The sequence below is a fragment of the Dyella humi genome, from assembly GCF_044904605.1.
Lineage (GTDB): Bacteria > Pseudomonadota > Gammaproteobacteria > Xanthomonadales > Rhodanobacteraceae > Dyella_B > Dyella_B humi.
Genome location: NZ_JADIKI010000023.1, coordinates 1,195,367 through 1,250,951, shown reverse-complemented (window position 1 = coordinate 1,250,951; position 55,585 = coordinate 1,195,367). Strand labels below are relative to the sequence as shown.

Here is a 55,585-nt window from a genome sequence, read left to right as displayed (position 1 = left end):
GCCGCGGTCTAGAATGTGGTTATTGTACGCGTTCCAAGTCATTGCCGGTGCGCAGTTTTGCCAACTGGCACGTGTTGCTTGGGTTGATGCTTCGGTTACACTCGCCCGAGTGTAGGGGGAGGGGGATTCCCGTTTATGATCAGAAAGTCCATCGGGCTGCTAGCCGGCATGCTGGTTACCGTGGCCGTTTATGCGGCCGGCGCACAGCTTCGTGCCGATCACCCCGACAGCTACACCGTGCGTCGTGGCGATACCTTGTGGGGCATTTCCGCTCGCTTCCTGTCCAAACCATGGTTGTGGCCGGAAATCTGGCAAGCCAATCCGCAGGTTCGCAATCCGCACCTGATCTATCCGGGTGACGTGCTCGATCTGTCCTTCGTCAACGGCGGCCCGTCGTTGCGCCTGGAGCCGTCCACGCATCGCGAAGGCGAGGCGATTCCGGCAGTGCCGCTCGACAAGCTCAAGCACTTCCTGAAAGACACGCGCGTGGTCGATCCCAGCGACGTGAAGGATGCGCCATACGTGATGGGCTTCGAAGAAGCCGCCCTCACCGGCACGGCCGGCCGCAATATCTATGTGCGCCACCTCGATGCGCAGCCCGGCCAGCGTTGGGCGATCGTGCGTCCCACCCATGTGTTCCGCACCTACGGCGGTGACGAAGCACAGCAGAGTGACGAGATGGCGGCCAATGTGGCCGACAGCGATGCGGCCACCCAAGGCACGCCGTGGAACGAGGAATGGGCGACCGACCTCGGCCGCTCCACGCCTAACCACGCCTTCCGCGGCAAGACCCTGGCGATGGAAGTCACTGTGATCGGCGAGGCCGAAGTGTTGCGCGGCGGTGACCCGGCCACGCTGCTGCTGCTGAATTCGATCATGGAAATTCGCGCCGGCGATCGCCTGATGCCGATCGACGACAATCCATACGATCCGTATTACTACCCGCATCCGCCCAAGAGTCTGCCTGACAACGGACGCGTGATCGCATTCGGGCAGGAGCGCCTGAGCCAAGTCGGCCCGTACGACATCGTGGTGCTGTCGGTCGGCTCGAAAGATGGCGTCGACAACGGAATGACGTTCTCGCTATGGCAGCCGGGCGAGCAAGTACCCGACGACGTGGCCCATAGCAGCTGGACCCGCTATGACCACAAGTTCGTGACGCTGCCGGACGAATACGTCGGCCACGTGATGATCTTCCGCACCTTCGACCGTGTCAGCTACGGTCTGGTGATGGATGGGCTCAAGCCGGTGCAAAAAGGCGCTCGGCTGAAGTTGCCCGAATAAAGCCGGCGTTCCCGACAAAGCTCACACGACGGCGCGGTCATCCCGCGCCGTTGTCGTTTTCGGCCTCGCGTAGACTCGCGCCATGAACGAGCAAGCGGAACTGCGCGATTGGTTGACGGCACTGCGCACGCCGGGACTGGGACCGGGCGGCTTGCGTGAGCGCCTGGCCGCTGCAAGTGGACGCATCGGCGAGGTGGTAAAGCAGCTTCAGCGCGACGCATCGGCGCTGAGTGCCGATGCGCAACTGTGGCTGCAGCAACCCGACGAAGCACGCATCGCCGCCGACCTCGCCTGGCTCAGCGAATCGCAGCATCGGCTACTGCGTTGTACCGATGCGGATTTCCCGCCGCAGTTGGAAACCATCCCGCAGCCGCCTGCCGCGCTGTTCGTGGCAGGCGATGCCGGCCTGCTGCTGCGTCCACAGGTGGCAATCGTCGGCGCGCGCAGCGCCAGCGTCGCGGGCAAGAGCAATGCCCGCGCATTCGCACGCCACCTGGCGCTGACCGGCTTCGTGATCACCAGCGGCCTGGCCGATGGCATCGACGGCGCGGCCCATGAGGCGGCGCTGGAGGCCGGACAGCCCACCATCGCCGTGATCGGCACCGGGCCGGACCTGGTCTATCCGCGCAGACACCGCCAGCTGTCCGCACGCGTGGCGACCGAAGGCGCGCTGGTCAGCGAGTTTCCACCGGGCACGGCGGCGCGGGCGGATCACTTTCCGCGCCGTAACCGCATCATCGCCGGGCTGGCACTGGGCACGCTGGTGATGGAGGCCGGGCTGCAGTCAGGCTCGCTGATTACCGCCCGGCTGGCGGGAGAGCAGGGACGGGAGGTGTTCGCCGTGCCCGGTTCCATCCATAATCCGCTCGCCCGCGGCTGCCACCGCCTGATACGGGATGGTGCGCGACTGGTCGAAAGCGCCTCGGAAATTGCCGAAACCCTGGTTCCCGCCGCGCGGGCGCTTGGGGCCGAACTGGCCCTGCGCCTGGAACGGGTGCCGGCGGCATCCACCGAGCGTGCCCGGCCGGCCTCCGGTGGCTGGCGCGACGATCCGGACTACCAGCGGCTCCTGGACGTGCTCGGGCACGACCCCATGGCCCTGGATGAGCTGGCGGCGCGCACCGGGCAAGGTGCTTCGGAACTGTCTTCGATGTTGTTGATGCTGGAACTGGAAGGTTGCGTGGAAGGGCTGCCGGGTGGCCGCTACCAACGCCTGCCGGGCGTCTGACTTTCGCTCCGAAAGGCGCGCTGCACCGCGTTTTCACGCACGCCAGCTTGACAGCCGTCGAGCTGGCGTGCTTCCAACTATAAATAGGCGGCCGTTCAGGAATGGCTGCAGCAAGACTTTCTGGAACCCCAAGCCACATGGCAAAAAACCTGCTCATCGTCGAATCGCCGGCTAAGGCCAAGACGATCAACAAATACCTCGGCAAGGACTTTCAGGTCCTGGCCTCCTACGGTCACGTGCGCGACCTGCTGCCGAAGGAGGGAGCGGTCGACACCGAGCACAACTTCGCCATGAAGTACGAGGTGATTGAGCGCAACGAGAAACACGTCGATGCCATAGCCAAGGCGGCCAAGGTTGCCGACGACATCTATCTCGCGACCGACTTGGACCGCGAAGGCGAGGCGATCAGCTGGCACATCAGCGAGATCCTCAAGGAGCGCGGACTCACCGACGGCAAGAAATTGCATCGTGTGGTGTTCTCCGAGATCACACCCCGGGCGATCAAAGCTGCCGTGGCCGCGCCGCGCGAGCTCTCGCTCGAGATGGTGGATGCACAGCAGGCGCGCCGTGCGCTGGATTACCTGGTGGGCTTCAACCTTTCGCCGGTGCTGTGGCGCAAGGTGCAGCGCGGTCTGTCCGCCGGCCGTGTGCAAAGCCCCGCACTGCGCATGATCGCGGAGCGCGAGGAAGAGATCGAAGCCTTCGTGGCGCGCGAATACTGGAGCGTGGAAGCGCAGCTCAAGCACGCCGAGGGCGACTTCAGCGCGCGCCTCACCAAGCTCAGCGGCAAGAAGTTCGAGCAGTTCGACCTCACCAACGAGGCCGACGCGATGGCCGCCCGCGCAGCGCTGAAGGAAGCCGCGCATGGCCAGCTCACCGTCAGCGAGGTCGGCAGCAAGGAGCGCAAACGCCGCCCCGCGCCGCCGTTCACCACCTCCACGCTGCAGCAGGAAGCCGCGCGCAAGCTCGGCTTCGGCACCACCCGCACGATGAAGATCGCGCAGGGCCTGTACGAAGGCGTGGGCTTGGGTAGCGAAGGCAACGTCGGCCTGATCACCTACATGCGTACCGACTCCACTGCGCTGTCGGGTGAAGCGCTGGGCGAGCTGCGCCAGCTCATCGCGCGCGACTACGGCAACAAGGCGCTACCCGATCACCCACAGGTGTATCGCACCAAGTCCAAGAACGCGCAGGAAGCGCACGAGGCGATCCGTCCCACCTCGGCCATGCGCACGCCGCGCGAGGTTGCAGCGTTCCTCAACGACGACCAGCGCAAGCTGTATGAGCTGATCTGGAAGCGCACCGTGGCCTGCCAGATGATCCACGCCACCATGAACACGGTGTCGGTGGATTTCGACGTCAAGCACGTCAAGGGCGGCGACGCCGCGTTCCGCGCTACCGGCACCACCGTGATCGATCCGGGCTTCCTGGCCGTGTACGAAGAAGGCCGCGACCAGAAAACCGCCGAGGACGACGACGAAGGTCGCCGCCTGCCGAAACTGGTGAAGGGCGAACAGGTGCCGCTCAAGGAGATTCTCGCCGAGCAGCATTTCACCGAGCCGCCGCCGCGTTATTCCGAAGCCAGCCTGGTGAAGGCGTTGGAGGAATACGGCATCGGCCGTCCGTCTACCTACGCCAGCATCATCCAGGTGCTGCAGAACCGCGAATACGTCTTTCTGGATAGCCGCCGCTTCCGTCCGACTGACGTGGGCCGCGCAGTGAGCAAGTTCCTTACCCAGCACTTCACCCAATACGTCGACTACGACTTCACCGCCAAGCTCGAAGACGAGCTCGACGCAGTGAGCCGCGGCGAAGAAGCCTGGGTGCCGCTGATGCGCCGCTTCTGGGAACCGTTCAAGCAGCAGGTGGAAGAAAAGACCGAATCGGTCGACCGTAGCGAAGCCACCGGTGCACGCGAACTCGGCACCGACTCGAAAACCGGCAAGCCAATCTCCGTGCGCTTGGGCCGCTACGGGCCGTATGCACAGATCGGCGACAAGGATACGGACGAGAAACTGCAGTTCGCCTCGCTGCGTCCCGGCCAAAGCATGCACACCATCACGCTGGAAGAGGCGTTGGAACTGTTCAAGCTGCCGCGCAAGCTTGGGGCAGCCGAAAACGGCGACGAAGTCAGCGTGGGCATCGGCCGCTTCGGACCGTTCGTGAAGCAGGGTGACACCTATGCTTCGCTCAAGCCGGAGGATGACCCCTACACCATCGAACTGCCCCGCGCGCTGCAGATCGTGCAGGAAAAACTCGAGCTACTCGCCAATCGCATCATCCAGGACTTCGGCAACGGCGTGCAGGTGCTCAACGGTCGCTACGGCCCGTACATCACCGACGGCGACAAGAACGCGCGCATTCCGAAGGATCAGGATCCGAAGGAACTGACCGAAGCGAAGTGCCTGGAACTGCTGGCGGCTGCGCCGGTCAAGAAAGGCCGGTTTGGCAAGAAGACCTCGACGAAGAAAGCCGCAGCCAAGGCGGCGCCGAAGAAGGCTGCGGCGAAAAAGACGGCTACGAAGAAGACCGTAGCCAAGAAGGTGGCTACCAAGAAAACCACAGCGAAGAAGACAGACAGCAAGAAGACGGTTGCCAAGAAGGCGGCGAGCAAGCGCGCCGAAGCGTGAAGTAGAGTCCAAATTAGAGATGTGCCCCTCCCCCTGCTTGCAGGGGGAGGTTGGGAGGGGGTGAACACTTGCGGGTAAGTCTGAGGCAAGTATTCACCCCGCCCCGGCCCTCCCCTGCAAGCAGGGGAGGGAGCAGATCACAGCAACTTGACTCCATCCGCATGCCCAAGCACTACACCCTCATCCAACTCCAATCCGTCGCCGACGCTTTGCGCAAAGGCGACGTAATCGCCTATCCCACCGAAGCCGTCTTCGGCCTCGGCTGCGACCCGCACAATCGCACGGCCTTCGAACGCATCTTCGAACTGAAACAGCGTCCGGCCACGCAGGGCGTGCTGCTGATCGCCGCCGATTTCACGCAACTCGCCCATTACGTCGACATGGCGAAGGTGCCGGCAGGTGTATTGGCGCAGGTGCGAGCAAGTTGGCCGGGGCCGTTTACCTGGGTGTTCCCGCGTAGCGCAGAGGTACCAGAGTGGGTAGCCGGTGCGCACCAGGGCATCGCCCTACGGGTGACCGCGCATGACCCGGCGGCCGCGCTATGCCGTGCCTTCGGTGGCGCCCTGGTATCGACCAGCGCCAACCCACACGGCCAGCCGCCGGCGCGCGATCTGGCCGCGCTTGAAACCTACTTCGGCGATGCACTGGATGGCGTGCTGGACGCGCCCCTGGGTAGCGCAACCCAGCCCACCACCATCCGGGACGCATTGACAGGCGCTATCATCCGAACCTGAATCCCGCAGAACACGGCTGCGGCGCGATGAGTGCCGATTCAGCTGTTGGCGTGAGATCAGGGGGCAAATTCCAGACACCGGCAGCACCGACCGATCTGGCCGGCGGAGGGTTTCGCATGGGTTGCAATCAGGAGTCTGCGCGTGGCGATCGTCTACGACACCTATCAACGTGATGAAGCGGAGCGCCTGCTGCCGCTGTTGAAGGTCGGCGATCCGCGCCGCGTGGTGGCGATGCACGAGTCCCAGGCGATCACTGCCGCGCAGTTCATCGCACACATGGAGCGCGTGGCCGCGCACCTGCCCGAAGGCCCCGCCGCAGTGAACCTGTGCGAAGACCGCTATGCCTTTCTCGTCGCATTTTGCGCCATTGCGCTGCGCGGTCAGGCCAATCTGCTGCCGCCTTCGCGCGCACCGCAGGCGGTGGAAGAGGTGATGGCCGCCCACCCAGGCTGCCATGCCGTGGGCGATCGCATTTTTCACCCCGCGCCGCAGCGCTACCACGTGCTGCCGCCGCTACCGGTCGACGAAGTCGTGCCGGACGACCTGGCATGGCCGTCCATCCCCGTACTGCAGACCGTGGCGGTGGGCTATACCTCCGGCTCCACCGGCACGCCGCGCTCGAACGTCAAATCCTGGCGCAGCCTGCACGCAAGTACGTCCGGCAACCTGCACATGCTGCACCAGGTGGTGGGCGAGCGATTTTCGGTGGTCGCGACGGTGCCTCCACAGCATATTTACGGCGTGGAAATGTCGATCCTGCTGCCGCTATTGGGCGACGTGCAGGTGCATTCCGGCCGTCCGTTCTTTCCGGCCGACATCGCCGCCGCCTTGGACGAAATGCCCGTGCCGCGCGTGCTTGTGACCACGCCGGTGCATCTGCGCGCGCTGGTCGCGTCCGGTGTGACGCTGCCGCCGCTGGCCGCGATGCTCTCGGCCACCGCACCGATGCCGCCCGAGCTGGCGGCGCAGGCCGAACAGCGCTTCCACGCGCCGCTGCTTGAAGTGTTCGGCTCCACCGAAACCTGCGCGTTCGCATCGCGGCGGGCGACCGTCGACAGTCGCTGGTCGCTTTATCACGGCGCGCATCTGCACCCGCAGCCCGACGGCACGCAGATCGAAGCGCCGCAGCTTGATGCCCCTATCGTGCTGGCCGATATCGTCACCTTGCACGATGAGGGCCGTAGCTTCGAACTGTGCGGACGCCATGCGGATCTGCTGGAAATCGCTGGCAAGCGCGCCTCGCTGGGCGATCTCACCCGCCGCTTGTTGAACATTCCGGGTGTCGAGGACGGCGTGGTGTTCCAGTTGGACGACGCCGATGCCATCGGTGTGCGGCGCATCGCAGCATTCGCGGTGGCGCCGGCGCTCGACGAGCAGTCCATTGTCGATGCACTGCGCGCCTTGATCGATCCGGTCTTCCTGCCCCGTCCGCTGCGCCTGGTCGAAAGCTTGCCGCGTAACGAGACTGGCAAGCTGCCGCGCGCGGCATTGCTGGACTTGCTGCGTACTTAGCGCCCTCTTCCCGGTGGCGAGAGGAAGCCAAAGCTCAAACACCCACTACAATGCGCGCTGCGCCGCGCAACAGCGGCCTCTTTTTAAAGCAGTGGAGCAGGCATGAAGGTTCTGGTGATCGGCAATGGCGGCCGCGAGCACGCACTGGCGTGGAAGCTCAAGCAATCGCGGCGCGTGAGCGGAGTGATCGTAGCGCCCGGCAACGCCGGCACGGCGCGCGAGCACGGCGTGCGCAATGCCGACGTGGCCGTCACCGACATCGAAGGCCTGCTGAAGCTCGCCAAGGCGGAGAAGGTGGAGCTCACTGTGGTCGGCCCGGAAGTACCGCTGGTGGCCGGCGTGGTCGACAAGTTCCGCGCCGCGGGCTTGCGCATCTTCGGGCCGCGCGCGATCGCCGCGCAGCTGGAAGGCTCCAAAGCTTTTGCCAAGGATTTCCTGCTACGCCACAACATTCCCACTGCGCGCTACGCCGTGTTCACCGAACTCAACAAAGCGCTGGCCTATGTGCGCGAGCATGGCGCGCCGATCGTGATCAAGGCGGACGGCCTGGCTGCAGGCAAGGGTGTGGTCGTTGCGCTCACTTTGGGCGATGCGGAACTCGCCTTGCACGACATGCTCGGCGCGCACGCTTTCGGCGATGCATCCTCGCGCGTGGTGATCGAAGAATTCCTCGACGGTGAGGAAGCCAGCTACATCGTGATGAGCGATGGCTCGCACGCGTTGCCGATGGCCAGCAGCCAGGACCACAAGCGCCGCGACGACAACGATCTAGGCCCGAACACCGGTGGCATGGGCGCATATTCGCCGGCGCCGGTGGTTACGGCGGAAGTAGAAAAGCGCATCCTCAAGGAAGTGATCGAACCGACCCTGCGCGGCATGGCTGCCGAAGGTGCGCCGTTCATCGGCTTCCTCTACGCCGGCCTGATGATCGACAAGCATGGCGCGCCGAAGGTAATCGAATTCAACGTGCGCTTCGGTGATCCGGAGACGCAGCCGATCATGTTGCGCCTGAAATCGGATATGGTCGACCTGATCGAAGCCGCACTGGACGGCGAGCTGCACCACACGCATGTGCAATGGGATGCGCGCCCGTCCATCGGCGTGGTGATGGCGGCGAGCGGCTATCCGGCCAAGGTGAAAACGGGCGACGTGATCGAAGGTCTGGATGCGGACTTCGGTACGGACGCGAAGGTGTTTCACGCCGGTACCAAGCTCGATGAACAGGGCCGCGTCATCACCGCCGGCGGACGGGTGCTGACCGTCTGCGCGCTGGGCAAGGACATCGCGGCGGCGCGCGAACGCGCGTACGACAGCATCAAGAAGGTCCATTTCGATGGCGCATTCTGTCGCAAGGATATTGCGCATCGCGCTTTGCGGCGGGGATAAATCTCGACGCAAATCTTTGCCGCCGTCATTGACCAGCTTCGCTGTTGTGAAGCCGGTCAATGAAGGCCATGAAGGTCATGCGAACGTCACGTCTGCGATCCAATTCCGCTTGCGCCGCGCCAGGCGGTCGTGAGTGCGCTCGCCATCGACCGTCGACGGCGAGCGTTGCAACAGCGATGGCGCCACATTCTCGAACGTATTCACGTTCACCACGGCATACAGCTTTTCATCGATCACGCTAGTGACCAAAGGCACGACGCCACACTGCTTGCAAACGTGGAAATCGGCCGTTTCCGTACCGAACGCATAGCGCGATACCTGCGCCGGATCTTTCACTTTGACGTGCAGCGAACCGGCCGGATAGGACGTCCATACACCACCATGCTTGCTGCAAAACGTGCACGTGCAGGCGCGCGCGGGAATGGCTTCGGGATCAGGTGCCCAGTCGAGGGTGAAGGTGATGTTTCCGCAATGGCAGCTTCCGGCGATCAACATGGCGTGCCCGTTGGTTGGCGTGTTCAGCGCGCAAGCATACGTCATGCTCACGTGCGTCGCGTGCGCAGCAGCCAGAGGTAGATCGAAAGATTTACGATCACCACCACCGCGCCGAGCACGAACTGGATATTTCTGGTCAGGCCGTCGGGATAGATCGTTGCGGTGAGGTAATGCCCGAGGCAATCGCCCTGGTAAGCCGCGGTCCCTGCGTGAACACGAAAATAGTTTTCGAGGGAAGTCAGTGGGCAGATCCACCCGCTGGCTTCCACAAACACCCCCCAAGCCGCCGCCGGAAGCTGCAGCCAGGGAACCCAGCGCCACTTCAACGCAAGCAGCGCGCCCAGGCAGACGAACAGGATGAAGGCCAGATGCAAGGCCAGTACGGCATCGGCAAGCAGCAGGTACATAAGGGCAGGGCCGTCGCTCGTGACGGAAACGATTTTCACGCTACGCTAGTGGCGACCCGTTTGCCAAGGATCCGCATGAGCCAGTTCGCCCTGCTAGGCAGTCGACGTTTCGCACCGTTTTTCTGGACGCAGGCGCTGGGCGCGTTCAACGACAGCGCCTTCCGCAACGCCATGGTGATGCTGGCGGCTTTCCAGATGGGCTTGTCGGATCGCGACGTTGGCTTGTACACCAACCTGGCGCCGGCGCTGTTCATCCTGCCGTTCTTTCTGTTTTCCGCCACAGCAGGTCAGCTAGCGGAGAAGTTCGAGAAGACGCGCATCATCCGTTACGTAAAGCTGTTCGAGATCGCCGCGATGGTGCTGGCGGCCTATGGCTTCATTACGCACCATCTGCCGCTGCTGCTGATCGTGTTGTTCATGATGGGCGTGCATTCGACTGTGTTCGGGCCGATCAAGTACGCGATCTTGCCGCAGGCGCTGCAGTCTAGCGAGCTGGTCGGCGGCAACGGGCTAGTGGAAATGGGCACGCAGATGGCGATCCTGATCGGCATGACGGTCGGCAACGTGCTGATGCTGATCGCCGGTGTGGGGCCGCATTTTTCCGCTGCGCTCACCATTGGCATCGCCGTGATCGGCTATTTCGTCAGCCGGCAAATTCCGCCAGCACCGGCCACCGCGCCGGAACTCAAATTCAACTGGAATCCTCTGAGCGAAACGGGACGCGTGCTGCGGATCACGCGCGAAGATCGCGCGGTCTTCAACGCGGTGCTCGGCATTTCCTGGTTCTGGTTCTTCGGCACGGTGTTGGTGGCGCAATTGCCGCTGTACACGCGCATCAATCTGGGCGGCGACGGCACGGTGAACACGCTGGTGCTTACCTTGTTCTCCATCGGCACCGGCATCGGTTCGTTGATGTGCGAAAAGATGTCGGGCAAGCGCGTGGAAATCGGCCTGGTGCCGCTGGGCGCATTCGGACTTACCGTGTTCGGCGTGGACTTGTTCCTGGCGCGTTCCGGCGCGGCGGCCCAGCGTGGCTTGGACTGGCTGGCGTTCCTGCAGGCGGCAGGAAGCTGGCGCATTGTGCTGGATCTCACTTTGATCGGCGTGTTTGCCGGCTTCTACGTCGTACCGTTGTTTGCGTTCGTGCAATCGCGCGCGCCACGCGACCGGTTGTCGCGCGTGATCGCTGGCAACAATATTCTCAACGCCTTATTGATCGTGATCGCCTCCTGCTTCGGGCTCGCGCTGGAGCGATTGGGGTTCAGTGCCGCGCAGATTTTTCTGTTCGCCGCGCTACTCAACGTAGTGGTGGCGGCGTACATCTTCACGCTGGTACCCGAATTCCTGATGCGCTTCATCACCTGGGTGCTGGTGAACACGCTGTACCGCATTCGCGTGGACGGCATGCGCCATCTACCGGAAGAAGGGGCAGCATTGCTGGTTTGCAATCATGTGAGTTTCATGGATCCGCTGATCCTGATGGCGAATTTGCGCCGTCCAGCGCGCTTCGTGATGTATTACAAGATCTTCAACGTGCCGCTGCTGCACTTCGTGTTCAAGACGGCAAAGGCGATTCCCATTGCCGGACAGAAGGAAGATCCGGCCGTGCTGCAGCGCGCCTTCGACGACGTGGATGCGGCGCTGGCGGATGGCGAGTTGGTATGCATCTTTCCCGAGGGCGGTTTGACCAAGGACGGCAGCATCGCGCCGTTTCGCGCTGGCGTGGAAAAGATTCTTGCCAGAAGGCCGGTGCCGGTAGTGCCGATGGCCTTGCGCGGCTTGTGGGGCAGTGTGTGGAGTCGACACGATTCGATGCTCGGACGCGCGCGCTTGCCGCGGCGTTTTCGTGCGCATGTGGAATTAATCGTGGACGCGCCGCGGCCACCGGAAGAAAGCAGCGCGGCGATGCTGGAGGAGCGCGTGCAGGTGCTGCGTGGTGACATGGCCTAGGCTGGGGTGCAAACCCCAGCATCGGAATCTATGCATATACGGCACTGTTGGGATTTACGCCCTAACCTGCAATCAGTGCAGCCAACTTCCCATCACAATTAACGCCACCACACTCAACCAGGCCAGCAACGCACGCAACAGCGCATCGCGCAAACGACGCAGCTCGTGCAGCGGATCGGTACGTTCTTCGATATAGCCGTCGCCACCTTCGATATCGGTCAGCACGTCGGCGCGCGCCGCGGCACCGAGGAAATCGGGATTGGACAGATACCAGCTGTTCGGCGCTGCCTGCTGGTGCCAGCGGCGCCACGCGCCGATCACCGCATCCCAATGGCCCACCAGCGCCAGCGTGAAAACCATCAGCTGCGCCGGCAGCCAGTCCAGCGCATTGGCCAGATAACGCGCGTTGGTGCGTGCGCCGGCATCCAGTGCCAGCGACGTGTCGTGACCCAATTGCCGAGCGAGACGATAGAGCAGGGCGCCAACCGGGCCGAGCACGAAAAACCAGAACAGCACGCCGAAGCGACGGCGCAATGCGGCATAGGCGGTGGCTTCGCCGAGATCGGCGGAGCGCCAAGCGACGGTTTCGCCGTCGTCCGACAAGACTTGTGCAGCAGCCTCGCGGCTGGCCTGGTCGGGAGCTTTGAGGATCGCTTCCAGATCGGCTTCGAATGCATGCGGTCCCAAGGAAAACAGAAGTACGGCCAGCGCAAACAGCAATAGCAGCAGATCCGACAGTGGCAGGCGGTGCAATATCCAGATCACCAGCGCGCAGACCACTACCGGAACCAGTACCGCCAGTACCACGCGGCCCACGCCGCTGGTATCCGCCAGTTGATTCACCCAGCGCCGGAAGCCGGCGTCACCACGCCAGCACGCCAGTTGCGGCTGCAAGTGCAGCAGTCCAAGAGCGATGAGCGCGGCGAGCAGGCGTATGGCCATGAAAACGGACTCCCTCCAATGGCTGCGATTGTATGCGAGTGATGTGGCCGGATTCACGAATCCGCAAGAAGCTTCAAAGCTTCACTGTGCTACCAGTGCATCCAGATCCAGCCCTGCGCGCTGCTGCAGCCAATGCGAGAGCAACTGATAAGACACGGAAAGCGGCGTTGGCGTCTTCAAGCTGCCGTCGGCCAGCCCGTCGATGATCTGCTGTGGCGTAAACCAGCGCGCATCTTCCAACTCGTCGTCGCGCAGCTGGATGGTGGAGGAAAGCGCGGTGGCGGTGAAGCCGACCATCAGCGAAGCCGGCATCGGCCAGGGTTGCGAGGAGTGGTAATGCACGTCGCCCACGATGACGCCGGCTTCCTCGGCGACTTCGCGTCGCACCGCATCTTCCAGCGCTTCGCCCGGCTCCACGAAGCCGGCGAGAGTGGAGTAGCGCCCCGGCGGCCAGCTGGCTTGGCGCCCGAGCAGGCAGGCACCTTGGTATTCGACGATCACAATGATCGCCGCGTCCGTGCGCGGAAAATGCAGACGGCCACAGGCAGGGTTGGTGCATTGCGCACGGTGGCCGGAGGACACCAACTGCAGCGCCGCGCCGCAGCGCGCGCAGAAACGGGTTTCGCGCTGCCAGTGCGCTAGGCCCTTGGCGTAGGCGAACAGGCCAGCTTCGTCGGCTGCCAGGCGCAAACCCGCTTCGCGCAGGCTCACGCGCCGGGCGTTGAAGGTTTCTTCCAGCGTGGCGACGTCGTCGTTCTCGCCGAGCAGCAGCATGAAGTGCGGTTGCCCGTCGGCAATGCCGAGCAGGCTCCAGGATGCGTGTGCTAACAGGCGCGTCCGCTCGCCGGCATCAAGCCAGCGCAGGGCTTCTTCTTCCCGATGCAGAAAGGCGTCGCCTGCGGCATCCAGTAGCAGGTAGCGCGCGTCGGGCGAACCGGCTTTGGCCGCGACCCAGTCGTAGGCGTCGCGCTGTTCGGCGACGCGGTCGAGAATCAGGCTGAGTCCGGCGAAAGTGTTGAGCTTCGTCGCAATCATCCGGACTGGCCAGCGCTTACGTTGAGAACGAGGAACCGCAACCGCAGGTGGTCTTCGCGTTCGGATTGCGAATGACGAACTGCGAACCGCTGAGGCTCTCGGTGTAGTCGATCTCGGCGCCGGTGAGGTACTGCAGGGAAAGCGGATCCACCAGCAGGGTGACGCCTTCGCGGTCCAGCGCAAAATCGTCTTCCGCGCGCGTCTCATCGAAGGTGAAGCCGTACTGGAAGCCCGAGCAACCGCCGCCGCTGATGTACACGCGCAGCTTGAGCTCCGGGTTGCCTTCTTCCTGGATAAGTTCGTGCACCTTGCGCGCAGCGGCCTCGGTGAACAGGAGGGGCGCGCCGGCCTGGCGGTAATCGGGGATGGCTACGATGGTTTCCATGGCACGGATATGGGGCTGCAACACTGCGGGCTCAAGCATATCAGCTTGAACCCATGGACCGGATTTAGCCTCGCCGTCCGATTCAGGCGGTTGCTGTCTCATGCCGCAGTTCCGGCGCGGGCAGTTCGCGGTGAACATGGTCGTCGCCCTGGTGCGCGATGCGGCCATTTACCTGGGCGCCGGCGGCCATCTCCAGGGAGCTGTAGCGAACGTCGCCTACTACGCGGGCCTGCGTGGCCAGCTCCAGCCGCTCGCTGGCGTAGATGTCGCCGGTCACCTGGCCGTTGATCATGGCGTGCGGCACGCGCACTTCGCCCTGCACCTGGCCATGCTCGCTCAGCGTAAACACCGCGTTGGCGCCTTCGCCCAGCACTGCACCCTCGATACGGCCTTCCACGTGCAGCGTGCCGGTAAAGCGGACGTCGCCGCGGATGATCGTGCCCTGCGCGATCAGGCTGGTGTCGGCGTGGCGGGAGGAGGTAGGTTCATTGCGTTTGTTACGGCTGAGCATCGGATTCCCCTTGGGTGATCGTGACTGGGCTGGAGAGGGCATCGTTCCAGGCAACCGCGCGGCTGACCGGGTCGCCATTGTCGGGCGTGACCGTGACATGCAATCGCGTCGGTCGAAAATCGGCCGGCAGCGCGATGGTGGTGTGCAATTGCTGAAAGTAGCGAAAGCGGAAGGGGATGCCGTTCTTTTCGGCGGCATCGCCGAGCGTGGACCAATCCAACTGCACGACCTTGTTGTTGCGCAGGCCTTCCACGCTGACCGTGGTGGTGCCGTTGGTATCGTCGTTGCGCTTGACGTTCTGGGTGAGGCTGATGGTGAGGTTCCAGGCTTGCGAATGCGGCACGGGCTGCAGGGAAACTTCCTGCACTTTCAGGCCTTCGCGTTGCGCATCGCCGCCGACCAGTCGCGAGTAGAAACCTAAATCGGCGCGTAGTCCGCTGATTTCTTCATCGCGCTGTGAAATGGTATGGCGCAGCGCCTGGTTGGCGACGTCGCCGACTTGCTGTGAGCGTTGCAGGTTGGCGGCATCCTGCTTGAGCTTTTCGTTCTCCGCGGTGAGCGTGCGCAGCGCGCGTCGATCCACCAGGCTCGGCCCCACGCTTTTCCACGCGCCGCTTAACAGCGCGGTGATCACCACCACCAGCAACAGACTACCCAGCCAGGCCAGCCCCAGCCACAGCATCCTGCGACGCTGACTGGCAGCGTCGTGCGGACGTACGACGTAGCGGGGCGGTGGACGGGAAGCCATGGATGGCCCTTCCGGCAAAACGGTGGGTATAGCCCGTCCGTGATGAGACCGTCAAGAAAGCGACAGGCGCTTTGTGCGGCAGATCGCCTTGGCTTGTCGCGAAGCAATACGTTCTTAACTTTGTTGCGGCTTGATCTGTCTGCGCAGACCGAAATGGCCTGACGTGAATCAAGCACACAAGCGCTTGATTCACAGAAAGTGACGCGAAGCGATTCAGCTTTCCATCTTCGATTGCAGGTAACGTTCCGCGCCGATGTCTTTCACTAGGCTTAGCTGCGTTTCCAACCAATCGATGTGATCTTCTTCCGCGCGCAGAATTTCCTTGAACAGATCGCGGCTCACGAAATCGGCTACGTTTTCACTGTGCGCGATGGCGGCGCGCAGATCCTGCACGGCGGCCAGTTCCAGATCGAGATCGCATTGAATGCATTCGAGCGCGTTCTCGCCGATGCGCAACTTGCCCAGATGTTGCAGATTGGGCAGTCCTTCCAGAAACAGGATGCGCTCGATCAGGCGATCGGCGTGCTTCATCTCGTCGATTGATTCTTCGTACTCGTGTTTGGCGAGTTCGCTGTAGCCCCAGTTCTTGAACATCCGGAAATGCAGAAAATACTGATTGATCGCGGTCAGTTCGTTGTAGAGCACCTTGTTGAGGAACTCGATGACCTTGGCGTCGCCTTTCATGGCTGTTCTCCGGTTTGGGGCTGATGCGGAACTATACGTGCTTGGCGCGGCGCGTTGTCGCGACACGGATGATTCGCCACGAAAAACGCCATCGCTTGGAGGCGATGGCGTTCGAAGCATCCGACAATGTGCGGACGGTCAGGCGGCGACCAGAATCGGCAGATCCACTGCGACCTGCGCGACGGCCTTGTCCAACGTGGCGCGGGCTTCGGCTTCGCAGCAGCCGCAACAATCGGAACAGCCGGTGCGTGCTTGCAGCTCGGGGAAGCTACGCACGCCGTCGGCGGCCGCGCGGCGGATGTCATGATCGGTAACGGCGTTGCACAGGCAAATGTACATGTCGCGTATTTCAACGCGAATGCGAATGATTGTCAACTAGAGTTCAGCCAGCCGATTCAGGCGGCCCGCTGGCCGCGGCCAGCGCGGCTATGCAGCTGCGGCTGCGGACCCAGTTGAATGCACAGCGTACTTTCCACCAATGGTGCGAAATGGCGCAGGGCGCGGTGGTAGACGTCGCGCTTGAAGTTCACCACGTGGGCGGCTGGGTACCAGAAATCCACCCAGCGCCAAAGGTCGAACTCGGGCTTCTCGCAGCCGTCCAGGCACAGCGCATCTTCACCACCGACCAGCTTCAACAGGAACCACACCTGCTTCTGGCCGATGCAGGTGGGATGCTGGTGATGGCGGATATAGCGGCTGGGCAGCTTATAGCGCAGCCAGCCGCGGGTGCTGGCCATGACTTCGACGTGTTGGGGCAGCAGGCCGGTTTCCTCCTGCAGCTCCCGGTACATGGCCTCCACCGGCGTTTCGTCGCTGCGCATGCCGCCCTGGGGGAACTGCCAACCGTCGCGATGGACGCGGCGCGCCCAGAACAGCCGGCCGTCTGCATTTAGCAGCACAATGCCAACATTCGGACGGTAGCCATCTGCGTCGATCATCCAGCCTCCTCGGGGCCTGTCGCTGCAGTCTGCCAGACGTCAGCGCACGTGACCCTGGATCGATTCAACCACAGCCTACGAAGCGGGAGCAAGCCAACCACTTGAACAGCAAGGGCGGCCCGATTACACTTCCGCGCCCCGCCTGAATAGAAGCCCATCCGGTTCCCGGACGGCGCATCCCTTGGCTATGTAGCTCAGCCGGTTAGAGCACAGCACTCATAATGCTGGGGTCGGTGGTTCGAGTCCACCCATAGCCACCATCTCCTTTGACGTCATCCATGCCAGACCCTCGATATCGAGGGTGCATTCCGTTGTCTGATGTCATCCGGTGCCCGGGCGCATTCTCGGCACCTATCTCGGCCGGGCGTGGCTTACCGGTTTGAACGACAAGTTCTATTTCCCGGCAGTGTTCGTTATCAACCTGTAGCTGGCGCTGTGGTTTTACTCGCTGGCCAGGCGGCCATCGTCGACGCAGGCGCAAGCCAGGTCGTCAGGTCAGCTTTCAGGGCGAGTCGCTCCTGCGCGCAACCTCGGTAGCCGGATGCAGGCCATTCGTGGGCGGGCATTGCCTTTCATTTTTCCTTTTGAAAACAGTGCCTTGAAAATTCTCGGCGTTGTCGCTAATCTAGTAACTTGCATAATGATAGTTACTAGCGCATGATGTGCACCCAAGCACACAGCTTGGGTGGTAAAGCGCCATGCAGCGGACCAGTTTTGACGATATGCGATGCCCGATCGCGCGAAGTCTCGAGCGCGTCGGGGAGTGGTGGAGCATCCTGATCCTGCGCGATGCCTTTCTTGGCGTGACGCGTTTCGATGATTTCCAAAGCAGCCTCGGTATTGCGCCGAACATGCTCACGCGCCGGTTGCGCGCCCTGACCGATGCCGGCCTGCTGGAGCGTCTGCGCTACAGCGAAAAGCCGCCTCGCTACGAATACGTGCTGACGCCGCGCGGGCGTGATTTCCGGCCCGTGCTGTTGGCATTGATGGCTTGGGGCAATCGTCACTTCGCGACCGAAGGCCCGGCCATGCAGTTGATCGACGAGCGCACTGGCGAAGTGGTCGAGCCCATGATGGTGGATGCCAAGACGGGTGAGCCCATCGACCGCGCACGTCACGCCATGCATGCGGGGCCCGCCGCCGACGAGCGCATTCGCTCCCGCGTCAACACCTATCGGCAACGACGCGCGCAACAGCGCGCCACGTCGACCAACTCATCGCAGTAATGGCGGAGCAGGGTCATGAGCACCGTTATTGCCGACAAGCGATTGGATATTCCCGACGTCACCGAAGCGGTGCCACCCAAATCCAGGCGCAAGCACGCGCTTCGCATTGCGATGGGGGCCGCTTTATTGCTGGGCGTGGTCTACGGCGTCCATTGGTGGAGCATCGGGCGGTTCATTCAGGACACCGATGATGCATATGTAGGTGGCGACATCACGGTGATCGGACCCAAGGTATCCGGCTACATCGCTGCGTTGAACGTGACGGACAACCAGCAAGTGCACGCCGGCGATCTGCTGGTGAAGATCGATGGCCGCGATTACCTCGCCGCACTGGCGAAAGCCGAGGGTGCAGTCGCTGCGCAAGAGGCATTGCTTGCCAATCTCGATGCCACCGAGCAGTTGCAACAGGCGGTCATCAACGAAGCGAAGGCAAACATCGCCGCAGCCAGTGCCGAAGCCACCCGCGCGCATGATGATCGAGTGCGCTATCAGCAACTGGCGGGGCGCGCGGCGGTCTCCGTGGAAAGCGCGCAGCGTGCGGATGCAACCGACAAGACGGCTCGCGCCAATACCGAAAAAGCCGAGGCGGGATGGATCGCCGCGCAGCGCCAGCTCAATGTGATTGCCTCGCAGAAACAGCAGGCGCGCGCGGCCCTTGCGCAAGCGAAGGCGGAGCGCGATATCGCCGCTTTGAACGTGAGTTACACCGAATTGCGCGCACCGGTGGATGGCGTGATCGGCAACCGGCGCGCACGCGTCGGTGCCTATGCCGCTGCAGGTACTCAACTTTTATCAGTGGTGCCCGCGCATGGTTTGTGGGTGGACGCGAACTTCAAGGAAGACCAGCTGGCGCACATGCAGCCGGGCCAACTCGTCGACATTCGCGCGGACGTGCTGCCAGGTCGCACGTTCCACGGTCATGTGACCAGCCTTGCGCCGGCCACTGGCGCCGAATTCAGCGTGCTGCCACCGGAAAACGCCACCGGCAACTTCACCAAGATCGTGCAGCGTGTGCCGGTGCGCGTCACGCTGGACAAGAAAGACGACGCGCTCGGCCTGCTACGCCCCGGTCTTTCCGTGATTGCTGAAGTCGATACGCGTGCATCAGCCGGCAGCAGTGCGCCATGAGCTTGCGCGCCGCCTTGGCTGCGCCCCCGATTGATCCGGCGGAGCTGGGTGCTGCGAAGAAAGTGTTCGCCTTCGCCAGCATGTGCGTGGGCATGTTCATCGCGCTGCTCGACATCCAGATTGTGTCGGCATCGTTGCGTGATATCGGCGGTGGCCTTTCCGCAGGTGTGGATGAAACGGCATGGGTGCAGACGAGCTACCTGATCGCGGAAATCGTCGTCATTCCCTTGTCAGGCTGGTTGTCGCGCGTGCTCTCTACACGCTGGCTGTTCGCCCTATCGGCCGCCGGCTTTACGCTCACCAGCTTGCTGTGCGGTGCCGCGTGGGACATCCAGAGCATGATCGTCTTCCGCGCGCTGCAGGGTTTTCTCGGCGGCTCGATGATTCCGATGGTCTTCACCACTGCCTTCGTGTTCTTCAACGGCAAGCAGCGCGTGATCGCGGCGGCAACCATCGGCGCCATCGCCTCGCTTGCGCCGACGCTCGGCCCGACGCTGGGCGGCTGGATCACGGATCATTGGTCGTGGCACTGGTTGTTCTTCATCAACCTCGTGCCCGGTTTGTTCGTCACCATTGCCGTGCCGATGCTGGTGAATATCGATGCGCCGGATGTTTCGCTGCTGCGTCGCGCTGACTATTTCGGCATGCTGCTGCTGGCGATCTTTCTGGGCTGCCTGGAGTACACGCTGGAAGAGGGCCCGCGTTGGAACTGGCTGACCGACAGTACGATCACCGCGACGGCCTGGCTTTCCGGCCTTTGTGGTGCCGGGTTCGTGATACGCAGCCTGACGTACGATCATCCGGTCGTGGATCTGCGCGCATTGAAAGATTTGAATTTCGCGTTGGGTTGTCTGTTCTCCTTCATCACCGGCATTGGCATATTTGCCACCATCTATCTCACACCGATCTTCCTCGGGCGCGTGGAAGGCTATAGCGCTTTGCAGATCGGTGAGGCGGTGTTTTCCACTGGCATCTTCCAGATTCTCACCATTCCCTTGTATGCGTTCCTTGCACAGCGCTTCGATCTGCGCTGGATCCTAATGGCAGGGCTGGCGCTATTCGCACTGTCGATGTGGGACTTCACGCCGATCACGCATGATTGGGGCTCGCATCAACTATTGCTTCCGCAGGCGCTTCGTGGTGCAGCTCAGCAGTTGGCGGTGCCGCCGGTAGTGACCTTGACGCTCGGTGGTTTGCCGCCGGCACGCCTGAGACTTGCCTCTGGGCTGTTCAATCTGATGCGCAATCTCGGCGGCGCCATCGGCATCGCCATATGCGCAACCATTCTCAACGACCGAACCAATTTGCACTTCTATCGGCTGGCCGAGCACCTCAATAGCACCAATGAGGCCATGAACCAGTGGCTCGCGCAGAGCGCCGGACATTTCGCCAGCGTAGGTGATACGGATGGCGAGCTGCAGCAGTTGTGGCGGCTGACGTTCCGGGAGGCGCAAACGCTCTCCTACGCAGATGCGTTCCTGGCCATCGCCGTCTGTTTCGTCGCCGCCACCATGCTGGTGCCGATGATGCGTAAGGTGGCGCCTCCTCCCACACCGTCGGCCGATGCGCATTGAGGCGCGTTATCCATGTTCACACCCGTCAAAAAACAGCTCTTCAGGCGCACGGCTTTGTTCGCCGTGCTTGCCATGGCACTTTCCGGCTGCATGGTTGGCCCTGATTACACCAAGCCCACTGTGCAGACGAACGCGCAATACGTCGGACAGCAGCACTTAGCTCAACGCAATGCGTCGCAGTCCGCACCTGCGCTGGATACCTGGTGGATGGGCTTCGACGATCCAGAGCTCGCGCGCATCATCGGGCGTGTGACGGCGCAGAATCTTGATCTTGCCGCAGCGATGGCGCGCGTCGACCAGGCACGTGCGGCGGCTCGCGAAGCCGGCGCCGCGCTGCTGCCGCAGGGCAGCCTGGATGCGCAAGCGGCACGCATCCACCAGTCGCTCGACAGCCCCCTTGGCGAAATCGGCAGCGCGTTACCTGGCTACCACCGAGATCAGACCTACGAAACCATCGGCGCCGGCGCGAGCTGGGAACTCGATCTTGCCGGCGGCCTCCATCGCGGTGCTGAGGCAGCGCAAGCTGAAGCGCAGGCGGCCGAGGCTTCTGGCATTGGCGTGCGTGTATCGCTCGCAGCGGAGGCGGCGGATGCGTATTTCCGTGTGCGCGGTGCACAGGCGCGTCTCGCTTTGGCGCAGCAGCAGGTGGAAACGGAAAACCGTCTGCTCGATCTCGTTCGTTTGCGTCTTGCCGGCGGCCTGGCTACGGCGCGTGAGCAGGCGCAAGCCGAGGCGTTGGTGCTGCAAGCACGCGCCACTTTGCCGCCATTGCAGATCGAATTGGAGCAGCAGCTCAACCGACTCGATGTGCTGATGGGCATGGCACCCAGCACCTATCGCGAGGAAGTGCTCGCCAGCACGCAGCGCTTTGCCGTGCCTTCTATCGACACCGATGGCGGTCCCGCCATGCTGCTGCGTCGGCGTCCGGACGTGATGGCGGCCGAGCGGCGGCTGGCCGCTTCCAATGCGCGCATCGGCGAAGCGACGGCCGAGTATTACCCAAAGGTTTCGCTCGGTGCGCTGCTTGGCTTCGAAAGCTTGCGTAGCGGTGAATTGTTCACGGCGAAAGCGTTCCAGCCGCAGGCAGCGCTCGGGTTGCATTGGCGCTTGTTCGATTTCGGCCGCGTTGATGCCGAGGTAGTGCAGGCCAAGGGCGCCAACGCGGAAGCGCTGGCCGCGTATCGCCAATCCATGCTGCGTGCGACCGAAGATGTCGAAAATGCCATCGTCGCGCTCAACGAGCTGGAACGTCAGCACGACGAGTTGACCAAGGAAGTTGCCGCGCATGAGCGCGCTCGCGCGGCGGCTGAGGATGCCTACAAAGGCGGCGCGGTGAGCTTGCTCGAAGTACTGGATGAAGATCGCCAATTGCTTGCTTCGCGCGACGAGCTGGCGCGCGTGCACGCCGACGATGCACGCGCCGCAGTCGCCGCCTTCCGCGCGCTTGGCGGCGGCTGGATCCCGGCATTGGATACGCGTGCTACGGCCACTACATCACAGATGTAGTCAGTCTTTAGAACCTCTCACAGGAGCGTTTCATGACATCCGAAATCGTGCTTTGCCATCCCGTTCGCACGGCGATCGGCGGCTTCAATGGTGCTCTACGGGACGTGCCCGCTACTACGTTGGGCGCGACGGTTATCCGCGCCGTGATGGAGCGTGCCGGTCTTGCCAAGGACGCGATCGATGGCGTGGTGATGGGGCAGGTGGTGCAGGCCGGCAGCGGCATGAATCCCGCGCGACAAGCCGCCATCAATGGTGGGCTAGACGTCTCGGTGCCTGCCATGACTGTGAATCGCGTGTGCGGTTCGGGTGCACAAGCGATCGTTTCCGCCGCGCAAGACATCCTGTCCGGACAAGGTAGTGTGATGCTGGCCGGTGGCATGGAGAACATGGATCGCGCACCGTATCTGGTGAGCAATGGCCGCTGGGGTTATCGGATGGGCCACGCGCAGATTTACGACAGCATGCTGCTGGACGGTTTGCATGATGCGTTTTCGCAAAAGCATTCGGGCTGGCACACCGAGGATCTGATCGCACAGCACCAACTGGATCGCGAAGCGCAGGATCGCTGGGCATTGCGCTCACAGCAGCGCTTCGTCGCTGCGCGCGATGCGGGGCTTTTCGATGCGGAGATTGTTCCGGTCGACATCTCCTCGCGTAAAGGCACGGAACTCTTCCAGCGTGATGAGGCGCCGCGTCCAGAAACCACGTTCGAAGGCTTGGCGCGATTGAAGCCGGCTTTCCGCGAGGGGGGCACCCTTACTGCCGGCAACGCGCCGGGCTTGAACAGTGGTGCAGCGGCGATGGTGGTGGCGGAGCGTGGCGCGGCCGAATCTCGCGGTCTGGCACCGATGGCACGTCTGGCGGGATTTGCGATTACTGCGGTGGAGCCGGGCATGTTCGGCATGGCGCCCATCTCGGCGGTGAAGCTTGCTGTGCAGCGTGCCGGGTGGAAACTCGATGACGTCGAACGCTTCGAAATCAATGAGGCGTACGCAGCCATCGCCATCATTGTCGCGGGTGAGCTGGGGCTGGACGAGGAACGCGTCAACGTGGAAGGCGGCGCCGTGGCGCATGGCCATCCGATCGGCGCGACAGGCGCCATTCTCACCACGCGCTTGCTGCATGCGATGCGGCGTGAAGGTCTGCATCGCGGCGTGGTGACGCTGTGCATTGGTGGAGGCCAGGGCATCGCGCTGGCGCTGGAGGCGATATAGGTTGGAGGTGAGGCGAAGCCGAACCCCGACGCGGGTTCCGGGCGCACGGCGTTCGGGCGTATAGTCTTAACGGTCATCAGACCGTGACATCCGTCTTGCTAACCTGCCGACTGATTCGCCGGCACGGAGCAGAACCCTGCCGTTGCGGCCCGATCGAATATTCGCCTCACTTCACGAAGGAGTACTGCAATGGAACAACCGACCCGCACGCTCCATGGGCTCGGCCAGAGTCTGTGGTTGGACAACATCACCCGCGGCATGCTGGGTGACGGCACCTTGCTCGGTTACCGCGAGCAGAAATCGGTGACCGGCCTTACCTCCAACCCCACGATCTTTGCCCAGGCGATCAAGGCCGGCAAGGATTACGACGCTTCCATCCGCGGGGCCGGCCATACCGATCCGGAAGCCGTGTTCTTCAGCCTGGCCATCGACGACTTGCGTCGCGCCGCAGCGATTTTCGAGCCGGTGTATCAGCATACACACGGCGTGGATGGCTGGGTGTCGCTGGAAGTCTCGCCGCTGCTGGCGGACGACACGCAGCGCACGATCGAGCAGGCGGTGGCGCTGCACAAGCAGGCGGCCGTGCATAACCTCTTCATCAAGGTGCCGGGTACGCCGGCTGGCGTTCCTGCCATCGAGGAACTGATTTTCCGCGGCGTGCCGATCAACGTCACGCTGTTGTTCTCGGCCGAGCAATACCAGGCTGCCGCCGAAGCATGGCTGCGCGGCCTGGAGCGCCGTCATGCAGCGGGACTGGATCTGGACGTGGCGTCGGTCGCGTCGGTATTCATCAGCCGCTGGGACGTGAAAGTAGCGGACAAGGTGCCGACCGAACTGCACAACAAGCTCGGCTTTGCGGTGTGCGGACAGATCTACGCGAAGTATCGCGCGCTGATCAATTCGCCCCGCGTGCAGCGCCTGCAGAATGCGGGTGCGCGCGTGCAGCGTTTGCTATGGGCCAGCACCGGCACCAAGGATCCGAACGCCAGCGATGTGATGTACATCGAAAACCTGGTCGCGCCGCTCACCGTCAACACCATGCCGGAGAAGACGTTGCTCGCGTTCGCCGATCATGGCAAGGCGGAGCACCTGATGACGCTGGATGACCCGAGCATCGCCAGCACGCTGGCGCAGTTCGAGGCGCACGGCATCCAGGCGGAACCGCTGGCGAAGGTGCTGCAGCAGGAAGGCGCAGATTCGTTCGTGAAGTCCTGGCGCGAACTGATCGATACCGTCAGCGAGCGCATGGGAGCTGCCGCATGAGCGCATTGCGCGAGAAGGCGGCGTGGCAGGCACTGCAAACACACAGCCAAGAACTGGCAACGCAACATCTACGCGACATGTTCGCGGCCGACCCGGGTCGTGCCGAGCGTTATCGTGCCGATGCAGCCGGTTGGCGACTGGATTACGCTCGGCATCGCATCAACGATCAAACCTTGCAGCAGTTGTTCGCGCTGGCGCGCGAATGCGGGCTGGAAGCGCGGCGTGATGCGATGTTCGCGGGCGAAAAGGTCAATATCACCGAGCAACGCGCTGCCTTGCACGTCGCCTTGCGCGCGCCTGCGCGCAAGGCGATCAAGGTAGACGGCGCCAACGTGGTGCCCGAAGTTCATGCAGTGCTCAAGCGCATGCGCGAATTCGCCACTGCGATTCGCGAAGGGCGCTGGCTGGGTTTCACCGGCAAGCCGATCCGCAACATCGTCAACGTCGGCATCGGCGGTTCCGATCTCGGCCCGGTGATGGCCTACGAAGCGTTGCGCCACTACAGCGATCGCAAACTTACGCTGCGCTTCGTCTCCAACGTCGACTACACCGATTTCGCCGAGGCTGTGCACGATCTGCGCCCAGACGAAACGCTGTTCATCGTCGCCTCCAAGACCTTCACCACGCTGGAAACCATGACCAACGCGCACAGCGCGCGCGATTGGCTGATGGCTGCGGCAGGCGGCGACAAGAGCGCGGTGGCCAAGCACTTTGTCGCGCTGTCTACCAATGCGACGGCGGTGGAAGAGTTCGGCATTTCCATCGAACAGATGTACGGCTTCTGGGATTGGGTCGGCGGCCGCTACTCGATGGATTCGGCGATCGGCCTTTCCACCATGATCGGGATCGGTCCGGATGCGTTCGCTGACATGCTCGCCGGCTTCCACGCGATGGACGAGCATTTCCGCACGGCGCCGCTGGAACGCAATCTGCCGGTGATCATGGGCCTGCTGGGCGTGTGGTACACCGACTTCTTCGGCGCGGAAACGCAGGCAGTGCTGCCGTACGAGCAGTACCTAAAGCGCTTCCCGGCGTACCTGCAGCAGCTCACGATGGAATCGAACGGCAAGCACGTCACCATCAACGGTGCGCACGTCGACTACGCCACCGGCCCGGTGTACTGGGGCGAGCCGGGCACGAACGGACAGCATTCGTTTTACCAGCTCATCCATCAGGGCACGCGGTTGATTCCCTGCGATTTCGTCGGCTTCGGCCAGTCGCTCAATCCGTACGGCCGTCATCACGATCTGCTACTGGCGAACATGATCGCTCAGGCCGAAGCGCTGGCCATGGGCAAGACGCTGGAGCAGGTACAGGCAGAAGGCATCGACGAGAGCTTGGCGCCGCATCGCGTGTTCGAGGGCAATCGTCCTTCCAGCCTGCTACTGGCGGAGCGTCTTACGCCGCACGCATTGGGTGCCCTGGTTGCGCTCTACGAGCACATCGTGTTCACTCAGGCGGCGATCTGGGACATCAACCCGTTCGATCAGTGGGGCGTGGAGCTTGGCAAGCAGCTCGCGCTGCGCGTGGTGGACGAGATCGAATCACCGCGCAAGCCGCTCAAGCACGACAGCGCCACCAACGCGGCGATCAGCTGGTATCGCAAGGCTCGCCGCAAGATGGAAGAAGGTGTTGCCGCACCAGCCGCGCAAGCACAGCGCAAAGTGCTGGTGATCGACATCGGTGGCAGCCACGTCAAGGCGATGCTGAGCGGCAACAAGCGCGAAGTGGAGATCAAATCCAATCGAAAGTTGACGCCGGCGGACATGGTCAAGCAATTGCGCGCGGCCATTCGTGGCTGGAAATACGATGCAGTGACCATCGGCTATCCCGGCCCGGTGCTGCACGATCGCATTGCACGCGAGCCGTACAACCTCGGTAAGGGCTGGGTCGGTTTCGATTTCGCCAAAGCGTTCGGCTGCCCGGTGCAGGTGATCAACGATGCAGCGATGCAGGCGCTCGGCAGTTACGAAGGCGGCCGCATGCTCTTCCTCGGCCTCGGCACGGGACTGGGCTCGGCGTTTATCGTCGATGGCATCGTCGAACCGATGGAATTAGCGCATCTGCCGTACAAGAAGAGCACGTTCGAAGATTACGTGGGCGCACGTGGCTTGAAGCATCTCGGCAAGAAGAAGTGGCATGCGCACGTGTTCGACGTTATCAATCAGCTGCAGGCAGCGCTGGAGCCGGATTACGTCGTGCTCGGCGGCGGCAACGTGCATCATCTGAATGAACTGCCGCCAGGCGTGCGGCGTGGCGACAACCACAATGCATTCGCTGGCGGATTCCGCGTATGGGAGAACAAAGCATGAGTGCGGGGAAAGCACAGACGGCCTTGCAGTTGGGCTTCATTGGCCTCGGCCGCATGGGTTTGAACATGGTTCGCCGCATGCAGGAGGCCGGCATCGATTGCGTGGTGTTCGACACGCACGTCGACGCGCGTCGCGAAGCTGCCAGCCATGGCGCGACGGCGGCCGAATCGATCCAGGATCTGGTCGCCAAGCTCGACGGTCCGCGCGCGGTGTGGCTGATGCTGCCTACTGCCGTGGTGGATGTGGTGCTCGATCAGCTCGTGCCCTTGCTCAATGCGGGCGACACGGTGATCGACGGCGGCAACTCGCATTACGTGGAAGACTTGCGTCGCGCCGAAGCGTTGGCCAAGCATCAAGTGATGTACGTGGACGTCGGCGTGAGCGGCGGTGTGTGGGGGCGCGAGCGTGGTTATTGCCAGATGATCGGTGGCCCCGAAGCGGCCTACAAACGACTGGAGCCCGCGTTCGCCGCGTTGGCGCCGGGCATCGATGCTGCACCACGCAGCGACAGCCGCAGTGGCGATCCGGTGCCAGCGGAGAAGGGTTATCTCTATTGCGGCCCGAACGGCGCGGGACACTTCGTGAAGATGGTGCACAACGGCATCGAATACGGCTTGATGGCCGCTTATGCCGAAGGCCTCAATGTGCTGAAGAACGCGAATGCCGGCAAGCAGAAGCGCAGCGCGGATGCCGAAACGGCACCGCTGGAGCGTCCGGAGCTATATCAGTACGACTTTCCGATCGGTGACATCGTGGAACTGTGGCGGCGCGGCAGCGTGGTCGGTTCGTGGTTGCTCGATCTCACCGCCGCGGAAATGGCGCGCGATCCGAGTTTGCAGAGCTACACGGGCCGCGTCTCCGATTCCGGCGAAGGCCGCTGGACCGCGCAGGCGGCGATCGACGAAGGCGTACCGGTGCCGGTGCTTACCGCCGCGCTGTTCGGCCGCTTCACGTCGCAAGGCAACGATCTGTATGCCAACAAGGTGATGTCGGCGATGCGCCATGCCTTCGGCGGACATCAAGAGAAAACCAAGGACTGATCATGGGCGCCACCACCCTGGTGATCCTCGGTGCAAGCGGCGATCTCACCCAGCGTCTGTTGATGCCGGCGCTGTATCGCTTGCATACGTTGGGCCTGACGCGAGATCTGCGTATCGTGGGCTATGCGATGGAGCCCTGGAGCCGCGAGCATTTTGAGCGGCACATCCAGAAAGCCTTGCAGTCCTTTGCGCCGGATTACACGCCGGCGCAATGGAATCGCTTCCGCCGCCAACTCGATTACGTGGGCGGCGAGTTGCATCCCGACCACTTGTTGGCGCTCAAAGACAAGCTGAGCCCGGCTACGCTGTTCTACCTCGCCTTGCCGCCGCCGCTGTTCGGTGTGGCGGCGAAGGCGCTGGGGGAAGCGGGTTTTGCCAAGCCGCCGCGTAACGGCTGGCGGCGCCTGATTGTGGAGAAGCCATTCGGCACCGATCTGGCTTCGGCGCAGACGCTGCGCCAGGACATGCATGCGTATTGGGAAGAAGAGCAGATCCTGCGCATCGATCATTTCCTGGGCAAGGAAACCACGCAGAACCTGATGGTGTTCCGTTTCGCCAATCGCTTCATCGAACCGATCTGGAATGCGCAGCACATCGCGCAGGTGCAGATCACTTACGCCGAAACACTGGGCGTGGAAAAACGCGCGGCGTACTACGACAAGGCCGGCGCGTTGCGCGACATGCTGCAGAACCATCTCATGCAGCTGTTCAGTCTCACCGCGATGGCGCCGTTAGCGGAGTGGGATCCGGAAGTGCTGCGCAATCACAAGGTGGAAGTGCTGCGTTCGGTGGTGCCGATCACGCCGGCGACGGTGGATGCGCATGCCGTGCGCGGGCAGTATCGCGCCGGTCAGACCGGACGAAAGAAGGTGCCCGGTTATCGCAGCGAGCCGGGCATTGCGCGCAGCTCGTGCACGGAAACCTTTGCCGCACTGCGTTTGGAAATCGACAACTGGCGCTGGCGCGGCGTGCCGTTCTACCTACGCAGTGGCAAGCGGCTGGCGACCAACTATTCGGAAATTGCCGTGCAATTCCGCGAGGTGCCTGGTGCGTTGCCCAAGGCCGTGCATGCGGGCAACAACTGGATGATCTTCCGCATCCGGCCGATGGAGCAGATGGACCTGCTGGTGACTGCGAAGCGGCCGGGTCTCGAACTGGCTGGCCGCCCCGTGGTGCTGACCGCGCCGTACGCCAGCACGGACGATCGCGAGTTTTCCGCTTACGAGCAGTTGCTGACCGATGCGATCGGCGGCGACCGTACGCACTTCTTGCGCTTCGATGAAGTGGAATGGGCCTGGCGTCTGCTCACGCCCGTGCTCGAGGCTTGGCAGAGCGGCGCGCCGGATTTCTATGCGGCTGGCTCCGAAGGGCCGGTGACTCAGAAACGCTTGCTCGATCCGGGGCATGCGTGGCGGTCGATTGCACGTAACGGCGAGATCTGAAATTCCATCCTCTCCCGCCGGAGAGGATGCGCATCCGATGGTGTGTGCATCAGGCCGGGTAGAATATCGGCATGCACATCTTCAAAGTTTTCCAGATCGAAGCCGCCCACCGCCTGCCCAACGTGCCTGCCGGGCACAAATGCGCGCGCCTGCATGGTCACTCCTTCTGCATCGAAATCCATCTGCGCGGCGAACCCGATCCGCAGTTGGGTTGGGTGATGGACTTCGCCGACGTCAAGACTGCGTTCGCGCCGCTGTACGAGCAGCTCGATCACCACTATCTCAACGACATCGAAGGTCTGGAGAACCCCACCAGCGAGATGCTGGCGCGCTGGATCTGGAAGCGCCTGGAGCCCACTCTGCCGGGACTCGATAAAGTTGTGGTGCACGAGACCTGCACATCGGGCGCCAGCTGCAGCCGAGACAGTTTTTGACGCGGCGCAACATTCACAGTTTTGTCACCAATTACTCACTGCTGTTGAAGTTTTTGTGACCGCGCGGTCTTTTAACAAAAAACATATTGCACTGCACAAAAAGCTCTGCTAGGCTTTGTTCCACTCTCCCAAATCCCCCGCGAGGGACAAAGCCATGACTCAGCAGCTGAACACCCAGATTTTCGCTTACGCCAAGCAGCTTTCCGACAATGCGTTCAAGGCGCACGCTCTGACCATCAAGGGTCTGGAGCAGGTGGCCGAGCTGCAGCTCGCCGCGCTGGAAAAGCAGGCCCAGGTCACGGCCGACTTCGTTGCTCAGGCTGTTGAAGTGCGCGACGTCGACGCGCTGCGCGGCCTGTGGGAAAAGGGCGCTTCGCTGACCCGCGAGCAGGCCGAGAACACGGTCTCCGTGACCAAGGAAGTGATCGCTGTTGCCCAGAAGACCGCTGAGTCCCTCAATGCGCTGCTCCAGGAGCAGCAGAAGGCCGCCAACGAAGCCGTGGCTGCCCCGGTTGCCGCCATCAAGAAAGCTGCTGCTGCCGCCAAGTAATTACCCTCTCGCATATCGCGACTCCCCTTGCGATATGCCCTTAGGCCGGACGCTAACGCGTCCGGCCTTTTTCTTGTCTGGAATTGTGTTGTCCGAAAAGCCCCCCGGGACGGCGTGTCGCATAGTCTCGGCTTGCTGGCCCAAAAGCTGCACTGATATACTTTTTTAGATTGGATCGTGACCCGTGGCGGGTTGATGCCTTGCTACACCGCGGGAACCCTCACGTGCTCAACAGTCTTGCTTCCGGTCGACGCCTTGCTCTGCGATTGCTGCTATGGCAGCTATTCGTGGCGGTTATCGTTGGCCTTGTTTTCGCGACGCTCGGGCTTCGCGAGGCGATTGCGGCAGCGGCTGGGGCAACGTTAGCGGCGGTGGGTACTGCGCTGCTTTCGGCGAGGATGTTCAGCCAGGTGGGCGGCGCCGGTATGGCGCTTGGGCGTCTGCTGACGGGCATGATCCTGAAATGGATGGTGATCATCGGGGGGATGATCGCGATCATGTTTCAATGGAAATTGCCGCCGCTGGCCGCCATCACGGGGCTGGTGGCTGCGTACGCGGTTAATCTGCTGGCATTTAGATTCAAGGGTTAAGAGATGGCAAGCGAGCCGCAGGGCGGTCTTACCGAATACATCCAGCATCATCTGACGCACCTGAATTTCCAGGTCGGTGCAAACGGCTTTTGGTCATTCCATCTCGATTCCGTGGCCGTATCGCTGGGTCTGGGTCTGATTTTCTGCCTTTGGTTCTGGCTGCAGGCGCGCAAAGCCACTTCGGGCGTGCCCGGCAAGGGGCAGGCGTTCCTTGAGATCGTGCTCGAATTTGTCGATGGCCAGGTTAAGGACGTTTTTCACGGCGATCGCCGCTTCCTGGGGCCGCTGGCGTTGACGGTTTTTGTGTGGGTGTTCCTGATGAACGCCATGGACTTGCTGCCGGTCGACCTGTTGCCCTGGGTCACGGAGAAGTTCCACGTCGCTCACTTCCGCGCCGTACCTACCGCCGACGTCAATATGACGTTCGCCATGTCCGTCACTGTGCTGCTGCTGGTGATCTTCTACAGTTTCAAGGCCAAGGGGTTCGGCGGCTACATGCACGAGCTGTTCACTGCACCCTTCGGCAAGTGGTTCGCTCCCTTCAACTTTGCGCTGAACCTGGTCGAGCTGGTAGCCAAGCCGGTCAGTCTGGCCATGCGACTGTTCGGCAACATGTACGCGGGCGAGCTGGTGTTCATGCTGATCGCCGGCTTGTTCAGCGCGGGCAGTTGGCTGTTCTTTGGCATGGGTGTTATCGGCTATGCAGTGTGGGGCATCTTCCACATCCTGATCATTTCGATCCAAGCCTTCATTTTTATGGTGCTCACCATCGTGTACATCTCGATGGCCCACGATCACCATTAATTTCGTTCACTTTCGTTAGAACTACCGCTTTCTTTTTCTTGAGGAGATCATCGTGGAACTAGTCGCTCACATTGCTCAGGTCCAGGGCTTCACCGCCATCGCTCTCGGCTTGATCATCGGTTTCGGCGCGCTGGGCGCTTGTATCGGCATCGGTATCATGGGCTCGAAGTTCCTCGAAGCCGCTGCCCGCCAGCCTGAGCTGGTGCCACTGCTGCAGGGTCGCATGTTCCTGCTCGCCGGTTTGATCGACGCAGCGTTCTTGATCGGCGTGGCGCTGGCCATGTATTTCGCCGTGGCAAATCCGCTGCTGTCGAAGCTGGTTGCAGGCTAATCCATGGGCGGCGCTTCTGCGCCGCCAGCTCGACACGGGCGCATACCGCCCGTGTCCGCAATAACCCGTACGTACAGGTAACGCAGCGATGGAATTCAATGCCACTCTGATCGGCGAAATGATCTCATTCGCCATCCTGATCTGGTTCTGCGTGCACTTCGTGTGGCCGCATCTCACCAAGGCCATCGAAGAGCGGCAGTTGAAGATTGCCGAAGGTCTCAATGCCGCCGAGCGCGCGCACGCCGAGTTGCGGGAAGCCGACAACAAGGCAGCCGCCGAGGTCAAGCAAGCACGCCAGCAAGCGACCGAGATCATCGATCGCGCGCAGCAGCAGGCCAACCAGATACTGGATAAGGCCCGTGCCGACGCGGTGGCCGAAATCAATCGCCAGAAGGCGGCGGCGCAGGACGAGATCGCTTCGATGGCGCAGCGTGCGCGCGAGGAACTGCGCGAGCGCGTCGGTGCCTTGGCTGTGCAAGGTGCGTCGAAGATCGTGCAGCGCGAAATCGATCCGGCGGCGCATAAGGTACTGCTCGACCAGCTCGCGGCCGAGATCTGATCGATGGCCGCACAGTCGATCACTCTCGCCCGCCCCTACGCCCGCGCCGCTTTCGAGCTGGCGCGTGCGGAAGGCGCTCTAGCCGCCTGGTCGCAGGCGCTGGCGTTTGCTGCGCAGGTCTCGAGCGACCCGCGCGTAGCCGCGCTCAGCAACGATCCGCGCGTGCAGCCGGAGCAGTTGGTAGCGCTGCATCTGCCCGAAGGCACGAAGGTGGATGGCGCCTTCGGCAAGTTCCTCACTGAACTGGCCGAGCGGCATCGCGTATCGCTGCTGCCCGACGTGGCCGCGCTGTACGAAACTTACAAGCGTGAATCCGAGTCACAGCTGCTGGTGAAGGTCACTAGCGCAATGGCTGTGGACGCCGCGCAGGCCGAGCAGCTGAAGGCATCGCTCAAGCGCCGCTTCAAGCGCGAAATCGAACTGGAAACCCAGGTCGATCCTTCGCTGCTGGCGGGTGTCGTGATCGATACCGGTAGCGAGGTGATCGACGGTTCCGCCCGCGGTCGCCTGCAGCGCCTAGCCAGTGCTCTGACGCAATAAACAGATTTCAAAAATCACCGGGTGCCGCTAGCGCGGCGCAAACCCAAGGATAACGACCATGTCCAGCACCACTCTCAATCCGTCCGAGATCAGCGAACTGATTAAGAACCGCATCGAGCAGTTCAAGCTCGGCGCGGAAGCCCGCAACGAGGGCACGATCATCAGCGTGTCCGACGGCATCGTGCGCATCCACGGCCTGGCCGACGTCATGCAGGGCGAAATGATCGAACTGCCGGGCAACGCTTTTGCACTGGCGTTGAACCTCGAGCGCGACTCCGTCGGCGCCGTGGTGCTGGGCGAATACCAGCATCTGCGCGAGGGCGACACCGCCAAGACCACCGGCCGCATTCTCGAAGTGCCGGTTGGCCCGGAAATGCTGGGCCGCGTGGTGGACTCACTGGGCAATCCGATCGATGGCAAGGGTCCGATCAACGCCAAGCTCAGCTCGCCGATCGAGAAGGTCGCGCCAGGCGTGGTGTGGCGTAAGTCGGTGGACCAGCCGGTGCAGACCGGCTACAAGTCTGTCGACTCGATGATCCCGATCGGCCGCGGCCAGCGCGAGCTGGTGATCGGCGACCGCCAGACCGGCAAGACCGCACTCGCCATCGACGCGATCATCAACCAGCGCGACTCCGGCATTTTCTGTATCTATGTCGCGATCGGTCAGAAGCGCTCGTCGATCGCCAACGTGGTGCGCAAGTTGGAAGAGAACGGTGCGCTCGCCAATACTATCGTGGTGGTGGCTTCCGCCTCCGAATCCGCCGCGCTGCAGTACATCGCTCCGTACGCCGGTTGCGCGATGGGCGAATACTTCCGTGACCGTGGCCAGGATGCCTTGATCGTTTACGACGATCTCTCCAAGCAGGCCGTGGCCTATCGTCAGATCTCGCTGCTGCTGAAGCGTCCGCCGGGCCGCGAAGCGTATCCGGGCGACGTGTTCTATCTCCACTCGCGTCTGCTTGAGCGCGCTGCTCGCGTGTCTGAGGAGTACGTCGAGAAGTTCACCAGCGGCGAAGTGAAGGGCAAGACCGGCTCGCTCACCGCGCTGCCGATCATCGAAACACAGGCCGGCGACGTGTCCGCATTCGTGCCGACCAACGTGATCTCGATCACCGACGGTCAGATCTTCCTCGAGACCGACCTGTTCAACGCCGGTATCCGCCCGGCCGTGAACGCCGGTATCTCGGTGTCGCGCGTGGGTGGCGCGGCGCAGACCAAGATCGTGAAGAAGCTGTCTGGCGGTGTGAAACTGGCTCTGGCCCAGTATCGTGAGCTCGCTGCATTTGCTCAGTTCGCATCGGATCTCGACCCGGCCACGCGCGCCCAGCTCGACCGCGGTCAGCGCGTCACCGAACTGATGAAGCAGAAGCAGTACGCCCCGCTCTCTATCGCCGAGCTAGCCCTGTCCGTGTACGCCGCTGAAAAGGGCTATCTGGACGATTTGCCGGTGAACAAAGTGCTTGCGTTCGAGAAGGGCATGCACGCCTTCTTCCACCAGAACCACGGCGAGCTGATCAAAAAGATTGTCGCCACCGGTGACTGGAACAACGACATCGAGGGTACGTTCAAGGCTGGCCTCGACGAGTTCAAGAAGACGGGCAGCTGGTAATTAAGAGCCGAGAATCGTCAATCGGGAATCGGAAGAGTGCGAATCCCAGCAGCTTTCAACGATTCCCGATTCACTGTTTACGATTCCCCCGAGCGAGCATAACGAGCGAAGCAAATGGCAAGCGGACGCGAAATTAAAACCAAGATCAAGAGCACGCAGAACATGCGCAAGGTGACGCGCGCGCTCGAAATGGTCTCGGCCTCGAAGATTCGCAAAGCGCAGGACCTGATGAAGGCCTCGCGTCCCTACGCGCGCTCCATGCGCAAAGTGATCGCGCACGTCGCGCAGGCCAACACGGAGTTCAAGCATCCGTTCCTGGTCGAGCGCGCTGACGTCGCGCGCGTGGGCTACGTGGTGGTGACCACTGATCGCGGCCTCTGTGGCGGCCTCAACTCCAACCTGTTCCGCCGCCTGCTGCCCGCCATCCGCGAATGGCAGGACAAGGGTGTGCAGGTCGACGTGGTCGCCATCGGCCAGAAAGCGGTGCAGTTCTTCCGCCGCATCAAGGGCGTGAACCTGATCGGCAGCTCCACGCACCTGGGCGAGCGTCCGAAGGTCGAGCAGCTCATCGGCGTGATCAAGGTCGTGCTGGATGCGTACAAGGAAGGCAAGCTGGATCGCGTTTTCCTCGCTTACAACGACTTCGTCAACACCATGACGCAGAAGCCGACGGTCGATGCGCTGCTGCCGCTGCCGACGGTCGCTGCCGAACTGGAAGCGCAACACGTGGCGGGTGTGGCGCTGGAACAATCGCACGACTGGGACTACATCTACGAACCCGACGCCGCTGCGGTGCTCGAGCACGTGCTCGGCCGCTACATTGAGTCCGTGGTGTATCAGGCGGTGTTGGAAAACCTCGCCAGCGAACACGCGGCGCGCATGGTGGCGATGAAGTCTGCATCCGACAACGCCAACAAGGTCATCGCCGAGCTGACACTTAGCTATAACAAGGCGCGCCAGGCAGCAATTACGCAGGAAATCTCCGAAATCGTCGGCGGCGCCGCGGCGGTTTGATTTGAACTATGAATGGCGACGCTCCAGCGGCGCCGATATGAACCTTAAAGATCCATTTGGAGCACATCCATGAGCCAGGGCAAAGTTGTACAGATCATCGGCGCGGTTATCGACGTCGAGTTCGCACGCGATCAGGTGCCGCAGGTGTATGACGCACTGAAGATCGACGGCACCCAGATCACGCTGGAAGTCCAGCAGGTACTGGGTGATGGCGTCGTGCGTACGATCGCCCTCGGTTCCACTGACGGTCTGAAGCGCGGCCTCGTCGCCCGCAACACTGGCGAAGGCATCAAAGTGCCGGTCGGCAAGGCCACACTCGGCCGCATCATGGACGTGCTTGGTAACCCCATCGACGAAGTCGGCCCAATCAGCGCCGAAGATCACTGGGTGATCCACCGCGAAGCACCCAGCTACGACGACCAGGCGCTCGCCAACGAGCTGCTGGAAACCGGCATCAAGGTGATCGACCTGGTGTGCCCGTTCGCCAAGGGCGGCAAGGTGGGCCTGTTCGGCGGCGCTGGCGTGGGTAAGACGGTGAACATGCTGGAGCTGATCAACAACATCGCCACCCAGCACTCAGGTCTGTCGGTGTTTGCTGGCGTGGGTGAGCGCACTCGCGAGGGCAACGACTTCTATCACGAAATGCAGGACGCCGGCGTCGTGAAGCTGGACAACCTGCCGGAATCGAAAGTGGCGATGGTGTACGGCCAGATGAACGAGCCGCCGGGCAACCGTCTGCGCGTGGCGCTGACGGGTCTCACTATGGCCGAATACTTCCGCGACCAGAAGGACGAGCACGGCAAGGGCCGCGACGTGCTGTTCTTCGTTGACAACATCTATCGCTACACCCTGGCCGGTACCGAAGTGTCCGCGCTGCTCGGCCGTATGCCGTCCGCGGTGGGTTATCAGCCGACGCTGGCCGAAGAAATGGGCGTGCTGCAGGAGCGCATCACCTCCACCAAAACCGGCTCGATCACCTCGATCCAGGCCGTGTACGTGCCCGCGGACGACCTGACCGACCCGTCGCCGGCCACCACCTTCGCGCACTTGGATTCCACCGTCACCCTGAGCCGTCAGATCGCCTCTCTGGGCATCTACCCGGCCGTGGATCCGCTGGACTCCACCAGCCGCCAGCTCGATCCGCAGGTGGTTGGACAGGAGCACTATGACGTGGCCCGCAAGGTGCAGGGCACCCTGCAGCGCTACAAGGAACTGAAGGACATCATAGCGATTCTCGGTATGGACGAACTGTCCGAGGAAGACAAGCAGGTGGTGTACCGCGCTCGTAAGTGTGAGCGCTTCTTCTCGCAGCCGTTCCACGTGGCCGAAGTGTTCACCGGCGCGCCCGGCAAGTACGTGACGCTGAAGGAAACCATCCGCGGCTTCAAGATGATCGTGGAAGGCGAGGTGGACCACATCCCCGAGCAGGCGTTCTACATGGTCGGCACCATCGACGAAGCCATCAAGAAGGCCGAGGAGATGGGCGCCAAGAAGGCGGCCTAAGTAAAGCTGGAAATCGTCAATCGGGAATCGTAAGGCAGTCCGCGCCATTCCCGATTGACGATTTCCGATTGACGCCACTGAGCGAAGCGAGAAAATCATGAGCACCATTCGTTGCGACATCGTCAGTGCCGAGGCCGAGATCTTTCATGGCGACGCGGTGATGGTAGTCGCCACCGGCGAGCTGGGTGAGCTGGGTATCACGCCCCGTCACGCCCCGCTGATCACGCGCCTGAAGCCCGGTCACATCGACGTGGTGCTGGAAGGCGGCGAGCGCCAGCAGTTCTATGTGTCCGGCGGCATCCTGGAAGTGCAGCCGCAGGCGGTTACTGTGCTGGCCGATACCGCCGCGCGTGCCGCCGATCTGGACGAAGCCGCCGCCAAGCGCGCCAAGCAGGAAGCCGAGGATGCGCTGGCCAACCGCTCGGGTACCGTCGACGTGGCCGAAGCGCAAGCCAAGCTGGCTCAGGCGTTGGCCCAGCTGCAGGCGCTGGAGCGCCTGCGCAAGAACCTCAAGCACTAAGCGTTGTTGCTTATCCCTAAGCGAAACGCCGGCCTTGCGCCGGCGTTTTCGTTTGCACACAGCTTTGACGCCAAAGCGCCCCAAAGTATGCGCTGGCAAAAGGTATCCTTAGCGCCCGACCGTGACCCAAGCTATCGACCCGCTATGAGCCAGCCCACCTTGCACGTCATCGTCCTCGCCGCAGGCGAAGGCAAGCGCATGAAGTCGAAGAAAGCCAAGGTGCTGATGCCGCTGGCGGGCCGGCCGCTGCTGGCGCATGTGCTGGCCACAGCGCGCGCACTACAGCCGGAAGCCATTCACGTCGTCTACGGTTTTCACGGCGATCAGGTGCTTGCCGCATTCGACGGCCAGCCCGATCTGCGCTGGACCTTGCAGGCCGAGCAGCTCGGCACCGGTCACGCGGTGGAGCAAGCCTTGCGTAACGTGCCGGACGAGGTGCGGGTGCTGGTGCTCTACGGTGACGTGCCGCTGACCCGTGCTGAAACCCTGCAGCGACTGGTGCAAACCGAAAGCAGCCTATCCATGCTGGCGACGCGAGTGGCCAATCCGCAGGGGTACGGCCGCGTGTTGCGTGATGGCAACTGCTCTGTGCGTGCGGTGGTTGAGGAAAAGGACGCCGATGACGCGCAGCGCGCCATCAACCTGATCAACACAGGTATCGTGTCCGCCGATGCGGTTTCGTTGCGGCAGTGGATCGGCAAGCTCGACCGCAATAATGCACAGGGCGAGTACTACCTTACCGACATCTTCCAGATGGCTGCCGAAGAAGGTCGCGCGGCTCAGTGCATCGAATGCGAAGATCCCATGGAGGCAGCTGGCGCCAATACGCCTTCGCAGCTCACCGAACTGGAAGATGCATATCGCCAGCGCGCCGTGCATGCGCTGATGTTGGAAGGTGTGCGCGTGGTCGATCCGCGACGTGTGGACGTACGCGGTGTCGTAAAGGCGGCACGCGATGTCGAGATCGATATCGACGTGATCCTGGAAGGTGACGTGCAACTTGGCGATGACGTGCGCATCGGACCTTTTTCGCGCCTGAAAGACGTGCATCTGGCAGCAGGCACTGTCGTGCATGCGCATTGCGAACTGGAAGGTGTCATCACGCACGGCCCTTGTCTTATCGGACCTTTCGCGCGCATGCGTCCGGGTACCGAACTCGCTGCCGGCGTGCACGTTGGCAATTTCGTGGAAACCAAGAAAGCGCGCATCGGTGAAGGCAGCAAAGCCAATCACCTCACCTACTTAGGTGACACGGTGATTGGTCGCCACGTGAACGTCGGCGCCGGCACTATCACTTGCAATTACGACGGCGTGAATAAATTCGTCACCACGATCGAAGACGGTGCGTTCATCGGTTCCAATGCGGCGTTGGTTGCACCCGTCACAGTAGGAGCGCAAGCAACTATCGGTGCTGGTTCGGTGATTACCAAAGATGCACCGGCCGGCGAGCTTACCGTAGCGCGTGGCAGGCAGGCGACGTTGCACGGATGGAGGCGGCCTGAAAAACAGAAGTGATCGACCCGTCGTTCACGGCGCGCGTTATCTACCGCACGCCGCGGCTACTTGAACCGCCACCCATCAAGTTCTACCAGCAACTCGCGGCGGCATACGTCGCCATGCATCAGCAGCACTGGTACGCTAGGCAAACGGCGTTGCAGCAGTTCGCGCACGTGCGCCGCATCGGTGGCATGTCGCACGTATCCTTTCAGCGGCGAATGCGTGTCGAAGCCGGCGGGCATGTCCGCCGTGGCCAGCAACGCTTCAAGATTGAGCAGCGTTTCTTCGAGCTGCGCTTCCAGATCGCCTTCGTGCGCCGAAGTATGACCGACCACCGCCGCAGTACCGGAGATCGCTAGTGCATCGCGCGCCGGCAACAACATGCCGCGCGCAAAACCAGGCGAAGTGCGCCCGTATTCGCGCGGATAACGCCACGCGCTGGTCTGGCGCGGATTCTCCACCGCAACACCATCCTCCACGCATGCAAGCAGATAAATCTGCAGCACGGGATCGCGATGATGATGACCGATGGCGGTGGCTGCTGGATAACCTTCCGCGAAGAAATCGCCGAGTCCCGCGGCGCGTCCATCACAGAATTGTTTGTAGCGCTCCCCATCGCCGTCGCCGAGATTGATATCGGCGATGTAATTCCAGATGCGCAATACGTAACGTTCGTTGCGCGTGCTCATGAATCGACGCAACTCGACGTAGGCCTGGTGGGCAGCGCCTTCGACGCCTCCCGTTGTGCGCTCGTCCAGTTCGATGGCCGCAAACAGCCAACCGCCGCCTGCCGACCAGCGCACGTTGTCCTGACGGCCGAAGACGACCTCGGCGTCGACCTGCCACACCTCCAACGGTGCTGGCGCGTCGAAACATTCCAGCGGAACGCGCAGCCAGCGGGTATCGTCGACGTCGGGCGCGCCTGCGCCGAAACCGAAGGCAGCCAACGTGCCGGCCTCGGCCAAAGCCATCGCCGGAGACGTCGTGCGATAAGTCACGCTGGGGGTACGCGGCAGATCAGCGTGAATCTGCAGAATTTCGCTTGCCTGAATCATGCTTGGAAGCAGCAACCGGGAACGAAAGACCCCTATGTTACACTGGCCGGCCACCCGGCCTCCGAGGGGCTGGCCGGGCATCCGGAGCACCGAACAAGCATGTCCACGCAGACCGCCGCCGAACACGAACTGGCCACCCTGATCGTGGAAGCACTCAATCTCGAAACGGTGGCCCCCGCCCAGATCGATCCCGAAGCACCGCTGTTTGGCGGCGACCTCGGCCTGGATTCGATCGATGCCCTGGAAATCGCCCTGGCCGTTTCCAAGCGCTATGGCATGCAACTGCGTTCGGACCATCCGGACAACCAGCAAATCTTCAGCAGCCTGCGTGCGCTGTCCGAACATATTGAACGCGAGCGTACAGCTTGAGGCTGCGTTAATCCGCCTGACAGCTTCAACCGGCATTATCAGTCGGTATCTTCCAAGCGGTGCATGACGTGGACCAGTGCAGCCCAAGCGACGCCAGCTATCGAACGGTGCTCTGCGTAGCGTCGGATCATCCCTGTATTCCCGGGCATTTTCCCGGCCATCCGCTGGTGCCGGGCGTACTCGTACTGGAGCATGTTGCGCGCGCCTTACGTGAATGGCGCGGCCTGCGTCTGGCGTGTGTGCGCGAAGTAAAGTTTCTGGCGCCGTTGTATCCGGAGGAATCCGCCGAACTCGAGCTGGTGGGTCTCTCCGGACAAGTTCGCTTCGAGATGCGTCGTGAAGGAAAAGTCCTGGCGCGCGGCGTGGTCGAGGGTGCGTCGTGAGCGGTCATTGGCAGAACCAGCGCGAAGGTGGTAACCGTTTCTGGCTTGGCGTACTGATCGCCGCGGCCCTGCGCTTCGGTCATGGCGTTATGCGCCGCCTTCTGTATCTGATCAGCTTGTATTACTTCCTGCGCCGAAGCGCAGAGCGGCGTGCCTCGCGCGAATATCTGACCCGCTTGTTTGGCCGTCGTGCAAGCCTGTGGCAGGTGTTCAAGCACATTCACTATTTCGCGACCACCATGCTCGATCGCATCTATTTATTGGCGCACGGCGAGCGCGATTTCGAGATCGAAGTGAATGGCCTTGAACAGCTTCAGCATTACACCGCGCAAGGGCGCGGCGTGTTGCTGGTCGGTTCGCATCAGGGCAGTTTCGAAGTGCTGCGTGTACTCGCGGCGCGTTGTCCGGAAGTGCCATTGCGTGTTCTTCTGGACAAACAAAAGACGCCCGCCATCACCGAGCTGCTGGAAGCGCTGGCGCCGGAAGTCGGCGAGGCGGTCATCGATGTTTCGCAAGGCGGCGCTGCGATCACGCTGGCGATTGCGGAAACCTGCCGGACTGGCGGCATGGTGGCCCTGCTGGCTGATCGTGGACGCGCTCACGAAACGCTGCGCCGCGTGGACTTTTTAGGCGAGTCGGCGCCGTTTCCCATCGGCCCCTGGTTGCTGGCCAATACGCTGCAAGTGCCGGTGATACTGTGCTTTGGTCTCTATCGTGGCGGGCGTCGCTATGCATTGAGTTTCGAACTCTTCATGGAGCGCGTGGAGATTCCGCGCGAGACTCGCCATCAGGTACTGGATGAGATTTTGCGCCGGTACGCGCAACGCCTAGAACATTACGCCCACCTGGAACCGTACAACTGGTTCAACTTTTATGACTTCTGGCAGCAGGACATCGCACAGGCGCATGCGGTGACGGCGACACCGACCGTGCGCGAAGCATGAACGTGTTGAGTCAGGAAGCATGGGCTGCGTCGATTCCGCATGCCGGTGCGATGGCACTGCTGGATGCGGTCGTCGTCTGGGATGAAACGACCATCCATGCGATCGGTGAGCGGTATAGGCCCGGCGAGCATCCTCTGCGTAGTGCCGCCGGTTTGCATGCTGTGCATCTAGCCGAATACGGCGCTCAGGCTACGGCGGTGCATGGCGCGTTGCTCGGTGAAACCAAGATGCAGGCTGGCCGTTTGGTCAGTTTGCGCGATGTGCAACTGGCGGTCGAATACGTGGATTTGTCGAATGGGCATTTGGACGTCCGTGCGGAACGTCTCTTCGCTGACGAGCGTGGCACGCAGTATGCGTTCAAGGTCGAGCAGCAAGGGCAGCAGTTGGCGTCAGGTCGTGTCGCAGTGATGTACACGTAAGTCTAAGGCTATCATCGCCGCGAAAGACGCAGGCGCGATTCGCTCATTTACTGGAATAGAGCGATTACGCCGTTCGATGCGAGTAGGTATCGTCCACGATCAACGGCGCTGACCGGGAACGCGTATAGCTCGCCCAGAGCTTGCCGTAGTGGAGCACGCGCCCGAAGGTATACAAAGCGATTCGCATTACGTCGCGCACTGGGCTGAAATGGCTTAGGCGGAACGCGCCATCGTAGCGCGAGGCGATGGGCACTGAGACGATGCCGAGGCCTTTTTCGCGCGAAGCGGCAATCAGCACGGCCGCTTCGAACACGAAGTTTTCCGCATCCAGTTCCACCAGCTCCAGGGCGCTGCGCGGATACCAGCGCTGGCCACTTTGCGTATCGGCTACCGGCTGCGCGCAAGCCCAGGAAATGCCCCAGTCCGCGACGGCATTGGCGCGGCGACGTCCTTTGGGTTGCTGTTCGCGCTGCAGCAGGCGTGCGCCAATCACGATGTGATCGGGAAAGCGCTTGCCGACGTCGACCAGGCGCGGAATGTCTTCCGCCAAGTGCTGGCCGTCGCCATCCATCGTGACCACCGCGTCAAAACCCTGTCGCAACGCTTCGCGAAAACCGATGCGCAAGGCTTCACCCTTACCTTTGCGCTGGTTGTGGCGCAGCAACGTGACTGGCAATGCGCGGATAATCTCCGGTGTGCGATCGTCCGAGCCGTCGTCGATGACGATCACCGGCACGTGAAGCCGCAGCGCCGATTTCACCACCGAGGCGATGGCCTTTTCCTCGTTGAGGCAAGGAATCAATATGCACCAACGCAATGCGCTGTTCACACGGTAACCTCTATTTGTATGTGCAATCCAAGCCGCTCCGATGCCGCCAGCACGCATTCGCCTTCACCGTTGGACAGCATGGCCAGCAATGGCACGCATGCGGCGGAAGGATTGTCGCGCATCCATGCCCCGCACTCGGCAGGCAGCGAGGCGTGCCGAGGCAGTGCCGCCGTCGTGGTGAGCCGCAGTCGCTTGCTTGCATGAGTGGCCGGCGACAGCACCAACGCGCAACCGAACGCCGTCGTGCATCCGATCAGCTCGCCGAGCGGTCCAACGCCGGCAGTGTCGCTTGAGACCAGCAGCACAGGGCGTTGATCGGAGCAAGCCAGCGCGGCGGCTTCCAACAATCCGGCGCCGAAACTTGCATCACCCGCGCACGCGGCGCTGGATGGTGCGCGGCAGTTCGTTGCGATGGTCCAGTAGCCGGCCGCTGCGTTGTGCACCGAATTGTGGAAGCGCGTGGGTGAAAGCTCGGTGGGTGCACCCGCCAGCATGCGGCACATGTAATCGGTGGTGGCTTGGTCACCGTAGGCCGAAGCGAATACGCAGGCCAAGCTGTCGGCGGCGCGTCCGCTCATGGCGATGGCTTGCGAAGCGGCTTCGATGGCGATCAGCACGCTTTCCGGTGCGCGTCGGCGTTCGTTGGGCGATAAGGCAGACGCTTCTGGACGCGCACCCGGCGCAGCAGGTGTTTCGCCAGCAAGCAGGCAACGCAGTGCATCGATATTCGCGAGTTGTGGCGACCAAAGGCCGATGCCTTCCACCTCGATATGCATCGTATTCATACCGCTGCATCCACACGCGCAAAGGCGAGGCATGCATTGCTGCCGCCGAAGCCGAACGAATGACTGAGCGCCACTTTCAACGGACGGTTTTCGTTATGCCACGCAAAATGCGCCGAGCACGCCGGATCAGGTTGCACGATGCCTGCATTGCCGGGCACGAAACCTTCGCGCAAGGCCAGCAGCGTGATCGCCGCTTCGAGCATTCCGGCCGCACCTAGTGTGTGGCCGGTAAGCCCCTTGGTGGAACTGACGCGCGTGCTGGTGGGAAACAGGCGTGCCACCAGCGCCGCTTCCATCGCATCATTCTTCTGGCTCGCCGTGCCGTGCAGGTTGATGTAGTCCACGTGCGATACGTCGAATCCCGCACGATCGAAGAGGTCGCGCAAAGCCAGTTCTGCGCCAGCGCCTTCCGGATCCGGTGTGGACATGTGATGCGCATCGCTCGATTCGCCACAACCCAGCAATCGAAGCGGAGCATCCGGCTGCGATTCGATGCGTTCCAGCAAGGCGAAGCCGGCAGCTTCTCCGATGGAGATGCCTCGGCGCGTTGCATCGAACGGACGGCAAGGCTCGGGCGATACCAGCTCCAGCGAATTGAAGCCGAACAACGTGCTCTCGCAAAGCGAATCGACACCGCCGACGATGGCAGCATCGACCAGCCCCAGGCGGATAAGCCGCTCTGCACTGGCAAACACTTTGGCGCTGGAGGAGCAGGCGGTGGAAATGGTGAGGCAGGGGCCGCCGATATCTAGTGCGCTCGCCACGAAGGCGGTAAGCGAGTGCGGTGTGTGGATGGCGGTGCGATGCAGATTGGAGGGCAGGCGGCCGTCTTCCAGGCGTCGGTAGCCTTCCTCGGTGGCGCCGATGCTGGCTGTCGACGTGCCCAGCAGTAGCGCCAGGCGGGTTGCGCCGTAGCGCTCTCGGGTCGCACCAATTTTCGCCAGGAAACCATCTTGGTTTAGACCCAGCCATGCCAGGCGATTGTTGCGGCACTCCCATTCGGCGTAGGCCGCTGGCAATGCGGCATCTTCCAAGCCGTCGACGCATCCGAGCCAGCAGGGCAGTGGCGCATGGCTAAAATCATTGGCGCGCAGGCCGCTGCGTTGTTGACGAAGCGCGTGCAGATGAGCGTCCAGGCCAAGGCCCAGTGCGGAGGTGACGGTATAGGCCGTTACCGCAAGTGGAAGGGTTGTCACGCGCATGTCATGAGCCTAGCCAGCAGCCTGGGGCTTGCCTAGATGGCTTTCCGGGCCACGCTGGCTGGCGTTCATTGATCCAACGCAAGCTTCCTCTGGATACGGGCTTGCTAAGCTTGCATGACTGAACAACGGTCGGATGGTTGGATGAAAAGCGAGCAAGTCGAACGCGTCGAACACTTCCTGCGCGAACTGCAAGACCTCATCTGCAAGGCAGTTGAACAGGCAGACGGCCAGGCCCGTTTCATGGAAGATGCATGGACGCGCCCCGCAGGTGGTGGCGGTCGCACGCGCGTGTTACGTGACGGCGCCGTATTCGAACAGGCCGGAGTGAACTTCTCGCTGGTCCATGGGGACAAGCTGCCGCCCAGTGCGACGGCGCATCGGCCGCAATTGTCAGGTGGTAGCTTCATCGCCACCGGCGTGTCGCTAGTCTTGCACCCGCGCAATCCGTATGTGCCCACCACGCACGCCAACGTGCGCTATTTCGAAGCGCAAAAGGAAGGCGTGGAACCGGTGTGGTGGTTCGGCGGCGGTTTCGATCTCACGCCATTCTATCCTTTCGACGAGGACGTGCGGCATTGGCACACGGTGGCGCGCGACTTGTGCGCACCGTTCGGTGCGGACGTCTATCCGCGCTACAAGCAGTGGTGCGATGAGTATTTCTATCTCAAGCACCGCGGCGAAACGCGCGGTGTCGGCGGCCTGTTCTACGATGATCTGAACGACGGTGGTTTCGAGCATTGCCTCGTCTTTACGCAGGCGGTGGGACAGGGCTTTCTGGACGCGTATCTGCCGATCCTCGACCGCCGCAAGGACACGCCTTATGGCGAACGCGAGCGCGAGTTCCAACTCTATCGACGCGGCCGCTATGTGGAGTTCAATCTGGTCTACGACCGCGGCACGCTATTCGGCTTGCAATCCGGTGGCCGCACCGAGTCGATCCTGATGAGCCTGCCGCCGCGCGTGCGCTTTGAATACGCCTATCAGCCGGCGGAAGGCTCCGCCGAAGCGCGGCTTGCGGAGTACCTCAAGCCGCGCGATTGGGTTTGATGATCATTCCAACGGCTGGGCACCGCTGAAGCGCATCGGCGTGGCGCCTTTCACCGGGCCGATCTGCGCGCTGTCGCTCACCTGCAGTACCACTTCGCGATGGAAATCCAGCGTGCCGCGCACGATTGCATGCGGTCCGATCACCACGTGCGGCGGCCGGTTGTTGCCAAAGCCCCAGCCATGCTGTTCGTTGATCACGATGCCGCCGTCCACGCGTGACGCTTCGCCGACATTGATGTCGCCGCTGGTGGTTTCGATGCCGCCGCCGACATGGGCATGATCAAGCCGGATTGCGCCGTTGACGTTGGACACGTTTCCCGTCACGTCCGCACCGCTTTCCAGTGAGATGCTTCCGTTCGTGCTGCTCGTATCGCCGCGTACTTGCGCACCCTGAGCGAGGGTTTCGGCACCGTTGACGGTGTGCAGGCTGCTGGCTTGCGCCCGTGCGCCCAGATGCACTGAGCCGTTCACGGTGCTGGCCTCCGTCACCACGGCGCCATCGCCGACGTTCACCGAGCCGTTGACGCTATGCACGTCCCCGGCATGCTGTCCGGCGTCGACGGAAACCGAACCATTGATCTTGCTGATGTCCTGAGCTGCCGCCGCCAGAGGCAGGAGCAGGGCCGTAGCTAGAGCGAGCGTAACAAGGCGCATAACGGAAATTCCTTCGAGATGAGACAAGCATAGGATGCTTGGGATCGCCGACAGGTTTAGTGTGACTTCCGACATGGGCATGGGTGGGAATTGACGCGGCTGCGCACGGCCTGCACCATTCCAGACTTGCCCCGCTTCATTTGAACAGAACCCATGCACAAGCTCGTCCTGATCCGCCACGGTCAATCCCAATGGAACCTTGAGAACCGCTTCAGCGGATGGGCCGACGTCGACATCACCGAGCAGGGTGCCGCGGAGGCGCGTGAATCGGGTGAGCTGCTGGTACAGGCCGGCTATCACTTCGATGTGGCGCACAGCTCCGTGCTCAAGCGTGCGGTGCGCACGCTGTGGCACGTGCAGGATGCAATGGACTTGATGTGGATTCCGGTGCTCACCGACTGGCGCCTCAATGAGCGCCACTACGGCGGCCTCACTGGCCTCAACAAGGCCGAAACCGCCGCCAAATACGGCGAGGACCAGGTGAAGGTTTGGCGCCGCAGCTACGACATTCCGCCGCCGCCGCTGCCACGCGCGGAGAACCCGGCGCTGAAAGACCCTCGCTACGCCGGGCTCGATGCCAAGCTGATCCCGGACACCGAGTGCCTGAAGGACACCGTGGCCCGCGTGCTGCCGTACTGGGACGAGGTGCTGGCCCCGGCCATTCGCAGCGGCCAGCGCGTGCTGCTGGTGGCGCACGGCAATTCGATCCGCGCGCTGGTGAAGTATCTGGATAACATCTCCGACGAGGACATCGTCGAATTGAACATCCCCAACGGCGTACCGCTGGTGTATGAATTCGACGAGCAACTCAAGCCGCTGCGCCACTATTACCTGGGCGATGCCGACGCGATCGCCGCCAAGATGGCTGCCGTGGCTAATCAGGGCAAAGCCAAGTAAGAGCGTGGCCGGCGAAACGCATGACGGGTGTCAATCGCCTGTCATGAATGGCGCTGCTAATCTGCTCGTGACTTCCTTGCGCGGCAGACCCCATGGCACCACACATCACCATGCCACTGGCCATGATCCCGGTGGTTGCCTTCATTGTCTGGCGGCGCGTACGCATGCAGTTCGGCTCGCAGCCGATCCGTCGCAAGCGGATGATTGCGCGCATCGCGATCTTTGCGGTGATCGGCTGTCTGATCGGCTTTGCCGCAATACATGACGTGCGATTGCTGGGAGGGCTGGCCGGTGGCGTGGTCGCAGGCGCGGCGCTGGGCTTGCTCGGGCTTCGCCTAAGCCGTTTCGAGCTGGATCCGGTGAAGGGCGATTGCTATGTGCCTAATCCCTACATTGGCGCCATCGTCACTGCGTTATTGCTGGTGCGACTGCTATGGCGCTTCGCTATGCTGTCGCCGCAACTGCAGGACCCGACCGGTGCCACGCCGCCCGTCCATGGCCCGAGTATCGGCCAGAGCCCGCTGACCCTGGCCATGCTCGGCCTGTTTGTGGGGTATTACATCTGTTACTACGCCGGGTTGCTGATCCACCACCAGCGTATCGTGCACAGCCGGCCCGACGTCCTCGACCGGGACTGATCAAAGGGCATCGTGGTCCAGTTCGCCGGTGCGGATGCGGACCACCTGCTCCAGGTTGCTGACGAAAATCTTGCCATCGCCGATCTTGCCGGTGCGCGCGGACTGGGTGATGGCCTCCACCACCCGCTCGAGCTGGCCGTCGTCCACCGCCACTTCAACCTTGATCTTGGGTAGGAAATCGACGACATACTCGGCGCCGCGGTAGAGTTCGGTGTGGCCTTTCTGACGGCCGAAGCCCTTTACCTCGGTAACGGTGATCCCTTGCACGCCGACCTCGGCGAGCGCCTCGCGGACATCGTCCAGCTTGAACGGCTTGATGACAGCCACAACCAATTTCATGGAATTTCCTCGGCGGGCGACGGGCCCGGTCACGCGGTGCGGAGCATATACATTCTGCCGCCCCGAAGGCAGCCTGTCCCGTCTTGTAGGAAAATCCCTACAAGTTTTGATGGAGCACACCGATGGCGCCGCTTTCCCCCTTCTCCATAGACTCTCTCCCGACGAGTTCGAGGTGCCTACCATGATGGGCAGGCAGGATATCGATCAAATTACCCTTCGACTTATCTCGTTGGTTCCACCAGGGATGGTAGACGCGCACAAGGATCTGCGCGCCAATTTTCGCGATATCCTGGCGCAGGGACTGCGCCATCTCGAGCTGGTTACCCGTGAGGAATTCGATGTCCAGACCCAGGTATTGGCGCGCACCCGCGCCAGGGTCGAGGAACTCGAAAAGCGCGTGGCGGATTTGGAAGCCGCCGTGTCGCCTCCCGGGACATAGACAGTTCCGGTAGCCGTCCCCGATTCGTCACCATCACCCCAAGGAATCGGGGGCGGCCGTTTTTCTTTCGCCGAGATTCCGTGGAGTCGCTCGATGGATCGATCAACCAGCGACTCCGCACGCATGGCTGGTCGCCGCGTCCCATGAGTCTGGCTGTCACGTTAAGCCGTGCCCAGGAAGGGGTTGCCGCGCCGCAGGTGATGGTGGAAGTGCATCTCTCGGGCGGTCTGCCCAGCACTCATATCGTCGGCCTGCCCGAGGCCGCGGTGCGCGAGGCGCGCGACCGCGTGCGAGTGGCGATCCAGAGCGCCGCCTTTGAATATCCCAACCGCAAGGTGACGGTAAACCTCGCTCCGGCAGAGCTGCCCAAGGATGGAGGCCGCTTCGACCTGGCCATTGCCCTAGGCATTCTGGCGGCCGGCAACCAGGTCCCCCGCGAAAAGCTCGACGACTGCGAATTTCTTGGCGAATTGGCCCTCTCTGGCCACCTACGTCCCGTTTCCGGTGTGCTGCCAGCCTTGCTACGTGCGCGGGCACGCGGACGCCGCGTGGTGGTACCGCGTGCGAATGCGGACGAAGCCGCCCTGATTTCCGAAGTGGACGTGCGTGTCGCCGACACGCTCTCCGACGTGTGCGGCTGGCTGCGCGGAGCCCAGGAGCTGCTGCCGCCTGCCGCCACGCTCACCTTGACTGCCGACAACGACGCCGGCCCGGACCTGATCGACGTACGCGGCCAGCTTCAGGCACGTCGGGCGTTGGAGATTGCCGCGGTCGGCGGTCATCACCTGCTACTGATGGGGCCGCCCGGCACTGGCAAGACCATGCTGGCCGAGCGCCTGCCCGGCATCCTGCCACCCATGAGCGAATCCGAGGCGCTGGAAACCTGCGCCGTGCTGTCGGTGGCCGGCCAGTCGATGGACCCGGCGCACTGGCGCCGTCGCCCGTTCCGCGCGCCGCATCACACGGCCTCGGCGGTGGCGCTGGTCGGCGGTGGTTCCCAGCCCCGACCGGGCGAGATTTCGCTGGCGCACAATGGTGTGCTGTTCCTCGACGAGCTACCGGAATTCAGCCGGCATGTGCTGGAGGTGCTGCGCGAGCCGATGGAATCGGGGCAGATCCTGATCTCGCGTGCCGCACGCCAGCTTCGGTTTCCTGCGCAGTTCCAGCTGGTGGCGGCCATGAACCCGTGTCCCTGTGGTTACGCGGGCGACACGCGCCAGCGCTGCCGCTGCACGCCCGATCAGGTACAGCGCTATCGCTCGCGCATTTCCGGTCCGCTGCTCGATCGTATCGATCTGTGCGTGGAAGTGCCCGCCGTGCCCCTGAGCGAACTGAGCACGCAACGCAGCACGCACGGCGAGGATTCCGTCACCGTGCGCAAGCGCGTGATCCGCGCGCGCCAGCACGCATTGGCGCGTGCCGGTCGACCGAATTCGGAGATCAGCAATCGCGAGCTCGAACGCGACTGCGCCATGGGGCCTGCTGAGCGCAAATGGTTCGACGCGGCGCTTGAGCGGCTTGGACTTTCCGCGCGCGCTTATCATCGAACGCTACGTGTGGCGCGCACGATCGCCGATCTGGATAACGGTGCTGCAGCGCTGGATCGGCATCATCTGGCCGAGGCGTTGCAGTACCGGCGTTTGTCATTGTTGACCGAATAAGCCCAAGCGATCTTCATCGCTTGGGCAATACTTGAGTTTCCCTTGTCGCCGTTCCAGCGAAAGCGCTTCCGCTTCCGCCGGAACGAGAGCCTGCGCCATCTGAGTTAAGTGCGTTGGCCTCTCAGGCCGCCGATGCCCGATGAAACTGGGCTTCTTCCGTCGACCCCTTCAACGCCACCGTCGACGACTTGCCCTGCTGAATCGCCTGCGTCACCGCGTCGAAATAGCCGGTGCCCACTTCGCGCTGATGCTTTACTGCCGTAAATCCAAGTTCTGAAGCGGCGAATTCTTTCTCCTGCAGTTCCACGAACGCGCTCATTTGTCGACGCGCGTAGCCGTGCGCCAGTTCGAACATGCTGTAGTTCAGGCTATGGAAGCCGGCGAGCGTGATGAACTGGAATTTGTAGCCCATCGCGCCGAGTTCGCGCTGGAATTTTGCGATCGTGGCATCGTCGAGGTTACGCCTCCAGTTGAAGCTGGGTGAGCAGTTGTAGGCGAGAAGCTTGCCCGGGAATTTCGCATGGATCGCCTCGGCGAACTGACGCGCCTGCTCGAGATTCGGCTTGCTGGTTTCGCACCACACCAGATCAGCATGCGGTGCGTAGGCCAGGCCGCGACTAATGGCTTGCTCGATACCTGGGTGTACGCGGAAGAACCCTTCCACCGTGCGCTCGCCGGTAATGAACGGCTTGTCGTTGTCGTCGATATCGGACGTGAGCAGATCCGCGGCATCCGCATCGGTGCGCGCAACCAGAATCGTCGGTACGCCAAGCGCGTCGGCGGCAAGCCGCGCGGCATTCAGTTTCTCCACGGCTTCACGCGTGGGCACCAACACCTTGCCGCCCATATGGCCGCATTTCTTCACTGAGGCGAGCTGATCCTCAAAGTGCACGCCCGCAGCGCCCGCTTCGATCATCGCCTTCATCAGCTCGAAAGCATTGAGCACGCCGCCAAACCCGGCTTCTGCATCGGCGACGATCGGCACCATCCAATCGATGTCGTCTTTGCCTTCCGCGTGATGCAACTGATCGGCACGCAGCAACGTGTTGTTGATGCGCTTGACCACCAGCGGCACGGAATTGGCCGGATACAACGATTGATCCGGGTACATCTCGCCAGCCACGTTGGCATCGGCGGCAACCTGCCAGCCGCTCAGGTAGATCGCTTGCAAGCCGGCTTTCACCTGCTGCATGGCCTGATTGCCGGTGAGCGCGCCCAGTGCGTTGACAAACGGTTCCTTGTATAGCGATTTCCACAGGCGTTCCGCTCCGCGCCGTGCGAGCGAATGTTCGACCGCCACCGTGCCGCGCAAGCGCACGACGTCTTCGGCGGTGTACGTACGCTGGATGCCCTCCCAACGCGGGTTGTTTTTCCAGTCCAGCGTGATCTGTTCGGCGGTCGGTCTGTGGGTTTTCATGACATATGCTCCGTAAGCTTTGATGGCGCGCGATCAGGCGAGCTGTTCGTAAGCGGGAAGGGTGAGGAAGTTGCCGAGTTCGTCGGCGTGCGTCAGTTCGGAAAGCAGTCGTGCTGCATCGATGGCGCGCCGTGCGCCAGGCAGCGTGCTTTCCTGCAGGCGATGCGTGTGGGTGGCGAGTGCGTGATCGAACAGTGCGAAATCGATCGGCGCGTGATCGGCAAAATCCAAATCACCGTGATGCAACCATTGCCACAGCTGCGCGCGCGCGATCTCGGCGGTGGCCGCATCCTCCATCAGGTTGTGGATCGGCACGCAGCCCAGCCCTTCCAGCCACGCGGCGGTGTAGCGCAGCGCTACTTCCACGTTGTTATCGAAGCCAGCACGCGTGATGGTGCCGCAGCAGGGCGCGATCAGCGTGTCGCGATCTGCGTGCACGTCATCGCGTTTGACATGCAGTTGATTGGGTGTCGACATGTGGCGATCGAAAATCTCCATCGCCACGGGCACCAGCGCGGGATGCGCCACCCAGGTGCCGTCATGTCCGGCTTGCACTTCGCGCAATTTGTCGGCGCGCACTTTCGCCATGGCTTGGTCGTTCGCCTCGTCGTCGTTCTTGATAGGAATCTGCGCAGCCATGCCGCCCATGGCGAAGGCGCCGCGGCGATGGCAGGTTTGAATCAACAGCTCCGAATACGCCTTGAGGAACGGGACGGTCATGACGACCTGGCCGCGGTCGGGCAGCAGGCGGTCGCGATGGCCGCGGAAGGTCTTCAGATAGGAGAAGATGTAATCCCAGCGCCCGCAGTTGAGGCCTACCGCACGTTCGCGCAGGGCATGCAGAATCTCGTGCATCTGGAACACCGCCGGCAGCGTCTCGATCAGTACGGTGGCTTTCATCGTGCCGTAGGGGAGATCGAGTTCGTCTTCGGCCAGCGCCATCACTTCGTTCCACAACGCGGCTTCTTCCATCGCTTCCAGTTTGGGCAGATAGAAGTACGGACCGCGATCGCTGGCATGCAATGCGCCGGCGTTGTGGAAAGCGAACAAACCGAAGTCGACCAACGCGCCGGCGATGGTTTCGCCATCCACAGTGATGTGCCGCTCCGGCAGGTGCCAGCCACGCGGGCGAATAACCAACACGGCGGGGTTGGCGCCGACGCGGTAGTCCTTGCCCTCGGGTGAGCGATACGCCAGTCGGCCATTCACTGCGTCGCGCAGATTGATCTGGCCATCGAGCTGGTTGGCGAAGCTTGGCGCGGAGGAGTCCTCGAAGTCCGCCATGAACACTTTCGCGCCGGAATTGAGCGCGTTAATGATCATCTTGCGCTCGATCGGCCCGGTGATCTCCACCCGGCGATCCTGCAGGGCGGCCGGAATGGGCGCCACGGTCCACTCGCCTTCGCGGATATCACGCGTATCGGGTCGAAAATCCGGCAGCACGCCCGCGTCATAGCGAGCCTGTCGCTGACGCCGTGCCTGTAGCAACTCCTGACGGCGCGGCTCGGCGAACCGATGCAGACGCGCCAGAAAAGCCAGCGCTTCAGGGGTGAGGATGTCCGCGTAGCCGGCGGTATGGGCATGAACCTGGACGGGCCGGCTGACGAGTTTTTCGCTGGGTACTGCCATGGTTTGCTTCTCCACCTTCGTTGATGGGTGGAAAGCTAGGCCAGCTAATATCTGTTTGACAAAGCAAATATTTCAATTTTTGATATTCAATTCATTAATACATGCGCTAAGGTATTGAAGCGGCTGTCATCCAAGAGCCAGCTGGAGGCTGAACATGACGAAAAAGCTACCGGCACCCACCCTTAAGCGAGCTTCCAGAAAGCATGCCTCAGCCCAGCCGGCGGACACCGGCCGCTATTACTACAAAGGCAATCGGCTCAAGCAGATGCGGGCCTTCGTGACCACGGTAAAGCTCGGCACGCTCAGTCGTGCGGCCGAAGCGCTGTATCTGTCGCAGCCCTCAGTGAGCCTGCAGCTGCAGGCGCTGGAACGTGAGCTGGGCATGGAACTGCTACACCGCAGTCGCCGGCGCATCAATCTCACCGATGCTGGCGAAGCGCTGTACGAACTGGCACGCCCGCTGGTGGAAGGCTGGGAAAACCTGGATCGCCAGTTTCAGGCCAAGGTGAAGGGTTTGCAGGCAGGCAAGCTGACCGTGGCGGCTGGCAGTTCCACCATCCAATATCTGCTGCCCGGATTGGTTCGCCAATACCGCGAGCGCTTTCCCGACGTGCAATTGCAGCTGGCCAACGTCACCGGCAAGGACGGCATGGCACTCCTACGCGCGGACGAGGCGGATTTCGCCGTGGGTTCCATGCTGGATGTGCCCAACGACATCGCCTGGGCGCCGGTCTACCACTACGACCCCATGCTGATCACGCCCCTCGATCACCCGCTGGCCCAAAAGGAAAGCGTGCTATTGGACGATCTATCGCCCTACGGCCTGATTCTCCCGCCGCAGCGCCTGTCCACGTACCGGCTGGTGGATCTGGTATTCCAGCAGCGACAGGTGCCTTACCACGTGGCGATCGAAGTGGGCGGCTGGGAAGTGATCAAGGAATACGTGGCCATGGGCTTAGGAATATCCATCGTCACCGGCATCTGCATCACCGATGCGGACCGCCAGCGCCTGGCCGTGCGCAACATGCGCCAGTACTTTCCGCAGCGCAGCTATGGCGTGGTGATGCGCAAGGGGAAGTTTCTCAGCAAGGAGGCGCAGGCGTTTATCGATCTGATTCGGCCAGGGCTGCTGACGCATCGCGATTACGATGAGTCGGGGCATTCCGAGCGCTGACCATTCACGGTCTGAACGTTTGGCACGTGGAGCCGATCAGAAGCCACAATAAGCTTCACTCGCATCCAGTCAGCCAATACATCGACCCAAGGACATCCGTCATGAATCTTCGCAAGCTCGGCTTCGCAATCACGATGACGTGTTCATTGAGTCCTTGCTACGCCGCTGATCAAGCTGCC

At 62.3% G+C, this 55,585-nt stretch carries 57 protein-coding genes and 1 tRNA gene (1 of these 58 only partly in view); 40 read left to right on the top strand and 18 right to left on the bottom strand.

The genetic code is table 11. From position 1 onward, the window contains the following. Window positions 1–135: 135 nt before the first annotated feature. The 6 genes from ISP18_RS16890 to purD all read left to right on the top strand — a co-directional run bounded on the left by ISP18_RS16890 (window position 136) and on the right by purD (window position 8,774). Window positions 136–1,284, top strand: a complete 1,149-nt coding sequence (locus tag ISP18_RS16890) for a LysM peptidoglycan-binding domain-containing protein (RefSeq protein WP_380014653.1) — start codon at window positions 136–138, stop codon at window positions 1,282–1,284. An 82-nt stretch (window positions 1,285–1,366) separates the two neighbouring features. Further along, window positions 1,367–2,512, top strand: coding sequence for a DNA-processing protein DprA (gene dprA / locus ISP18_RS16885; RefSeq protein ID WP_380014650.1), 1,146 nt, complete (start codon window positions 1,367–1,369; stop codon window positions 2,510–2,512). 137 nt (window positions 2,513–2,649) lie between these two features. Further along, complete coding sequence (locus ISP18_RS16880) at window positions 2,650–5,142, top strand: DNA topoisomerase I (protein ID WP_380014647.1); 2,493 nt, start codon at window positions 2,650–2,652, stop codon at window positions 5,140–5,142. A 161-nt stretch (window positions 5,143–5,303) separates the two neighbouring features. Further along, entirely contained in the window at window positions 5,304–5,876 is a 573-nt protein-coding gene (locus ISP18_RS16875; RefSeq protein WP_380014644.1) for an L-threonylcarbamoyladenylate synthase, read from the top strand. 141 nt (window positions 5,877–6,017) lie between these two features. Further along, on the top strand, window positions 6,018–7,388 hold the full coding sequence (locus tag ISP18_RS16870; RefSeq protein ID WP_380014641.1) for an AMP-binding protein: 1,371 nt from the start codon (window positions 6,018–6,020) through the stop codon (window positions 7,386–7,388). A gap of 102 nt (window positions 7,389–7,490) precedes the next feature. Beyond that, window positions 7,491–8,774 carry a phosphoribosylamine--glycine ligase gene (gene purD, locus ISP18_RS16865; RefSeq protein WP_380014638.1) on the top strand — a complete coding sequence of 428 codons (1,284 nt, stop codon included), beginning with the start codon at window positions 7,491–7,493 and terminating at the stop codon, window positions 8,772–8,774. A gap of 75 nt (window positions 8,775–8,849) precedes the next feature. Here purD and ISP18_RS16860 read toward each other — a convergent pair whose 3' ends face one another. Continuing rightward, entirely contained in the window at window positions 8,850–9,314 is a 465-nt protein-coding gene (locus ISP18_RS16860; protein WP_449757886.1) for a GFA family protein, read from the bottom strand. A gap of 2 nt (window positions 9,315–9,316) precedes the next feature. After that, the gene (locus ISP18_RS16855; protein ID WP_380014632.1) at window positions 9,317–9,715 is read right to left on the bottom strand and encodes a DUF2784 domain-containing protein; all 399 of its coding nucleotides are present in this window, start codon (window positions 9,713–9,715) and stop codon (window positions 9,317–9,319) included. A 36-nt stretch (window positions 9,716–9,751) separates the two neighbouring features. On the opposite strand from ISP18_RS16855, the gene ISP18_RS16850 reads away from it, so the two are divergent. Then, window positions 9,752–11,626: an MFS transporter gene (locus ISP18_RS16850; RefSeq protein WP_380014629.1), complete on the top strand. Its 1,875-nt coding sequence runs from the start codon at window positions 9,752–9,754 to the stop codon at window positions 11,624–11,626. Between the two features lie 72 nt (window positions 11,627–11,698). Here the strand turns inward: ISP18_RS16850 and ampE are convergent, their stop codons facing one another. The 8 genes from ampE to ISP18_RS16810 all read right to left on the bottom strand — a co-directional run bounded on the left by ampE (window position 11,699) and on the right by ISP18_RS16810 (window position 16,869). Beyond that, window positions 11,699–12,568, bottom strand: a complete 870-nt coding sequence (gene ampE, locus ISP18_RS16845; RefSeq protein ID WP_380014626.1) for a regulatory signaling modulator protein AmpE — start codon at window positions 12,566–12,568, stop codon at window positions 11,699–11,701. Between the two features lie 81 nt (window positions 12,569–12,649). Then, the gene (nudC, locus tag ISP18_RS16840) at window positions 12,650–13,603 is read right to left on the bottom strand and encodes an NAD(+) diphosphatase (protein ID WP_380014623.1); all 954 of its coding nucleotides are present in this window, start codon (window positions 13,601–13,603) and stop codon (window positions 12,650–12,652) included. 16 nt (window positions 13,604–13,619) lie between these two features. After that, window positions 13,620–13,988: an iron-sulfur cluster insertion protein ErpA gene (erpA, locus tag ISP18_RS16835; protein WP_380015881.1), complete on the bottom strand. Its 369-nt coding sequence runs from the start codon at window positions 13,986–13,988 to the stop codon at window positions 13,620–13,622. Between the two features lie 82 nt (window positions 13,989–14,070). After that, the gene (locus ISP18_RS16830; RefSeq protein WP_380014620.1) at window positions 14,071–14,499 is read right to left on the bottom strand and encodes a bactofilin family protein; all 429 of its coding nucleotides are present in this window, start codon (window positions 14,497–14,499) and stop codon (window positions 14,071–14,073) included. Then, a complete protein-coding gene (locus tag ISP18_RS16825; protein WP_380014617.1) occupies window positions 14,486–15,247 on the bottom strand; it encodes a DUF6776 family protein in 762 nt (253 codons plus the stop codon). The genes ISP18_RS16830 and ISP18_RS16825 overlap by 14 nt, the downstream gene beginning before the upstream one ends. A 213-nt stretch (window positions 15,248–15,460) precedes the next feature. Continuing rightward, the gene (bfr, locus tag ISP18_RS16820) at window positions 15,461–15,931 is read right to left on the bottom strand and encodes a bacterioferritin (protein WP_380014614.1); all 471 of its coding nucleotides are present in this window, start codon (window positions 15,929–15,931) and stop codon (window positions 15,461–15,463) included. Window positions 15,932–16,069: 138 nt separating this feature from the next. Continuing rightward, window positions 16,070–16,270, bottom strand: a complete 201-nt coding sequence (locus ISP18_RS16815; protein ID WP_380014611.1) for a (2Fe-2S)-binding protein — start codon at window positions 16,268–16,270, stop codon at window positions 16,070–16,072. A 56-nt stretch (window positions 16,271–16,326) separates the two neighbouring features. Next, window positions 16,327–16,869 (bottom strand): RNA pyrophosphohydrolase, encoded by a 543-nt coding sequence (locus ISP18_RS16810; protein ID WP_380014608.1) that lies wholly within the window; start codon window positions 16,867–16,869, stop codon window positions 16,327–16,329. Window positions 16,870–17,052: 183 nt separating this feature from the next. Here ISP18_RS16810 and ISP18_RS16805 point away from each other — a divergent pair. The 22 genes from ISP18_RS16805 (at window position 17,053) to glmU (ending at window position 39,543) form a co-directional block, all read left to right on the top strand. Beyond that, a tRNA-Met gene (locus tag ISP18_RS16805) sits at window positions 17,053–17,129 on the top strand. A 438-nt stretch (window positions 17,130–17,567) separates the two neighbouring features. Next, entirely contained in the window at window positions 17,568–18,095 is a 528-nt protein-coding gene (locus tag ISP18_RS16800; protein ID WP_380014605.1) for a winged helix-turn-helix transcriptional regulator, read from the top strand. 15 nt (window positions 18,096–18,110) lie between these two features. Further along, the gene (locus tag ISP18_RS16795; protein ID WP_380014602.1) at window positions 18,111–19,223 is read left to right on the top strand and encodes an HlyD family secretion protein; all 1,113 of its coding nucleotides are present in this window, start codon (window positions 18,111–18,113) and stop codon (window positions 19,221–19,223) included. Next, entirely contained in the window at window positions 19,220–20,797 is a 1,578-nt protein-coding gene (locus tag ISP18_RS16790; protein WP_380014599.1) for a DHA2 family efflux MFS transporter permease subunit, read from the top strand. Before ISP18_RS16795 ends, ISP18_RS16790 begins: the two co-directional genes overlap by 4 nt. Before the next feature lie 12 nt (window positions 20,798–20,809). Continuing rightward, window positions 20,810–22,303, top strand: coding sequence for an efflux transporter outer membrane subunit (locus tag ISP18_RS16785; protein WP_380014596.1), 1,494 nt, complete (start codon window positions 20,810–20,812; stop codon window positions 22,301–22,303). Between the two features lie 32 nt (window positions 22,304–22,335). After that, a complete protein-coding gene (locus ISP18_RS16780) occupies window positions 22,336–23,517 on the top strand; it encodes a thiolase family protein (protein ID WP_380014593.1) in 1,182 nt (393 codons plus the stop codon). A gap of 189 nt (window positions 23,518–23,706) precedes the next feature. After that, window positions 23,707–24,780 carry a transaldolase gene (tal, locus tag ISP18_RS16775; RefSeq protein WP_380014590.1) on the top strand — a complete coding sequence of 358 codons (1,074 nt, stop codon included), beginning with the start codon at window positions 23,707–23,709 and terminating at the stop codon, window positions 24,778–24,780. After that, window positions 24,777–27,092 (top strand): glucose-6-phosphate isomerase, encoded by a 2,316-nt coding sequence (gene pgi / locus ISP18_RS16770; protein ID WP_380014587.1) that lies wholly within the window; start codon window positions 24,777–24,779, stop codon window positions 27,090–27,092. The genes tal and pgi overlap by 4 nt, the downstream gene beginning before the upstream one ends. After that, a complete protein-coding gene (gene gnd / locus ISP18_RS16765) occupies window positions 27,089–28,132 on the top strand; it encodes a phosphogluconate dehydrogenase (NAD(+)-dependent, decarboxylating) (RefSeq protein ID WP_380014584.1) in 1,044 nt (347 codons plus the stop codon). The genes pgi and gnd overlap by 4 nt, the downstream gene beginning before the upstream one ends. Window positions 28,133–28,134: 2 nt before the next feature. Then, complete coding sequence (zwf, locus tag ISP18_RS16760; protein WP_380014581.1) at window positions 28,135–29,574, top strand: glucose-6-phosphate dehydrogenase; 1,440 nt, start codon at window positions 28,135–28,137, stop codon at window positions 29,572–29,574. A gap of 71 nt (window positions 29,575–29,645) precedes the next feature. Beyond that, the gene (gene queD, locus ISP18_RS16755) at window positions 29,646–30,008 is read left to right on the top strand and encodes a 6-carboxytetrahydropterin synthase QueD (protein WP_380014578.1); all 363 of its coding nucleotides are present in this window, start codon (window positions 29,646–29,648) and stop codon (window positions 30,006–30,008) included. 154 nt (window positions 30,009–30,162) lie between these two features. Next, window positions 30,163–30,558 carry a phasin family protein gene (locus ISP18_RS16750; RefSeq protein ID WP_380014575.1) on the top strand — a complete coding sequence of 132 codons (396 nt, stop codon included), beginning with the start codon at window positions 30,163–30,165 and terminating at the stop codon, window positions 30,556–30,558. Window positions 30,559–30,845: 287 nt separating this feature from the next. Continuing rightward, window positions 30,846–31,148 (top strand): hypothetical protein, encoded by a 303-nt coding sequence (locus ISP18_RS16745; protein ID WP_380014572.1) that lies wholly within the window; start codon window positions 30,846–30,848, stop codon window positions 31,146–31,148. A 3-nt stretch (window positions 31,149–31,151) separates the two neighbouring features. Then, window positions 31,152–31,952, top strand: coding sequence for a F0F1 ATP synthase subunit A (gene atpB, locus ISP18_RS16740; RefSeq protein ID WP_380014569.1), 801 nt, complete (start codon window positions 31,152–31,154; stop codon window positions 31,950–31,952). Window positions 31,953–32,004: 52 nt separating this feature from the next. Continuing rightward, the gene (atpE, locus tag ISP18_RS16735) at window positions 32,005–32,283 is read left to right on the top strand and encodes a F0F1 ATP synthase subunit C (protein ID WP_284321078.1); all 279 of its coding nucleotides are present in this window, start codon (window positions 32,005–32,007) and stop codon (window positions 32,281–32,283) included. Window positions 32,284–32,371: 88 nt separating this feature from the next. Further along, on the top strand, window positions 32,372–32,842 hold the full coding sequence (locus ISP18_RS16730) for a F0F1 ATP synthase subunit B (protein ID WP_380014566.1): 471 nt from the start codon (window positions 32,372–32,374) through the stop codon (window positions 32,840–32,842). Window positions 32,843–32,845: 3 nt separating this feature from the next. Beyond that, entirely contained in the window at window positions 32,846–33,382 is a 537-nt protein-coding gene (locus tag ISP18_RS16725; protein ID WP_380014563.1) for a F0F1 ATP synthase subunit delta, read from the top strand. A 58-nt stretch (window positions 33,383–33,440) separates the two neighbouring features. Next, window positions 33,441–34,991, top strand: coding sequence for a F0F1 ATP synthase subunit alpha (atpA, locus tag ISP18_RS16720; protein WP_380014560.1), 1,551 nt, complete (start codon window positions 33,441–33,443; stop codon window positions 34,989–34,991). Window positions 34,992–35,105: 114 nt separating this feature from the next. Further along, window positions 35,106–36,005, top strand: a complete 900-nt coding sequence (gene atpG / locus ISP18_RS16715; RefSeq protein ID WP_380014557.1) for a F0F1 ATP synthase subunit gamma — start codon at window positions 35,106–35,108, stop codon at window positions 36,003–36,005. A 69-nt stretch (window positions 36,006–36,074) separates the two neighbouring features. Continuing rightward, window positions 36,075–37,508, top strand: coding sequence for a F0F1 ATP synthase subunit beta (gene atpD, locus ISP18_RS16710; RefSeq protein WP_380014554.1), 1,434 nt, complete (start codon window positions 36,075–36,077; stop codon window positions 37,506–37,508). A gap of 97 nt (window positions 37,509–37,605) precedes the next feature. After that, window positions 37,606–38,028, top strand: a complete 423-nt coding sequence (locus tag ISP18_RS16705; protein WP_380014551.1) for a F0F1 ATP synthase subunit epsilon — start codon at window positions 37,606–37,608, stop codon at window positions 38,026–38,028. Window positions 38,029–38,172: 144 nt separating this feature from the next. Beyond that, entirely contained in the window at window positions 38,173–39,543 is a 1,371-nt protein-coding gene (gene glmU, locus ISP18_RS16700) for a bifunctional UDP-N-acetylglucosamine diphosphorylase/glucosamine-1-phosphate N-acetyltransferase GlmU (protein WP_380014548.1), read from the top strand. 44 nt (window positions 39,544–39,587) lie between these two features. Here glmU and ISP18_RS16695 read toward each other — a convergent pair whose 3' ends face one another. After that, window positions 39,588–40,580, bottom strand: coding sequence for a chorismate transformation enzyme, FkbO/Hyg5 family (locus ISP18_RS16695; RefSeq protein WP_380014545.1), 993 nt, complete (start codon window positions 40,578–40,580; stop codon window positions 39,588–39,590). 99 nt (window positions 40,581–40,679) lie between these two features. On the opposite strand from ISP18_RS16695, the gene ISP18_RS16690 reads away from it, so the two are divergent. The 4 genes from ISP18_RS16690 to ISP18_RS16675 all read left to right on the top strand — a co-directional run bounded on the left by ISP18_RS16690 (window position 40,680) and on the right by ISP18_RS16675 (window position 42,695). Continuing rightward, window positions 40,680–40,949, top strand: a complete 270-nt coding sequence (locus tag ISP18_RS16690) for a phosphopantetheine-binding protein (protein WP_380014542.1) — start codon at window positions 40,680–40,682, stop codon at window positions 40,947–40,949. 68 nt (window positions 40,950–41,017) lie between these two features. Next, a complete protein-coding gene (locus ISP18_RS16685; RefSeq protein ID WP_380014539.1) occupies window positions 41,018–41,332 on the top strand; it encodes a hydroxymyristoyl-ACP dehydratase in 315 nt (104 codons plus the stop codon). Continuing rightward, complete coding sequence (locus ISP18_RS16680; protein WP_380014536.1) at window positions 41,329–42,276, top strand: LpxL/LpxP family acyltransferase; 948 nt, start codon at window positions 41,329–41,331, stop codon at window positions 42,274–42,276. Before ISP18_RS16685 ends, ISP18_RS16680 begins: the two co-directional genes overlap by 4 nt. Before the next feature lie 2 nt (window positions 42,277–42,278). Then, window positions 42,279–42,695: a phosphotransferase gene (locus ISP18_RS16675; RefSeq protein WP_380015879.1), complete on the top strand. Its 417-nt coding sequence runs from the start codon at window positions 42,279–42,281 to the stop codon at window positions 42,693–42,695. Between the two features lie 64 nt (window positions 42,696–42,759). Here ISP18_RS16675 and ISP18_RS16670 read toward each other — a convergent pair whose 3' ends face one another. From ISP18_RS16670 to ISP18_RS16660, 3 genes are read right to left on the bottom strand one after another with little or no spacing between them, the layout of a single operon-like run. Then, complete coding sequence (locus ISP18_RS16670; protein WP_380014533.1) at window positions 42,760–43,524, bottom strand: glycosyltransferase family 2 protein; 765 nt, start codon at window positions 43,522–43,524, stop codon at window positions 42,760–42,762. Further along, on the bottom strand, window positions 43,521–44,309 hold the full coding sequence (locus ISP18_RS16665; protein ID WP_380014530.1) for a beta-ketoacyl synthase chain length factor: 789 nt from the start codon (window positions 44,307–44,309) through the stop codon (window positions 43,521–43,523). The genes ISP18_RS16670 and ISP18_RS16665 overlap by 4 nt, the downstream gene beginning before the upstream one ends. Continuing rightward, a complete protein-coding gene (locus tag ISP18_RS16660) occupies window positions 44,306–45,511 on the bottom strand; it encodes a beta-ketoacyl-[acyl-carrier-protein] synthase family protein (RefSeq protein WP_380014527.1) in 1,206 nt (401 codons plus the stop codon). Before ISP18_RS16660 ends, ISP18_RS16665 begins: the two co-directional genes overlap by 4 nt. Before the next feature lie 141 nt (window positions 45,512–45,652). Between ISP18_RS16660 and hemF the strand changes: the two genes are divergently transcribed. After that, complete coding sequence (gene hemF / locus ISP18_RS16655) at window positions 45,653–46,558, top strand: oxygen-dependent coproporphyrinogen oxidase (RefSeq protein ID WP_380014524.1); 906 nt, start codon at window positions 45,653–45,655, stop codon at window positions 46,556–46,558. Between the two features lie 3 nt (window positions 46,559–46,561). Here the strand turns inward: hemF and ISP18_RS16650 are convergent, their stop codons facing one another. Further along, window positions 46,562–47,212, bottom strand: coding sequence for a DUF4097 family beta strand repeat-containing protein (locus ISP18_RS16650; protein WP_380014521.1), 651 nt, complete (start codon window positions 47,210–47,212; stop codon window positions 46,562–46,564). A 153-nt stretch (window positions 47,213–47,365) separates the two neighbouring features. Between ISP18_RS16650 and gpmA the strand changes: the two genes are divergently transcribed. Together gpmA and ISP18_RS16640 are read left to right on the top strand one after the other, a co-directional pair. Beyond that, complete coding sequence (gpmA, locus tag ISP18_RS16645; protein ID WP_380014518.1) at window positions 47,366–48,109, top strand: 2,3-diphosphoglycerate-dependent phosphoglycerate mutase; 744 nt, start codon at window positions 47,366–47,368, stop codon at window positions 48,107–48,109. 92 nt (window positions 48,110–48,201) lie between these two features. Beyond that, a complete protein-coding gene (locus tag ISP18_RS16640; protein WP_380014515.1) occupies window positions 48,202–48,747 on the top strand; it encodes a DUF1453 domain-containing protein in 546 nt (181 codons plus the stop codon). Here the strand turns inward: ISP18_RS16640 and glnK are convergent, their stop codons facing one another. Next, window positions 48,748–49,086, bottom strand: coding sequence for a P-II family nitrogen regulator (gene glnK / locus ISP18_RS16635; RefSeq protein WP_380014512.1), 339 nt, complete (start codon window positions 49,084–49,086; stop codon window positions 48,748–48,750). A 109-nt stretch (window positions 49,087–49,195) separates the two neighbouring features. On the opposite strand from glnK, the gene ISP18_RS16630 reads away from it, so the two are divergent. Beyond that, the gene (locus ISP18_RS16630) at window positions 49,196–49,525 is read left to right on the top strand and encodes an accessory factor UbiK family protein (protein ID WP_380014509.1); all 330 of its coding nucleotides are present in this window, start codon (window positions 49,196–49,198) and stop codon (window positions 49,523–49,525) included. A gap of 143 nt (window positions 49,526–49,668) precedes the next feature. After that, entirely contained in the window at window positions 49,669–51,186 is a 1,518-nt protein-coding gene (locus ISP18_RS16625; RefSeq protein WP_380015877.1) for a YifB family Mg chelatase-like AAA ATPase, read from the top strand. A gap of 121 nt (window positions 51,187–51,307) precedes the next feature. On the opposite strand, the gene aceA is transcribed toward ISP18_RS16625, so the two are convergent. Beyond that, a complete protein-coding gene (gene aceA / locus ISP18_RS16620; protein WP_380014506.1) occupies window positions 51,308–52,603 on the bottom strand; it encodes an isocitrate lyase in 1,296 nt (431 codons plus the stop codon). A 33-nt stretch (window positions 52,604–52,636) separates the two neighbouring features. Continuing rightward, the gene (gene aceB / locus ISP18_RS16615) at window positions 52,637–54,232 is read right to left on the bottom strand and encodes a malate synthase A (RefSeq protein ID WP_380014503.1); all 1,596 of its coding nucleotides are present in this window, start codon (window positions 54,230–54,232) and stop codon (window positions 52,637–52,639) included. A 265-nt stretch (window positions 54,233–54,497) separates the two neighbouring features. On the opposite strand from aceB, the gene ISP18_RS16610 reads away from it, so the two are divergent. Continuing rightward, the gene (locus ISP18_RS16610; RefSeq protein ID WP_380015875.1) at window positions 54,498–55,406 is read left to right on the top strand and encodes a LysR family transcriptional regulator; all 909 of its coding nucleotides are present in this window, start codon (window positions 54,498–54,500) and stop codon (window positions 55,404–55,406) included. A gap of 101 nt (window positions 55,407–55,507) precedes the next feature. Then, window positions 55,508–55,585: the start of a nuclear transport factor 2 family protein gene (locus ISP18_RS16605; protein WP_380014500.1), read on the top strand. 366 nt of this gene lie beyond the right edge of the window; the window shows 78 of its 444 coding nt (coding positions 1–78); the start codon lies at window positions 55,508–55,510; the stop codon falls past the right edge of the window.

Coding starts and splice junctions, on each gene's coding strand:
- atpG (WP_380014557.1), top strand. CDS start 35,106: ATGGCAAGCGGACGCGAAATTAAAACCAAGATCAAGAGCACGCAGAAC.
- atpA (WP_380014560.1), top strand. CDS start 33,441: ATGTCCAGCACCACTCTCAATCCGTCCGAGATCAGCGAACTGATTAAG.
- atpD (WP_380014554.1), top strand. CDS start 36,075: ATGAGCCAGGGCAAAGTTGTACAGATCATCGGCGCGGTTATCGACGTC.
- gpmA (WP_380014518.1), top strand. CDS start 47,366: ATGCACAAGCTCGTCCTGATCCGCCACGGTCAATCCCAATGGAACCTT.
- hemF (WP_380014524.1), top strand. CDS start 45,653: ATGAAAAGCGAGCAAGTCGAACGCGTCGAACACTTCCTGCGCGAACTG.
- ISP18_RS16640 (WP_380014515.1), top strand. CDS start 48,202: ATGGCACCACACATCACCATGCCACTGGCCATGATCCCGGTGGTTGCC.
- glnK (WP_380014512.1), bottom strand. CDS start 49,086: ATGAAATTGGTTGTGGCTGTCATCAAGCCGTTCAAGCTGGACGATGTC.
- ISP18_RS16790 (WP_380014599.1), top strand. CDS start 19,220: ATGAGCTTGCGCGCCGCCTTGGCTGCGCCCCCGATTGATCCGGCGGAG.
- ISP18_RS16625 (WP_380015877.1), top strand. CDS start 49,669: ATGAGTCTGGCTGTCACGTTAAGCCGTGCCCAGGAAGGGGTTGCCGCG.
- bfr (WP_380014614.1), bottom strand. CDS start 15,931: ATGAAAGGCGACGCCAAGGTCATCGAGTTCCTCAACAAGGTGCTCTAC.
- ISP18_RS16880 (WP_380014647.1), top strand. CDS start 2,650: ATGGCAAAAAACCTGCTCATCGTCGAATCGCCGGCTAAGGCCAAGACG.
- ISP18_RS16795 (WP_380014602.1), top strand. CDS start 18,111: ATGAGCACCGTTATTGCCGACAAGCGATTGGATATTCCCGACGTCACC.
- ISP18_RS16705 (WP_380014551.1), top strand. CDS start 37,606: ATGAGCACCATTCGTTGCGACATCGTCAGTGCCGAGGCCGAGATCTTT.
- atpB (WP_380014569.1), top strand. CDS start 31,152: ATGGCAAGCGAGCCGCAGGGCGGTCTTACCGAATACATCCAGCATCAT.
- ISP18_RS16875 (WP_380014644.1), top strand. CDS start 5,304: ATGCCCAAGCACTACACCCTCATCCAACTCCAATCCGTCGCCGACGCT.
- ISP18_RS16890 (WP_380014653.1), top strand. CDS start 136: ATGATCAGAAAGTCCATCGGGCTGCTAGCCGGCATGCTGGTTACCGTG.
- ISP18_RS16690 (WP_380014542.1), top strand. CDS start 40,680: ATGTCCACGCAGACCGCCGCCGAACACGAACTGGCCACCCTGATCGTG.
- ISP18_RS16815 (WP_380014611.1), bottom strand. CDS start 16,270: ATGTACATTTGCCTGTGCAACGCCGTTACCGATCATGACATCCGCCGC.
- ISP18_RS16725 (WP_380014563.1), top strand. CDS start 32,846: ATGGCCGCACAGTCGATCACTCTCGCCCGCCCCTACGCCCGCGCCGCT.
- ISP18_RS16730 (WP_380014566.1), top strand. CDS start 32,372: ATGGAATTCAATGCCACTCTGATCGGCGAAATGATCTCATTCGCCATC.
- ISP18_RS16810 (WP_380014608.1), bottom strand. CDS start 16,869: ATGATCGACGCAGATGGCTACCGTCCGAATGTTGGCATTGTGCTGCTA.
- nudC (WP_380014623.1), bottom strand. CDS start 13,603: ATGATTGCGACGAAGCTCAACACTTTCGCCGGACTCAGCCTGATTCTC.
- dprA (WP_380014650.1), top strand. CDS start 1,367: ATGAACGAGCAAGCGGAACTGCGCGATTGGTTGACGGCACTGCGCACG.
- glmU (WP_380014548.1), top strand. CDS start 38,173: ATGAGCCAGCCCACCTTGCACGTCATCGTCCTCGCCGCAGGCGAAGGC.
- purD (WP_380014638.1), top strand. CDS start 7,491: ATGAAGGTTCTGGTGATCGGCAATGGCGGCCGCGAGCACGCACTGGCG.
- ISP18_RS16800 (WP_380014605.1), top strand. CDS start 17,568: ATGCAGCGGACCAGTTTTGACGATATGCGATGCCCGATCGCGCGAAGT.
- ISP18_RS16660 (WP_380014527.1), bottom strand. CDS start 45,511: ATGCGCGTGACAACCCTTCCACTTGCGGTAACGGCCTATACCGTCACC.
- ampE (WP_380014626.1), bottom strand. CDS start 12,568: ATGGCCATACGCCTGCTCGCCGCGCTCATCGCTCTTGGACTGCTGCAC.
- tal (WP_380014590.1), top strand. CDS start 23,707: ATGGAACAACCGACCCGCACGCTCCATGGGCTCGGCCAGAGTCTGTGG.
- pgi (WP_380014587.1), top strand. CDS start 24,777: ATGAGCGCATTGCGCGAGAAGGCGGCGTGGCAGGCACTGCAAACACAC.
- ISP18_RS16830 (WP_380014620.1), bottom strand. CDS start 14,499: ATGCTCAGCCGTAACAAACGCAATGAACCTACCTCCTCCCGCCACGCC.
- ISP18_RS16785 (WP_380014596.1), top strand. CDS start 20,810: ATGTTCACACCCGTCAAAAAACAGCTCTTCAGGCGCACGGCTTTGTTC.
- ISP18_RS16630 (WP_380014509.1), top strand. CDS start 49,196: ATGGAGCACACCGATGGCGCCGCTTTCCCCCTTCTCCATAGACTCTCT.
- ISP18_RS16850 (WP_380014629.1), top strand. CDS start 9,752: ATGAGCCAGTTCGCCCTGCTAGGCAGTCGACGTTTCGCACCGTTTTTC.
- ISP18_RS16695 (WP_380014545.1), bottom strand. CDS start 40,580: ATGATTCAGGCAAGCGAAATTCTGCAGATTCACGCTGATCTGCCGCGT.
- zwf (WP_380014581.1), top strand. CDS start 28,135: ATGGGCGCCACCACCCTGGTGATCCTCGGTGCAAGCGGCGATCTCACC.
- gnd (WP_380014584.1), top strand. CDS start 27,089: ATGAGTGCGGGGAAAGCACAGACGGCCTTGCAGTTGGGCTTCATTGGC.
- ISP18_RS16750 (WP_380014575.1), top strand. CDS start 30,163: ATGACTCAGCAGCTGAACACCCAGATTTTCGCTTACGCCAAGCAGCTT.
- ISP18_RS16650 (WP_380014521.1), bottom strand. CDS start 47,212: ATGCGCCTTGTTACGCTCGCTCTAGCTACGGCCCTGCTCCTGCCTCTG.
- queD (WP_380014578.1), top strand. CDS start 29,646: ATGCACATCTTCAAAGTTTTCCAGATCGAAGCCGCCCACCGCCTGCCC.
- aceB (WP_380014503.1), bottom strand. CDS start 54,232: ATGGCAGTACCCAGCGAAAAACTCGTCAGCCGGCCCGTCCAGGTTCAT.
- ISP18_RS16860 (WP_449757886.1), bottom strand. CDS start 9,314: ATGACGTATGCTTGCGCGCTGAACACGCCAACCAACGGGCACGCCATG.
- ISP18_RS16610 (WP_380015875.1), top strand. CDS start 54,498: ATGCGGGCCTTCGTGACCACGGTAAAGCTCGGCACGCTCAGTCGTGCG.
- ISP18_RS16825 (WP_380014617.1), bottom strand. CDS start 15,247: ATGGCTTCCCGTCCACCGCCCCGCTACGTCGTACGTCCGCACGACGCT.
- ISP18_RS16665 (WP_380014530.1), bottom strand. CDS start 44,309: ATGAATACGATGCATATCGAGGTGGAAGGCATCGGCCTTTGGTCGCCA.
- aceA (WP_380014506.1), bottom strand. CDS start 52,603: ATGAAAACCCACAGACCGACCGCCGAACAGATCACGCTGGACTGGAAA.
- erpA (WP_380015881.1), bottom strand. CDS start 13,988: ATGGAAACCATCGTAGCCATCCCCGATTACCGCCAGGCCGGCGCGCCC.
- ISP18_RS16780 (WP_380014593.1), top strand. CDS start 22,336: ATGACATCCGAAATCGTGCTTTGCCATCCCGTTCGCACGGCGATCGGC.